Source organism: Lachnoclostridium sp. An14, from assembly GCF_002160755.1.
GTDB lineage: Bacteria > Bacillota > Clostridia > Lachnospirales > Lachnospiraceae > Lachnoclostridium_A.
Map to the genome: position 1 here is coordinate 1 of NZ_NFLE01000002.1, position 57,671 is coordinate 57,671.

Below are 57,671 nucleotides of genomic sequence, written 5' to 3' on the forward strand. Positions count from 1 at the left end.
CACACCGACACGTTGGCCAGCACATAGGCCAGCGCCATAGCTGTTATCACGAACATCCAGAACAGCACCGCCCGATCCCGCTCCAGCCGCTCCACTTTACCCTGGAGCTTGTCCATGTGGCGGGCCATCGCTCTCAGCTCCTCCTTCCTGACCACTTCGCAGTCAATTGCTTCCATCTGGATCACCTCCAATCACCTTGTAGAGCTTCGCGGGGTAGATCTTAAACCTCCAGTTTTTCTCCCCACTTTTCTTCGGATCCACAACCAATCCCAGATCCAGTACACCATTTCTCATGTACTGGCGGACCTTTGCTGGGCTGATTCCCAACATGGGCGCTGCCTCCTCTGGACTCATGTATTTCTTCTCCATTGACCTCAATCTCCTTTCTTATCATCTTCTGCGAAATATTCCACTGACACGCCGAAATACTTGGCCAGGATCAGTAGTTTGTCGAATTTAGGTTTGCTTCTCCCAGTTTTCCAGTCAGATAATACCGATTGTGCAATTCCCGTCTCTTTAGCAACTTGATAGGCTGTTTTATTATTTTTCACTAATAAATCAGCAAATTTTTTGTACAAAATCACATTCTCCTTTCTTAAAATCATTATTGTAATTACTACGGAAATGTGATATGCTTAGTTTACCAGACGAAGCAACCATTTTCCGTAGTATACCTCTCAAATGCTCCGTATTTGTTTGGTATGCTCATACTATACTACGTTTACACGGAGTAGTCAAGAATATATTCCGTTTTTATGTAGTATTGTTTCATTTTTGTGTAAGGTGAATAATTTATGTATGAGATTTTTGAACAATTACTACAAAAATACGGAGTAACTCCGTATAAGGTCAGTAAAGAAACTGGCGTTTCTCAGTCCTCATTAAGTGACTGGAAATTAGGAAAAATAACTCCTAAAACTTCTACTCTAAAAAAAATCGCCGATTACTTTGGGGTAACAGTAGACTACCTCATGACTGGAGAGACATCCTCAGGCAAAAAAGAAACCACGCTTACCCGCCGGGATGAGCGTGATATAGAAAAGATTCTGGATCAGACCAGAGAACAGCTACTCTCTCAGGAAGGCCTCATGTTTGATGGACAACCGGCCACGCCAGAAGCCATTGACTCCATCCTGTCCGCCATGCAGGTAGGTATGGAATTGGCCAAAAAGAAAAACAAAGAGAAGTACACGCCGAAGAAATATAAAAAGGACTGATGTGCCTATGGATATAAAGAAAAAAGCGGATTATCTGGCCCAAAAGTATCGGACCCGCAATCCGTTTGAGATCCTGCAGGGATTAAATGCAATTTTAGTTTTTGTCCCGCTTTACGGCACCAGAGCTTTTTACCAATATTTCCAGCGGAACAATATTATCTACATAAACGAGAATCTCTCCCAACACGAACAGATTTTTGAATGCGCTCATGAGATGGGGCATATGTTCCTCCACAGGAAATCAAATGCTATTTTTATGGACACCAGAACCTGCTTCAATACCAATAAATTTGAAATTGAAGCTGATACATTTGCCATGGATCTGTTGATTGGTGACGATGTTCTGGATGAATATCCAGACTATACATCAGAACAACTGTCACGCCTGTTTGGGTATGAAAAGAGATTGATAGAGTTGAGGTTAAAGCAATAAATAAGAAAGCAAAAGAAGGGGGATTATTATGAAAAACAAGAAAAGACTGGTATTAACTGCATTACTGTTTTCTGGGCTGCTAAGCATGGATGCTGCTGCCCAGACAGATGTCCATGTGTTGGATGTTGGCCAAGGACTTTCTGTTTTAATTGAATCCAATGGCCATTATATGCTTTATGATGGGGGAGATTCTGATAAATCCAGCTATGTGGTCTCCTATCTCCAACAGGAAGGCGTTCCATCGCTGGATTATGTAGTGGCATCTCATTACGATTCTGATCACCTCAATGGCGTGGTCGGCACTTTGAATGCTTTCCCAGTATCTAATGTCTGGGGGCCAAACTACACTGCCGATACCCGTGTATTTGAGTCCTTCAATTCTATCGTGTCCGCCAAAAGCCTTCCCCGGATTCAGCCGGCTGTGGGCAGTCAAATTCAGTTGGGTGATGCTACTGTCCAGGTACTGGCTCCATCCGGAACCGATTATAGTGATCTAAATAATTACTCTATCGCTATCCGTGTGCAAGACGGAAACACCAGCTTTCTGATCACCGGCGATGCCGAGGCCGCAAGCGAAGCAGAAATGGTAGCATCTGGATTATCTCTTGATAGCGACGTGTATGTAATGGGGCATCACGGAAGTGGTACCTCCACCAGCTGGGATTTACTCCAGGCCGCAACGCCAGAATATGCAGTGTTATCCTGCGGAGCAGGAAATTCCTATGGCCACCCCCATATAGAATCAATGGAGAAATTGCAAGCCATGGAGATCCAACTGCTGCGCACGGATAAGCAGGGAAATATCGTGGCATCTACAGACGGCACTAACATTTCCTGGAACGTAGCTCCTTGCAATGACTATACTCCCGGTGATCCTAACGACACGCCGGCTCAACCTGCTGCATCTTCCGGCTCTGCATCCAACCAGGAAGCCGCTGCCATCGTATACTGGACTCCAGGTGGTAAATCTTATCATAACAGCCGCAATTGCTCTACGTTGTCAAGATCCAAGACAATTAACGAGGGTAGTTTAAGCGATGCTTTATCTGCCGGAAAATCTGACCCTTGTAATGTATGCGTGAAATGATAAACCTGTCAATCGTCCAAAAATAAAAGGCCCCCTGCGCCAACAGGGAGCCCGATCTCCGGCGCCAACCGGAGCGTTGAGTTGAGTGCCTCCGAAGAGGCCAATGAGTCTGTAAAGTTATTGTACCATCTTCGGGGGACAGTCGCAATCAGAACATTTGTGCGGCTGTTATTTTTGTACCAAAAAAGGAGATGATACTATGCCAACACGCAAAAAGCACCAGCGGCTGCCCAATGGTTACGGATCCATCCGCTATCTGGGCAAAGGCCGCAGAAACGCCTATGCCGTCCACCCGCCGGCGGACATCGACGGAAACCGGCCGCCCGCCATCTGCTATGTGGACGACTGGATGAAGGGGTTTATCATCCTCACGGCTTATAAGGCCGGCACTTATGCGCCCGGCATGGAGGCCACCCTGGAGCTACCGAACGCCGATGGAGCCGCCGATCTGAAATCGGTTTCAAGTCGTCTGCTGGCAGATTATTCCCGGATCCGCGGTCAGGAGCCGCAAGAACCAGAGAAGACTTTTTCTGAAGTGTATGAGGCTTTTTTTGCAAATAAATATAAGCCTGGGCACTCCTACTCCAAATCTACAATTACATCCACCAAGGCGGCCTATAAAAATTGCAAAACACTCCACGATCGCGTGTTTCGGGATCTGCGGGGAGATGATCTTCAGAGGGTGATTGACACGGCAGCGTTGAAGCTGAAGCACTCCAGCTTAGAGTTGATCCTGAGCTTGTATCACCAAATGTACGCGTATGCTGATGGGCAGAGCTGGTGCGATAAACGGTATGACACCTTTGTGAGAATCGATACTCCAGATGATGATGAACACGGTGTACCGTTTACCGATGAGGAACTGAAAATCCTCTGGAAGCGCAAAGAAGATCCGTCCATAGAGCTTTTACTGATTTTGTGTTATTCCGGGTGGCGCATATCTGAACTGTTTACACTGGAGATTGATCTGATGAACCAATCTATGACCGGCGGCATCAAGACCGCAGCCGGAAAAAACCGTGTTGTCCCGATCCATTCTGCGATCCTGCCGTTGATAGTGTACCGTCTTAAAAAGTACGGCACTATGTTGCCTTTCTCCACTGATGCTTACCGCAAGGATCTCTACGTGGCCCTGGAATCCATTGGATTGGCCGGAAATCCCAAACATACGCCCCATGATGCACGCCATACTTTCTCCCGGCTCTGCGAAAAATATGAAGTGCGTGAAAATGACCGCCGGCGGATGCTAGGGCACGCTTTTAATGATGTCACCAATAAGGTATACGGACACCGGGAGCTGGAAGACCTGAAAGCAGAAATCGAAAAGATTAAAGTGGAGTTGTGACTTTCTTGTGACTAATAGGCCCCAAAAAGCCCTACTAAATTTTAAGAGTACAAAAGAAATAAAAGAGCTGCAAATCCTCATAAAACCTATCATTCTCTTTTATTTCACTCTATTTTATTTTCTGTAAAAAGTCACAATACATTACAAATTCCTTAAGAATTTCCCTTCAAACAGGAAGATTCTATACATAACCGGAAGAACCGTTTGCCCCCATCCGCGGCAGTCCGAGGCGCGGTTTTCCCATCCTGGAAACGAAAACAGGACCTTTCAAAACGCGCGGTTTTCCATTTACTTTTATATAGAAGGAATACGTCAGGAACGGCGGTTTCGGAATCTTATGCCTGGAAAAACGGGATCCGCCCAGCCGGGCCGTCCCTGAAACCGCGGGAAGAAAACCTGCGGGCAGGCCTTAAGATTTGACCGGCCTGACGGAGGGGGAAGCAGGATTGACAGAAATGGTTAGTCAATGTTAACATATGCGGCAACGGCGGTTGACTATCCCTAACTGAGCAGAAAAACCAGCAATGCCGCCGAATCACCAAATCAAATTACGAAGGAGGAATTAAAGGATGATGAAAAACAAAAAACGATCTGCACCGATCATCCTCAGCGCGATGCTGCTGTCCAGCACGCTCACAGCTACAGCCGCGCCCCTGCCGGAAGGACACTGGTCCTCATCTGAAAAGGGCTGGCAGTATCAAACCGAAACGGGAGTTCTTCAAAATGTCTGGAGCCAGTCCGAAACGGGGGATTGGTACTATTTCGATACAGACGGAATTATGTCAGCCGGATGGAAACAGATCAAGGCTGCTGACGGCAAACTGCACTGGTACTATTTTGCCCCGGACGGAGTCATGGCTACCGGATGGCGGCAGGTAACAGACGCAAACGGCAAGCCCCAGTGGTACTATTTTGTCCCGGACGGGGCTATGGCCACCGGATGGCAGCAGATAAAAGACACAGATGGACAGGACAAGTGGTATTACTTAAATACCGACGGCAGTATGCAGACCGGCTGGGTTTCCCAGGGGGATACCACATACTACCTCAATCCAGACGGAGCCATGGCTACCGGCAGCGTGACCATCGGAGACCGGGAATATCCCTTTGACAGCTCCGGCGCACTCACCGGGACATCCGCTCCCGCGGGCGTGGTCCGCCTCGACTCCCCGTCCTCCCAGCAGGCGGAAACCCGCAAAGGCTCCGGCGGCCCCGGAAAGGGAAAGAGCGACGGCTCCGGTTCCGGCAGCTCAAAGGGCGGAAAACGCAGCTCCGGCAGCAGTTCAAAAAGCAAAAAGCGCGGCTCCGAAAGCTCAAAGAGCGGGAAACGCGGTTCCAGCAGCACAACCTCTCCGGAACGCCCCACCGGCGCCGCAGGCAGCCAGACGGGCAGCAGCCAGGCAAATCCCACAGGCCAGGCAGAAAACAAGCCTGTGACCTCTGGCTCTGAACAGGGAAAACCGGCGGAGACCGGGAAAGAGACCGTCAGAGAGGCAGCGGATCTTCTGAACAAGAACCAGACGAAACTTGTGGATCTGGGCTGGATTCAGTACGCCGTCATCGCGTTCCAGGAAGGCACCGCGGACGACTACACCATAGAGATTGACGGAACCGATGTGACTAAGGCCTGCACGAAGGTGGATCACGACGGAACCATCGTAAAATGGGAATCCACCGTTTTGGATCCGGCCAGCGTGACGGTTTCCCACCGGCAGGGGAAATTCGACCAGGTGGCTTTAAGCCAGCACCCGGCTCAGAAAAAGCCTGAGGCAGGACAGGGCTCATCCGCCCCCAAGCTGATCCTCACCAACGGTGCGGTTCCCTCCCATGACTATTATCTGGACGCTTACGGCAAAGACGGCGCGGTCAGAACGGCCCCGGCCCGCACCACCTTCGGCACAACCGGAAACCGGGCTTCCGGAACCGTATCCTCCTGGTCTGAGAACGGAGACGTAGACGCCTACCTCCTGTTCGACCACGATTTGCTGGCAAACGCGATGATTCTTCAGAATATCGGAGCGGCGGACGACGCGGCAATGGCCGTAGTTAAGCGCTGGGAAACGCAGACGCCTGTGGCCGCGATGGATGGAAACTCGGAGAGCCTTTACGACTTTGCCAAATATCTGAGCGCCGTTCAGGATGAGGAGCGGGAGCACAATGACTTCCTCTCATTCCTGACATATGCCAGCCAGAATCCGGACGGAACCATTCAGAGCCGGCCGGAAAATGTCAAGAGAGTTTTAGAGGACGGTTTCCTGGGAAGCACGTTCCAATTTTCTAAAACCGCGAGAGAAGCCGCTCCCCTGCTTTCCGGAACAGAGGGCAGACTGGGAGAAAACCTGGTGCTGACCAGCGAAGGCGACCCGGCGTATATTTCGTCGATCACCGCCCTGTTCCTTGACGGAAACCCCTTCCCGCTGCGCAGCGACTCCAGCCGGAAAGCGTACGAGATCAACGAGGAACAGACCAGCATTACCCTGTATCACACCATTCAGGAACCTTCCGGAGAACAGCCGCAGCTGACAGAAGGGGAACACACCCTGAAAATAGAGGCAAACGGCTATGAGATAGCCCGTGTGACCCTGACAGTGACGGCCGCTTTACCGGCTGAAGGCACTCCCGAAACGGCTCTGCCCTCCCATGGGGATCTGGAGCTGGATTTCCCGGCTGGTCTCGCCCGCGTAGAAAAAGAATCTGCTGAGACTGCGGAAGAAAGCAGCTCGGCTCTGCCCTCCCACGGGGATCTTATGCTGGACCTTCCGGCCGGCCGTTCCTCTGAGGAGGTTTCCGCCGAGGCTCCGGCGGCAGCGCCCCTGCCTTCCTTCGGCGACCTGAAGCTGGATTTCCCGGCTGGTCTCGCCCGCTTAGCAAAGGAATCAGCTGAGGCTGCGGAAGAAAGCAGCTCGGTTCTGCCTTCCCACGGGGATCTTATGCTGGACCTTCCGGCCGGCCGTTCCTCCGAGGAGGTTTCCGCCGAGGCTCCGGCGGCAGCGGCCCTGCCTTCCTTCGGCGACCTGGAGCTGGATTTCCCGGCTGGTCTTGCCCGCTTAGAAAAGGAATCTGCTGAGACTGCGGAAGAAAGCCGCCCGGTTCTGCCCTCCCACGGGGATCTCAAGCTGGATCTCCCCGCTGGCGGCACCAGCCTGGCGAAACCTTCCCTGGATACCCCGGAAGAAACGGCTCTGCCTTCTCACGGCGACCTGGAGCTGGATTTCCCGGCCGGTCTTGCCCGCGTAGAAAAGGAATCTGCTGAGGCCGCGGAGGAGAGCGTTTCTGCCCTGCCCTCCCGCGGAGACCTCAAGCTGGATTTCCCGGCCGGCCTTGCCCGCGTAGGGAAGGTTTCCCCTGAGGCAGCGGAAGAAAGCCGCTCGGCGTTTCCTTCCCACGGGGATCTTATGCTGGACCTTCCGGCCGGCCGTTCCTCCGAGGAGGTTTCCGCCGAGGCTCCGGCGGCAGCGGCTCTGCCTTCCTTCGGCGACTTAGAGCTGGATCTTCCAGCTGGCAGCTCCCATTCAAGCTAAGGATTTCCAATCTGCGGCTCTGGAAACCTCTGTTTCGCAGTCCCCCAAAAGCCGGGAATCCTGACGCGAAACCATTCCGCAGGAGAGCATCCGCGCAAAACGCGGTCCTCTCCTGCGTTTAACAAATTTCCAGGATCGACCCATCCCAGAAAATCCTTTCAACAATTTTTCATCAGAGTCGGAGGCGGAAGCTAAAACTGCCCTCTTGCACTTTCCTCTCAGACGTACTATAGTAAAAGCATAAAAAGAACAACCGCCCACAAAGGGTTGGCCAGTATTGATGATAGAAATTCCACCCTCGCTACCGCCAAAGTATACAAGGGTGGTTTTTCTATGCCCGTTTCCGGGACTTAGAAAAGCGGCTTACCCCCGCCCTTTCCGCACCAGCTCCTTTTCCAGCTCCCTGGCGGCGATGCTTAACGGCCTTCCCGTATCCTTCACCAGACAGATCGCCCGCTCCGGAATCTTTTCCTTTAAGGTAATGGGGAACAGCTTTCCCCGCCGCATATCCTCCGCCGCGAAGTCCTCCGGCAAAAATCCCAGACCCAGATCGTGTTTCACCAGCGGCAGCACCTGATCCGTGGTGGCCGCCTCCATATCCGGCTCCCATAAAATCCCGTTTTCCGCGAAAAAGTGACTGTAAAACTCATAGGTTTTCGTCTCCCGCCCCAGACTCACCAGGGGATAGGCCGTAAGCTCCTTCAGGCTCAAAGCCCCGCAGGAAAGCTCCTGAAACTGCGGCCCGCCCACCAGGATTTCCCGGAAGGTCTTCAGCCGGATCTCCTCCAGCGGTTTCACCACCCCCGTAGGCGTGGTAACCACCGCGAAATCCACCAGCCCCCGCCGCAGGGACGCCACCGCCTGAGGCGTGGAATGACTGGAAATGCGGATGCGGATACCAGGGTATTTCCGGTGAAACCGGCACAGCCGGGAAAGCAGATACCCGTGCAGGGCCGTTTCGCTGGCTCCCACAGACACTACGCCCCGTTGCAGGCTTTTGTCCCCCGAAAGCTCCGCCTCTCCTGCCTGAAGCTGTTCATGAGCCACCGCCACGTGGGCGTAAAGCTTTTCTCCCTCCGGCGTCAGCTGCACTCCCCGGTTGGAGCGCACAAACAGGCGGCAGCCCAGCTCGCTCTCCAGATTGTTCATGGATCTGGTGATGTTGGGCTGGCTGTTCAACAGGATTCTGGCCGCCTGGGTAAAGCTCTGATACTTTGCCACATAATAAAAAATGCGGTAATAGTCATAAGTGATCGCCATAATTTCCCCCTCTGTCATACTAATATAGTATGGTAAAAATCTCAAATATACATTTTACTTCTTGTTTAAAAAGAAGTATAATATAAAATGACGGGAAAGGCAATTCAGCCTTGCCAAAAAATTAACAGGAGGACAAGAACATGGAAACCTATGGATTAGAAAAACTTGGCATCACCAATACCGGAACTGTATACCGCAATCTTGACGTTGCTCGTCTGGTAGAGGAATCTTTAAAACGCGGCGAGGGCATCCTGATGAACACAGGCGCGCTTGCTGTAACGACCGGGAAATATACAGGCCGTTCTCCTAAAGATAAATTCATCGTTGACACCGCAGACATTCACGATCAGATCGCGTGGGGCAGCGTAAATGTTGCCATCTCTGAGGACAAGTATCAGAACATCAAGAACAAAATGTTCGCATACCTGCAGCAGAAGGATCTGTTCGTATTCGACGGCTTTGCCGGAGCGGATGAGAAATATACCAGAAAATTCCGCATCATCAATGAGCTGGCTTGCCAGAACCTTTTCATTCATCAGCTTTTAATCCGTCCCACCGCAGAGCAGCTGGAAACCTACGGTGACGCCGATTTCACATTAGTTGTAGCTCCCGGATTCCACTGCGTTCCTGAGTTAGACGGAACCAATTCCGAGGCTGCCATCATTGTAAACTTCTCTGAGAGACTCGTTCTGATCGCCGGCTCCAGATACTCCGGTGAGATCAAGAAGTCCGTATTCTCCATTATGAACTACTTAATGCCGGTGGAGGAGAACGTGCTGCCCATGCACTGCTCCGCCAACATGGATCCGGAGACCCAGGAGACCGCTGTATTCTTCGGACTTTCCGGAACGGGAAAGACCACTCTGTCCGCTGACCCGGCCCGCAAGCTGATCGGCGACGATGAGCACGGCTGGTCTGAGGACGGCGTGTTCAACTTCGAGGGCGGCTGCTACGCCAAGTGCATCAACTTAAACCCGGAGAACGAGCCGGACATCTACAACGCCATCCGTTTCGGCAGCCAGGTGGAGAACGTGGTCATTGATCCGGAGACGAGAATCCCGGACTACGACGACGGTTCCCTCACGGAGAACACCCGCGTGGGCTACCCCGTAGACTATATCAACAACGCGCAGATCCCCGGCAAGGGAGGCATTCCGAAGGTTGTGATCTTCCTGACCGCCGACGCGTTCGGCGTACTGCCGCCCATCGCCAGACTGGACGAGAACGCGGCTATGTACCACTTCGTAACCGGTTTCACCTCCAAGCTGGCCGGAACGGAGCGCGGCATCCAGGAGCCGCAGCCCACCTTCTCCACTTTGTTTGGAGAGCCCTTCATGCCGCTGGATCCGTCCGTATACGCTAAGATGCTGGGCGAGAAGATCGAGAAATACGGCACCAAGGTTTACCTGGTAAATACGGGATGGTCCGGCGGCCCCTACGGAGTCGGCAGCCGTATGAAACTGTCCTACACCAGAGCCATGATCACCGCGGCCTTAAACGGCAGCTTTGACAGCGTAGAGTACCGGCACGACGAGATCTTCAACGTGGACGTTCCCCAGAGCTGTCCTGGCGTACCCTCCGAGATCATGAATCCGAGAGACACTTGGGCCGACAAGGACGCTTACGACGTTTCCGCCAAGAAACTGGCCAAGATGTTCTCCGACAACTTCGCCAAGAAGTACCCGAATATGCCCAAGGAAATCGCCGAGGCCGGCCCGAAGGCAGAGTAATAACCAAGAACCCGCAGCCCGTCAAAACGGGATGGGGGATAAGAAAGCGGCGGCAGGGATAACACCCTGCCGCCATTTTTGCGCCGGTTTCCCTGACGCCTTCCTTTATTGACTTTAACTGGCAATCCGCCTATAATGAAAGCCATAAAAAGTGTGCGCAGCCGCGCACACTCGCGCCGGAGCGCGGCTGCGCCAGCAGCCATTTTCTTTTGCGCGGAGTGCGCCTTCGCCGAAGGCGTTTGTGTCATAGGAGACGCCGTTTTTTATGACACAAATCATACTTTATCTTTCGGAGGACCAAATGGAACGTACCACGAAAGGCCGCTGCGCGGCCGTACTTTTGCTGATTTTTCTGTTGTCTATCATACCGCTCTGTCTGATCGCGCCCTACAGCGCCCCGTCTGCCGACGATTTCTTTTATCTGCGCCAGACCCTTCCCGTCTGGGAAGAAACCGGCTCCGTGGCGGCCGTTTTGCAGGCCGCTTTTGAGCAGACGGTACAGCGCTTTTTTGAGTGGCAGGGGAATTTTTCCTTCATTTTCCTGACCTTTCTGCAGCCGGCCAGTTTCGGGGAATCCTATTACGGTCTGACCGCAGTTTTCACTCTGGCGGCTCTCATTCTGGGGGAATGGTACTTTTTAAAGGTTCTGCTCAAAGACTGCATGAACGCCTCTGAGAACACCCGCCGGATTGTATCGTTTCTGTTGTTATTTCTGACCGTTCAGTATATGTATGAGCCGGTTGAGGGGCTGTACTGGCATCCGGGAGCCATTTCCTACACCTTTTTCTATGGCCTGGGGCTGTGGATGAACGGCCTGACGCTGCGGATGATGACGCGGGCCGCAGGCCGCGGCTGTCTGCGGTGTTTTATCCCCGCCCTGATTCTGGCCCCCATTGTAGGCGGCAGCAATTACTCCACCGCCCTGGTCTCGGCCATGCTCTTATTTTTGCTGACGGCGCACGCCTTCTGGCGCGAGCCGCGGTTTCGGTTTCAGGCGGTGCTGGGGCTGATCGTCCTGGCCGTTCTCACCGCCGCCCTGCTCGTAAGCATCGCGTCTCCGGGAAACGGCCTGCGCCAGCAACAGGTGGGGGATTCCAGTGTGATCAAGGGACTGATCCTCTCTGTGGTCTACGCCGCTTACAGCATGGCGAACGCCACCACCGTTCCCGTACTTCTGGCATGGCTGTTTCTCGCGCCTTTCGTCTGGAAACTCGCAAAAGAGAGCAAATGGGAATTTTCCCATCCCTTTTGGGCAATGGTTCTGTTGTTTGGGCTGTACGCCACTCTGGGGATGCCCTGCTTTTACGCCCTGGGGTTTGCCATCCCGGAGCGAAATATCAACCTCATCTATTTCAGCTATTATCCGGTGACGCTGTGCGCCATGTTTTATCTCATGGGCTGGCTTTCCCGCCGGTTTGAGGGGTGGCTGCCGGATTTTCATCTGGAATCCCTGTACGAAAGGCGTTTTGGCACCGTCTTCGCAGTCTTCTGCCTGCTGTTTGCACTGGCCTGCGGCGGACAGATCACGGTGGGAAAGGGAGAGACGGGCGGACTTGCCTTTGAGCGGATGCCCGCGGGCTTAAGCGCTGCCTACTCCTTGGCTACGGGGGAGGCCCAGGAGTTTCACCGGCAAATGGCGGAGCGGGCAAACATCTGCCGCAGCGCGCCGGGCGAGGACATCGTCCTCCCGAAACTCACCGCCAAACCGCCGCTGCTGGCCTACACAGACATCACCGAGGATCCGGCAGACTGGACCAATGAGACTATGGCGGAATACTACGGCGTTTCCACCGTCCGGGTGCAGTCAGACTAAGATGCAGGCGCGGTGGCGGACACTTCTCCCAAGCCACGGCTGTATCCACGGCTATTTTCTTTTCCACGCAGCGCAAAGCGGCGGCAGAACACAAATCCTGCCGCCGCTTTCCATTTCCCTTTTCACATTCTCAAATAGGATCCGTTTCCCCTCACGCCTCCAGGGACGCGCAGATCTCTGTGCACAGTTCCTTTAAGGCCTGGCGCTGTTCTTCCTTTACGGAGGACTTTATGGTCACGGTCTTCTCAGACACGTTCATGCCCTTTAAGGAGGAAACCATCTCTCTCATGATCTTTCCCGACTGGGGGGCCCAGGAGCCGTTTTCAATGATGGATACGGTCCGGTTCTGAAGGTTTAAGGCCTTCATGTCCTCCAGCAGGTTTAACATAGTCGGATACAGCCCATTATTGTAGGTGGGCGCAGCCAGCACGATGTTGCTGCAGCGGAAGATCTCGGAGATCAGGTAGGACACGTGGGTTCTGGATACGTCGTACACCACCGTGTTCTTCACGCCGGCCTCCGCCAGCATAGCGGCTAATGTCTCCGCGGCCTCCGCCGTGTTGCCGTACATGGAGGCGTAGAAAATGGCCACTGCCTTTTCTTCCGCCTCGTAGCGGCTCCACTGGTCGTGCTTTTTCAACACCTCTGCGATGTCCGTTCTCCAGATTTGTCCGTGAAGGGGGCAGATGGCGGAAATCTCCAGGCCGGCGGCCTTCTTTAAAACAGCCTGCACCTGAGGGCCGTATTTTCCTACGATGTTGGAGAAATACCGTCTCATCTCCGCCAGATCGGCGAAGGGGCAGTCCTGCTCGTCGTTAAACAGGACGTCCAGGGCTCCAAAGCTGCCGAACGCGTCCGCGGAAAACAGCAGCTTTTCCGTCTGATCGTAGGCCATCATCACCTCCGGCCAGTGCACCATGGGGGCAAACACAAACTGGAGCTTGTGATAGCCCAGATCCAGCACGTCTCCCTCTTTTACCTCCACCGTGCGGCCCTCCAGGTCCATCTCGTAAAACTGACGGATAAACTGGAACGTCTTGGCGTTTCCCACCACCTTTGCGCCGGGGTAGAGCCGCATCAGCATCTCGATGTTGGCGCAGTGATCCGGCTCCATGTGGTTCACTACGATGTAATCCAGCTCTCTCCCGCCCAGGGCACCTCTCACATTGTCCAGAAACTGCAGGGTTACGGCCGCGTCCGCCGTGTCCATCACTGCCGTTTTTTCATCCAGGATCACGTAGGAGTTATAGGAAACTCCCTTCTCCACCGGAAACAGATTTTCAAACAGGCCGATCCGCCGGTCATTGGCGCCGACCCAGATCACGCTGTCTGTCACATTTCTTGTATTCTGCATATTCTCACCTTCCCGCTCTCGCCTTTTTCTCTGGAATCCAGCCGAGATTAGCTTTGGCTAATTCCTTTTCTTTCCAGCTAAAAATATATCATCACACCGGGGCCTTGTCAATAGCCCTGACGGCCTGCCGCCCCCTGAAAAAATTCTGAAAAACCCGGAAAACCCCGCCCTGAAATCCCCGGCCAAAAACCAAGAAAACCCTGCAGAAAACAAAACGGGAAACCGCCAGCCCAGGGAGCCGGGCCAAACCGCCCCGTCTGCCCGGAAACTTATGGTTTCCCGCCCGCCGGTTCCCTCTACTCCTGCCTCAGGGACTCCCGGATTTTCGTGAATACCTCTTTTAAATCTATGGGCTTGTTGATATGCCCGTTCATGCCGTTTGCCAGGCTCTTTTCCACGTCCTCGGAGAAGGCGTTGGCCGTCATGGCCAGGATGGGGATGGTCTGGGCATCCTCGCGCTCCAGGGCGCGGATCGCCCTTGTGGCCTCGTAGCCATTCATCACCGGCATCTGAACGTCCATGAGAATCAGGTCAAAATACCCCGGCCTGGACTGGGAGAACCGCTCCAGGGCCTCTTTTCCGTTTCCGGCCGTCTCAATAGCCGCTCCCGTGGCCTCCAAAAGCCCTACGGCGATCTCCATATTCAGCTCGTTGTCCTCCACAATCAGGAATCTCCGGCCCCGGAAATCTCCCTCCGGCGTGCCGCTCTCCTCCGGCTCCTTCGCCTGTTTTCCAGAGATCTCCGACAGCAGGGATGCCAGAGTGGACTCAAACAGCGGCTTTGTGATAATGGAAAACGCTCCCGCCTTCCGGCTCTCCTCCTGGATTTCCGCCGTGTCGTGGGCCGTCACCAGCACAGAGGCCGGCTTGCTGCCCATGGCGGAATCCCGGATCCTGCGGATGGTCTCCAAACCGTCGATAAAGGGCATTTTCCAGTCGATCAGGCACAGGTCATAGGGTTCCTCCTCCATTTGGGCGCGCTCCACCATCACTGCCGCCTCGTAGCCGTTGTCCGTGCTGTCCGCCCGCACTCCCATTTTTCCCAAGAGGAGCTTGGCGTGGGCGGCCGCGTCCGGATCGTCGTCAGCCACCAGCACGCGAAAGCCGGTAAAGTCCCGTTTTTCCTTCGTCTCCTGCTCCACTTTCCCAAAGGGCAGAACCACGGAGAATGTCGTTCCATTCCCCAGGCTGCTGGAAACGGAGATTCGTCCGCCCATCATTTCCGTAAAGCGCTTGGAGATGGACAGGCCCAGGCCGGTTCCGCCGTACACCTGGCTTACGTTGGAATTTTCCTGTTCAAAGGCTCCGAAGATCTTGTCAAAGTTCTCCGGGGCGATGCCGCAGCCGGTGTCTGCCACCTCAAATTTCAACCAGATCTGATCTCCCTCTTTCTGGAGCCTGGTCACCTGCAGGGTGATCCGCCCGCCTCTGGGGGTGAATTTTAAGGCATTTGACAGCAGGTTCATCAGGATCTGATTCACCCGCAAGGAATCGCCGTACAGGCGTTCCGCCACATCTCCCACAAAGCCCACCTCAAACTCAATTCCCTTATCCCTGGCCTGGCCGTAAATCACCTCGTTCAGGGATTCCATCATCGCCTGGAAATCGAAATTGGTCCGGTTGATCTCCATCCGGCCGCTCTCGATCTTAGACATATCCAAAACGTCGTTGATCAGATTCAGCAAATGGCCGGAGGCAAGGCTGATCTTCCTCAGGCAGTCGGCTACTTTTTCCCGGTTGTCCAGGTTCTGTCTGGCCAGCATCACCATTCCGATAATGCCGTTCATGGGGGTGCGGATCTCGTGGGACATCCTGGAGAGGAACTCGCTCTTTGCCATGTTGGCCTGTTCCGCCTTCAGCATGGCCTCCTCCAGCTTTGTCTGGGTGTTTACCATCTCCGTCTCGTCCGTCAGCACGGAGATAAACTGGTCCCGCTCCTCCGTCTTGATGCGGTAGGTCTGAAGGGCAAACACCTTCTCCTCCGGGAGGGCCGGGTTGCGGTAGTGGAACATGGCGTTCCAGTAGGTCTCCCCGTTGGTGGAAAACAGGTTTTTCACCATCTCCCGATCGCTTTCGTCCATATAGTCAAACAGGAACGAAGGGGAAATCTTTCTGGAATCCGGCTCAAAGCCCAGAATCCGCTCCGCGTTCTCTGAGATAAAATTCCGCTCCGGATGGTCCAGCTCATTGATCATGAAAATATGGTCGATGGTCTTGGAAAGCAGGTCAAACAGGCGGTTCTGATTCTCCAGGCGGTCTGTCTGCCATTTTAACAGGTATTTATGTATGGCCAACACGATTACCATGGCCGCGAACATCACCACGGAACAGAAAATGGAAAACATTCCCGTGTCCTTAGCTTCCTCGTAGAAATAGTCAAACCGGTCCCTGGCAGTTTCCATAATCTCCGCCAGAGCCTGGTCCACCGCTCCGTACAGCGGATCCAGATGCTGGGTAACGTAGTCTGAGATGTCCTCGCCGTCTCTCTCGCCCGCGGCCGCGTATTCCAGAAATTCCCTCTGCTCCTGACGCAGATTCTCAATCAGCTGCCGCAGCCGCTGGGCCTGCCTCTCATCGCCCAGATAACATTCTTCAATGACCTGTAAATGTGTTTCCGCGTCTTCATAAAACTGGATGGCCTGCGCCCTCACTTCCTCCACCACCTCCGGCGTGTTGATGTGGCGCAGCTGTTCAAAGCTGATCTGGACGTTGTCCACATCGTTTTGCAGTTTTCCTCCCGCGTCAATCACCCGGAACGGGTGCTCTCTGATGTCGTCCAGCTTTGTGAGCAGGGATCTCACGCTGAATATCATAAAGACCAGAAACGCCACCAGCAGAATGATCAGGGCAGCGCCTGAACCGGAGGCAATTTTTTTGTTCCTGGCTAGCTGTCGTTTTTCTCTTTTCATACTCCCTCCAAATGCGTGTATTTGGGCTGTTGCCGTTTGAAACGCTCAGGTGCGAGCTGTTTTTTCCATATTGTGCTGTCTTGGCTGTGGAGAATGGACTTTCTTGTGAAAGAACCTCGCCAAGTGTTCACATGATACCTTGTGCACTAAATTCGTGAGATACCTTATTAAGTGCACAGGCATATGTTCTCACTAGGCTCGTGAAGAACCTCGCCAAGTGTTCACATGATACCGTGTGCACTAAATTCATGAAAGACCTCATTAAGTGCACAGGCATATGTTCTCACTAGGCTCGTGAAAAACCTCGCCAAGTGTTCACATTATACCACAATCTTTTTATCCGGGAAAGACGCTGGAGAGAGGATGATCGAAAAAACGATGATTCTGTCTATGAAACACGAAAGATGGGAACGGCAGGAAACAGGGATGGCGGGACAAAGCGGCGCAGGGCAGAAATGAGCCGTCGCCGCCCGATTTCTAACCGGGAGGCAACGGCTCATTTTGGGGATCTCCGTTCTCATAGTCGGCCACCGCCTGCTCCATCTGCTCTAACATCAGGGAATACTGCAAAAACCGGGCGCTCCAGGCCTGTTTATCCTCCTCCCGCCTCTTATAGCAGCTGCGGTGCTCCAGGCTGGCCCACAGATCCATGGCCATGGTGCGAAACTGAATCTCCACCGGATAGTACTCCATCCCGTCCACCCGGTATATGGGGACACCGGCCACCAGATGGTAGCTCTTGTAGCCGTTGGGCTTGGGGTGGGCGATATAGTCCTTTTCCTTCACCAGCTCCAGATCCCCCTGGCGCTTTAAAGCCCGCGCCAGCTTGCGGATGCCCTCCAGATCGTAGCAGATGACCCGGACACCGGCAATGTCCCTCAGATAATACCGGGCATCCTCCGCCGTCTGTCCCCATCCCTTCTTTAACAGTTTCCCCTCAATGCTTTCCCTCGTCTTGATCCTGGACTGCATATGGTGGATAGGCTCCTCCCCATACCGCTCCCGGTAGTCCTCCGCCAAGATTTTCAAACGGTTTTCCACGTTCCCCAGGCATTCCCGGTAGGGGCCGATCAGCTCCTGATACTCCTTTTCTTCCACGTTTGCCCATCACCTCCGTCCCTTTTTTGTCCGTTTTAGTTTACGGGAAAATTGTGATGAAACTGTGTTTCCGGTGTTTCCAAATTCTTATATTTTTCTAAAATCGGAAATGGGGAACGGGGTACGCCACAGTTGAGACGTCCCGGTTCCCCTGGTGTTTCCTATCGCCTCCCGCCAGAGGCTTTTATGTCATAGACAAGAAAAAAACGCTTCCTTCAGCCGTTTCATCCCTTCCCGCACATACGCCTCCGGCGCCGCCACATTCATCCTCATGCAGCAGTCCCCGTTATCTATGCAGGTGCGGCCGTCGTTTAGGAGCACTCCCGCACGGTCATTGCAGCGGCTCACCACCTCGTCTGCCGTCAGACCCAGACCGGAAAAGTCCAGCCACATCAGATAAGTCCCCTCTGCCTCCCAGGTCTTCACCCCCGGCATCTGTTCTTTCACATAGCGGGAAACGTACTCTGTGTTTTTCCCGATGTGGCGGTTCAGCTGGTCCACCCAGTCCCCGCCTTCCCCGTAGGCCGCGATGGAGGCCTCCATGGAGAGGGCGTTGCAGTTGTTGTAATGAGAGAGGTTGGACTCTGTCTGGAACCGTTTCCGCAGCTCCTCATTCCAGATTACCCCGTAGGAAACCACCAGACCCGCCAGATTGAAGGTTTTGGTGGGGGAATAGAAGGAGATGGTATTGTTCCTGGCCCCTTCTGACACGCTGTGCATGGGAATGTGGTTTCCCTTCCGGCTAAAATCCGCCCAGATCTCGTCTGCCACCACCGTCACGCCCAGGCTAAGGCAGATCTGGGAAAACCGCTCCAGCTCCTCCCTCGTCCACACCCGGCCTGTGGGATTGTGGGGAGAGCAAAAGACAGCCGCGCGGATGTTTTCCTGCCGGATTTTCCGCTCCATGTCCTCAAAATCCAGGCGGTACGTTTCCCCGTCCCAAATGAGAGGATTTTCCACCACACGGCGGCCCCGCAGCTCGATAATCTCACGGAATTTGGCGTATCCCGGCGTCTGCACCAGGACTCCCTCCCCTTTTTCCGTCAGAATCTCCACCGCGGTGGAAAGAGCCCCCAGCACGGAATTCTGATAAGAAATCTGCTCCGCTGTCAGCCCTTCCACTCCATACCGCTCCCTGTGCCAGCGGATGATGGTGGAATAGAACCGCTCATCTGGCTGGAAATACCCGAATACGGGATGCTCCAGCCGTTTTTTCATGGCGTTTACCACAAACTCCGGGGTGGCGATGTCCATGTCCGCGATCCACATGGGAAGGGGATTGGGATGAGAGGTTTTCATGGGATAGGCGTCCCATTTGATGCAGCCCGTCCCTTTCCGGTCACAAATCTGGTTGAAATCATATGTCATATTCCTGTCTCCTTCCTACATCATCCCCACAAACATTCCCGCTACGATGGTCGATACGATGGACACGGCCACAATGCCGGAAATAATCATCTTAGGCATTAAAATCCCATTTAAATACTCCCGCTCCTCCTCTGTCTCCGCTGTGGCGCTGATGGCCTCATTGCAGATGATATAATTGAAGGGGAACCCTAAAAAGCAGTTTAAGCCTACAGCCATGGACATATTGACGGAAAATTTCATCAGCTTTCCGAACAGGATGGAGGCGATGGCGATGGCAATGGAGCCCAGCACCAGAAATCCGAAAATGGGCACGATCAGTCCAAACAGCTGCTGGGGCGTAGAGTTCGCGAAGTTTCTCATAAAGGAGGCCGTCAGGCACAGCTGCAGGATGCCCATGGACTCCGCTTTCTTTAAAGGCTCCTTCTCCAGGAAACCGCACATGACGCCGATGATGCCGATGGCGATCTGGAGAATGGTGTCGCTGAAATATTTCCCCGTATAGAGGTTGATAAAATAGACGATGCACGCCAGGATTCCCAGCTTGGTCAGATAATAGGTGTAGGTTTTGTACTTTGCCGGAACCAGGTCGTTGACCGTTTTCCTGGCCGCTTTCGTCCCTGCGGATTCCCCGGCGGAAGACTGGGCACGCAGGGCCTTGTCCCTGCGGAAGCTCTCAATCAGGGTGCGTCCCTCCCGTCTCAGGAAATAGCTGGTGAGAGGGAATCCGAAGAATCCCTGGAATACAAAGATCAGGGTTGCCAGCATGGCAATCTCCGGAAGGCCCATGGCCGCCGCCTGGTCACTCATGATGATCGTCGCCATGCCGCCGCCTGTAAGCGGAGGAACCGCCGCCAGAGCCATCTGATTGCCAAACAAAGCGCTGCCAAGAGGGGTCACCAGGGCTACAATCCCTCCTACCGCCGCCAGGATTACCACGACGGTGCGCCATTCCTGCCGGATCTCCTTTATGTCAAACATGGTGCCGATGTTGATCAGCACGAACAGGAGCATGATCTGGCGCATCTGGTTTACAAAGGCCACATCCAGAATGTCCCTGGGAAACAGCCCGGACCAGTACCCGGCCAGGAAAATAATGGATACCACCAGCAGGGAAGGTACCCTCGCCTTCGTCTTTTTCGTAACGATTTCCGCAATATACATTACAATAAATACTGTGGTGAGCGCTGTCACCAATGTCCAATGTCCCATACCTCTTTTTTCTCCCCTCTTTTGTGTTTCTACTTGACGGCCACCGCGTCAGCAGTGCCATCCGTCTCCTTTAACAGCTCCGCCGCGTAAAAAAGTGTGCACTCCACAGCCTTCTCAAGCGCTCTCTCATCCAGGTCAAACTGGGGATTGTGATGGCCGGCGCCGGCGCCCAGCTCCTCGTTGCGGATGCCCACAAAGGCAAACACGCCCGGATACCTTTGCAGATACCGCCCGAAGGTCTCCGTCGCCATCCAGGGCTCTGTCTCCACCACGTTTTCCTCCCCCACGGCCTTGGCCGCGGCCCGTGCTGCCACAGACGCCATGGCGGGATCATTGATGGTGGCAGTGTCACAGACCAGTTTTCTCTGGTATTCCACGGTACAGCCGTGCACGGCCGCCAGCCCCTCCGTCACCCGGCACACAATATCCATGGCCTGGCATCCGGCACCGTAGTCATAAAACCGCAGGCTGCCGGAGAAAAAGCCTTCCTCGGCGATCACATTGGGCTTGCTGCCCACCTGGATATTTCCCACGGAAAAGGTCACCATCCGGTCCGGCGCGATCCGCGCCTTCAGCAGAGACGGCACCTGAGCCAGGATCTGCACGATGCAGGCTCCCGGATCCACGCACAGGTCCGGACGGCTGCCGTGGCCGCCCACCCCCTTCACCTTCACTGCAAAGGCTGCCACAGATGCCATTCTCGGCCCCGGCTGCACGGACACCTTGCCGCAGTCCAGATCCGCGTAGAGATGGATCCCCCAGGCGTAGTCAATGTGGTAGCGGCTCAGGGCCTCCAGCATGGCGTCAATGCTCCAGCCGCCCTCCTCTCCCTGCTCAAAGCAGAATAAAACGGTTCCGCACAGCTCCTCTTTCATCTCGTTTAACGCCCGGATGGCCCCCAAAAGAACGGCCATATGTCCGTCATGGCCGCACAGATGGCCCACTCCCGGAGTCCCGGAAACGCACACCTTTTTTCCTTTCAGATTCGTCTCTGATTCCTGGGTGGGAAGGGCGTCCATATCGCTTCGCAGCAGCAGTGTCTTTCCCGGCCTCCCCGTTTCCAGCCGCCCGATGATCCCATAGTCCCCTACGGTCTCATAGGGAATGCCCAGCTGGTCCAGCTCTCCCGTGATCACGCGGTACGTCTCCTTCTCCTCCATGCTGTTCTCCGGGTGCTCGTGGAAATACCTGCGCATCCGAATCACGTATTCCTCCTGCTCTTTCGCAGCCTGTTTGATTCTCGTTTCTTCCAGCATTTCTTCGCCCCTTTCTCGTTTGTCTTATCATAGCGCCTATAGGGTTCTACAGATCAAGCCTCTTTTCCGCCTGCATTTTGCACAAAAAAAGAGAAAACATGGAGTCAGCTCCACTTTCACATTTTTTCAGATTTTTTCCGCTCTGTTTTGTGCAGAATTGACAAAGTTTTGCCAAACATCTATAATTTGATTCATAACAGGAGGTTTCCTATGAAAATCAGTGAATTCGCGGCCCTGCACCACGTAAGCCCTGACACGGTCCGGTATTATATAAAGGAAGGGCTTTTATATCCCATCCGGGACGGATACCATTTTTCCTTTGACGCCCAGTGCTCAAACGACCTGCGCCGGATTCTGAGTCTGAAAGACGCCGGCTTTTCCCTGGCTGACATCCGCCAGATCATGCTCGCGGGACAAGGCGGCCTTCTCTCTGCCAGTGTGGGGGCCTCCGGCTGCCAGGAGCTCTACCGGAGACGGCTGGAGGAAATCACGGCGGAGCTGGACCGCCTGACCCACGCCAAACACTTTGTGGAAAGTTTCATAGAACCGGAAAAGACCGGGGAACCGGCCGCCCTGCGGCCCTTTGGCGTCCCCCTTTCCGCCCTCTCCTGGCTGGTATGCCCCCACTGCCGCGGGCCTCTGACCCTGGAGAGCAACCAGATCGAGGCGAACCAGATCATCAACGGCTCTTTTTCCTGTCCCCAGTGCCGCACCTCCTGGAAGGTGGAGAACGGGATTTTCATGGTTTCCCCCAATCCGGACGCCTACAAAAATTTCTCCTCCTTCGACCTGTTTTTAGACCAGAGCAATCAGGCCCTCATGCAGGCCATCGCCCAGAACGTAAGATGGCTAAAATCCTGCATCAACAAATACCGCCGCCCGGTCCGCACCTGCCTGGACGCCGGAAGCGGGTTCGGTTTTTTCCTGCGCCACACCTATGACCTGATCCCGGACCACTGCCTCTACTTCGCGGTGGACCACGATCCCATGCGCCATCAGTTCCTGCGCAATGCCCTGGCCTCCCGGCCGGAAGTAAAAAACGTGGTGCTCCTATGCTGCCGCTACGAGGACATCCCCCTGCGGGCCGGCTCCATCGACCAGATCATTGACTACGGCGGCAGCAATGACTATTCCTGGACCACTCCAGGCTTTCTCCTGGATCTGCTGGACTGGCTGACCCACGAGCACAGCTCCGTCCTGTACCTGAACCGTTCCTACGACAAAATCCCCTTCGACTCCCCCATTGACGTGGCCTGCCGGGGATACCTGTACGAGGACGCTATTTTAAAAGACTTAAAAAAATTAGGCTACTCCATCCGGGAAAAGCTGCGGATGGATTTCACCCAGCGCCTGAAAGCCACAAATGCCTTTATGGATGACAAGGATCAGATCTACCGCCTGTGGATCTACCTGGAAAAGCACCCGTAAAGCCTGTAAACCGCCCCGGAATCCTGTTTCCGGGGCACCCCTTTCTCCCCTCCCTCATACAATGTACTATCACGTCAAAAAAAGGAGAATCCCATGAAAAAATCCATACGTTCCCTGTCCGGACGGGCCGTTTCGGCCTTTCTTGCCCTTTCCTTATCCGCCGCTTTCCTGACGGGCTGCTCTGCCTCCCAGGACTCTGGCCTGACGCCTGTGACCTTAAACGAAGTGGCCCACTCCATTTTCTACGCCCCTCAGTACGCCGCCATTGAGCTAGGCTACTTCGAGGACGAGGGGATCGCCCTCACCCTGGTAAACGGCGGCGGGGCCGACAAGGTGATGACCGCCCTCATTTCCGGGGACGCAGACATCGGCTTTATGGGCTCAGAGGCCGGGATCTACGTGTACCAGGAGGGCTCCCAGGACTACGCCGTAAACTTCGCCCAGCTCACCCAGCGGGCCGGCAATTTCCTGGTGAGCCGTACTCCCAAGGAGGACTTCCAGTGGACCGATTTAAAAGGCACATCAGTGCTGGGCGGCAGGGCCGGCGGCCGCCCCATCACCGGGAACAGCGTGAGCCAAATTCCATCCCCTCATCCCGGACAGGCCCCGGCCGCCCGCTCTCTCCATCTCTGGATTCCCCGGCAAAGTCCCGAAAAATTCTCTGACAAAGTTCAGAAAAACTGACATAATTACCAATTTTTAGGTAGTTTTTTCCTCTGAAGTCTGTTAAAATAAAGACTATCAGAATACGAATGGAGGGATTCTATTATGAAAAAAAAGTTAGCACTGCTGCTTGCCTGCGCCATGACTCTTGGCATGACGGCCTGTTCCGGCGGAAACACGGACACCACCACCGCGGCCCCCACTGAGGCGGAAACCACGGTAGCGGCCGCTGACGACGCAGCTGAGCCGGCAGAGGACGCCGCATCCGGAGATCTGGATACCCTGATCGAGGCCGCGAAAGCGGAGGGCGAGCTGACGGTATACGGCTCCTGCGAGGAGGAGTATTTATCCGCCGCCTGCCAGAATTTTGAAAAGCTGTACGGCATTCCCGTAAAATACCAGAGACTTTCCACCTCCGAGGTATACACCAAGGTATCTGAGGAAGGCGGAAAACCGTCTGCGGACGTATGGTTCGGCGGCACCACCGACCCCTACAACGAGGCAGTGGCCGACGGCCTGCTGATGCCCTATGAGGCCATCAACGCCGCAAACTTAATCAGCGACGACTACAAAGACCCCACCAACTGCTGGTACGGCATCTACAAGGGCATCCTCGGTTTCATGGTAAACACTGAGGAGCTGGAGCGCCTTGGCTTAGAGGCTCCCAAGACCTGGGATGACCTGACCAAGGAGGAGTACCAGGGACTGATCATGATGTCCAACCCCAACACCGCCGGCACGGCGAAACTGGTGATCAACACCATGATCCAGATGAAGGGCCACGACGAGGCTATGGAGTATTTCAAAGCTCTGGACAAGAACATCGCCCAGTACACCAAATCCGGTTCCGGCCCGTCCAAGATGGTAGGCCCCGGCGAGTGCGTTATCGCCATCGGTTTCCTGCATGACGGCATTTACCAGATCCTTCAGGGCTACGACAACATTGAGCTGATCGTTCCTGAGGACGGCACCTCCTTTGAGATCGGCGCTACGGCCATCTTCGAGGGCTGCGCTCATCCCAATGCCGCGAAGCTGTGGATCGAGTACGCTCTGTCTCCTGACTGCGTAGACCACGCGAAGGAGAACGGCTCCTATCAGTTCCTGGTGATCAGCAACGCGACCCAGCCTGAGGAGGCAACGCAGTTCGGTCTGGATATGAACAACACCATCGACTACGATTTCGAGGACGCGAAGAACAATATCGCCCAGTACGTGGAGGACTTCTTCGCTGCTCTGGGAAGCTCCTCTGACGGTGCGGATTCCAGCCGTTTCCTGACGGAGTAAGCCTTCCGGTACACTCGACCGGTCAGGCGCCGGGCGGGACGGCTCATAAGCCCCACGCCCCGCTAATGAAGTGAAAAGGCGCTGCGAATATGCGTTTCCGGCATTTCGCAGCGCTTTTCCTGTCAACACAACCCAATATAGAAAGGGGGCCTTTTTGTGGCCAGTAACCAGAGCGCCCGCCTGGAGCGCAAAAAATTCTTTTCAGACCCCATTCTGATCAGCATGATCGTCGTGCTGCTCATCTTCCTGGCGCTGTTCATCCTCTACCCGCTTTTAATGCTTTTGGTGGACAGCTTTTATACGGAAGGGACGTTCACTCTGGACGTATTCAAGCGGGTCTTAAGTCTGGAACGGTTCCAGACCGCGTTTAAAAACACCCTGGTCTTAGGGTTCATCACCGGACTGGCCTCCACGGCCATCGGACTGCTGTTCGCCTACGTGGAGGTTTATGTAAAGCTTAAGACAAAGATCCTGGAGAAACTGTTCGCCGTGGTTTCCATGCTGCCGGTGGTTTCCCCGCCCTTTGTGCTGTCCCTGTCCATGATCATGCTCTTTGGACGAAGCGGAATCATCACCCGCTCCCTTTTAGGGATCTACGACTCCAACGTCTACGGCTTAAAGGGTATCGCCATCGTGCAGACCCTGACCTTTTTCCCGGTGTGCTACCTGATGTTAAAGGGACTTTTAAAGAACATTGACCCCTCTCTGGAGGAGGCCACCAGGGATATGGGAGCCACCCGCTGGAAGGTGTTCACCAGCGTGACCTTCCCCCTGCTGCTGCCGGGCCTTGGAAACGCCTTTTTGGTGACCTTCATCGAGTCCGTGGCGGATTTTGCCAACCCCATGCTCATCGGCGGCTCCTACGACACCTTGGCCACCACCATCTATCTGCAGGTGACGGGTGCCTACGACTCCACCGGCGCGGCGGCCATGTCCGTGGTGCTGCTGTCCTTAACCATGGTGCTGTTTTTGATCCAGAAGTATTACCTGGAGAAAAAGACGGCGGCTACCCTGACGGGAAAAGCCTCCCGGATGCGGATGCTCATTGAGGATAAGAGCGTAACCATCCCCCTCACCATCATTTGCGCCCTGGTGGCGGCTTACGTGGTGCTCATGTACATCATGGTGCCCTTCGGCGCCCTGTTCACCCTCTGGGGCCGGGACTACAGCCTGAGCTTAAAGTGGTTCCAGTATATGTTTAAAACCAGCGGCTTAAAGGCCTTTAAGGACTCCTTCGTGCTGTCCCTCATCGCCGCTCCCCTGACGGCGTTTCTGTCCATGGTCATCTCCTATCTGGTGGTGAAGAAACGGTTTAAGGGCAGAAGTTTCATCGAGTTCGTGTCCATGCTGGCCATGGCCGTTCCCGGCACCGTTTTAGGTATCGGCTACATCCGCGGCTACGCCAACGGCCTGTTCCGCAGCGGCATTATGAGCGGCCTCTACGGGACGGGACTGATTCTGATTATCGTGTTTATCGTGCGAAGCCTTCCCACGGGAACGAGAAGCGGCATTTCCGCCCTGCGGCAGATCGACAAATCCATCGAGGAATCCGCCTACGACATGGGCGCTAACTCCGCCCGCGTGTTCATGACCGTGACCCTGCCCCTGATCAAGGACTCCTTCTTCAGCGGCCTGGTAACCGCCTTTGTGCGCAGCATCACGGCCATCTCGGCCATCATCCTTCTGGTGACGCCGGACTTCCTGCTCATCACCTGCCAGATCAACGAGCAGGCGGAAAAGGGCAACTACGGCGTGGCCTGCGCCTACGCCACGGTGCTGATCCTGATTACCTACGGCGCCGTGCTCATCATGAACCTGTTCATCGGGCGTTTCGGAACCAGCCGGAAGATCCGCAGCGCGGAATAAAGGGAAATGTGCAAGACTCCGGCATCTGCCGGGCAGAGAGGAGAAATTCAGAATGGAAAAACAGAAAAAAGGCGTCCGTTTGGAGCATATATCGAAAATTTACAACGATCCCAAGACGGGGAAAGAGTTTTACGCGGTAAAGGACACCACCTTAAACATTGAGCCGGGCACCTTCGTGACCCTGTTAGGCCCCTCCGGCTGCGGAAAGACCACCACCCTGCGCATGATCGCCGGCTTTGAAAGCCCGGACGAGGGAGAAATCTACTTAGGGGACGAGGCCATCAACGGCCTGACGCCAAACAAGAGGGATACGGCCATGGTATTCCAGAGCTACGCCCTTCTCCCCCACTACAACGTGTTTGACAACGTGGCCTACGGCTTAAAGATCCGCAAGCTCCCCAAGGAGGAAATCCATGAGCGGGTGATGAATATGCTGAAACTGGTGGAGATGGAGGGAATGGAATCCCGCATGACCAACCAGCTCTCCGGCGGCCAGCAACAGCGCGTGGCCTTAGCCAGAGCCCTGGTGATCGAGCCCAGCGTCCTGCTCTTTGACGAGCCTTTGAGCAACCTGGACGCGAAACTGCGAATCACCATGAGAACGGAGATCCGCAAAATCCAGCAGAAGGTGGGCATCACCGCCATCTACGTGACTCACGACCAGTCGGAGGCCATGAGCATTTCCGACAAAATCATCATCATGAGCAAGGGACAGGTGGAACAGATCGGAACCCCCAGGGAGATCTACTACCACCCCGCCTCCAAGTTCGTAGCCGACTTTATCGGCGAGGCCAACTTCCTGGACGCCAAGGTAAAATCCGTCTCCGGGGACAAGGCCTTAATCCAGATCACCGGCAAGGAGCTGGAGGTCAACAACTTCGCCGGTGCCAAGGCCGGAGACACCGCCACCCTGGTGATCCGTCCGGAGGGCGCAAGCCTTGCGGAAAGCGGCGTTTTGGAGGTGACCGTCACCCTCTCCACCTTTATGGGCTCCTATCAGTACTATGAGGCCATGCTGGGAGACACGGAGATTCAGATTACCGATTACAATCCTATCAACCGCAGAATCTACGAGGCCGGTGAGAAGGCTTACCTGGATTTTGATCCCAGAGGGGTTTACATTCTGTAAAGCGGCTGGTAAAATCACCCATAGAGCGGCACGGGCTGGGACTTGCCCGCGCCTGCCAAATACTGGAAGATGACAGGGGGTGAGGACAGATGACCACAGGCAGAGGACGGGGGACATCCCGGTTTTTGCAGGTTTTTTTGACGGCGGCGGTTTTGGGCGCCGCGGCGGCTGGAGTTTCCGGCTGCGGCAGCGGGAAACAGGAGCTGGCCGTCAGGGAAACCGTTCTCCCGGAGCGGGAGCTGGTGGTCTACTGTCCTCACCCCCAGGATTTTATAGACCCCATCGTGTCGGAATTTGAGGCCCAGACAGGGATTTCAGTCCTTGTCTGTTCCGGAGGCACAGGGGAGCTTTTGGATCAGGTCGCCCAGGGCCAGGAGCCTCTCTGCGACATCTTCTGGGGCGGCTCCCTCTCCATCACCTCCCCCAGGCGGGACCTGTTTGCCCCCTATACCAGCGCCAACGAGGGCCTGGTGCGGGAGGAATTTCAAAACCGGGAGGGAAACATGACCCGGTTTACGGACGTCCCCAGCGTCATCATGGTCAATACCAACCTGACGGAAGATATTCCCGTAAAAGGCTATGAGGATCTGCTGAATCCAAAGCTGAAGGGACGGATTGCCATGTGCGACCCGTCCGCCTCCTCCTCCGCCTGGGAGCACCTGATCAATATGCTCTACGCCATGGGGGACGGGGATCCGGAGCAGGGCTGGGACTATGTGGAACGGTTCTGTGAAAATCTGGACGGAACCCTTTTGGAGCGTTCCTCCCAGGTCTACGAGGGCGTGGCCAGTGGACAATATGCCGTGGGGCTGACCTTCGAGGAAGGGGGCGCCCGGTACGTGAAGACCGGCGGCCCGGTGCGTCTGGTCTACATGGAGGAGGGCGTGCTCTCCACCCCGGACGTGGTCTGCGTCGCCAAAAATGCCCCTCATCCGGAGGAGGCAGGAACCTTTGTGGACTTCGTCACCGGCTGGGACGCCCAGTCCATTATTGCCGGCACCTTAAACCGCCGCTCCGTCCGGACAGATGTGGACGAGCCGGAGGGACTGCCGGACAAAAGCAGCTTTCCTTCCATCGAGAGCAGCCTGGAGCTGGTAACCGGGCGCAGGGAGGAGTGGCTGGAACGGTTTGCCGAAATTTATGAAAAGGAGCTTTCAGAATGAAGAAGGAGCAGTATTTCAGAGAGGAGCTGCAGCGGCTTTTCATGGGGCTTGCCATCGTACCGGCAGTGTCCATCACCCTGATCTGCTGTTTCATATTTATGGGGCTTTTGCTAAAGAGCCGCTGGGAAGAAAACACCGGGCAGCGGGATTACATAACAGAGGTGCTGGAACAGACGATGGCCGCCTGCAGCCGGGAGCTGGAGCGTCTGGAGACGTTTCCCGGACTCTTTGACGGGGAGCCGGACCCTGCCGGCAGATCGGAGATTTTTGAGGAACTTTACAGAGCCACCAACGGTCTCGGCTACGAGGCCGATTTTTACATCCTGGACGCTAACCGGCAGGTGATCCTCTCTGACCAGGCCGCCGTTCCCAGCGCCTTAAAGGTGGCGCCCGGAGTGTCCTGGGGGATTTTCGCGGCCATGGAGGAAACGCCGGGGCAGACGGTGCTGCGGCTCCTGGACGGCTATAAGCAGGAGGGAGCCATGCTGGCCCTGGGACGGGCGGTGTCCCAGGGGGATCAGCTTTTGGGCTATCTTATCTTCACCCTGGATCACACGGCCATGCAGCCGCTGCTGGAGCGGTCCGCTGCCCAGGCAGTGGTCACTGATCCCTACGGCTGGGCCTACCTCTGCGGCAATTCCAGCTTTCTCACGGACAGCCATCAGCTCTCTAAGGACATCCGCGGCGGGGACACCTGGCTCTCCTACCACCGCCACCTCTATCTTCTCTCCGCCCGCCCCGCCTGCGGGGGACAGCTTTTCGTCTACGTGCTGTCGGACGTTCACAACATCGTGATCTCCCTGGCCCTAAACGCCGCCTTGGTGATCACGGCCCTGTTTATCATGACCATCTGGGTCTTTGTGACCACCAGGAAGGTGACGGAGAAAAAGACGGCGGACTTTTACCGGATCCTGGAGGTGATGGACCAGGGCCGGCAGGGAAACTTAGACTGCCGCGTCCAGGTGGACAGCAACAATGAGTTTAAGACCATCGCCGACGCCTACAACGGTATGATCGGCAGCCTGCGGCAGCAGATGGAGAATAACAGCCGTATGGCAGAGCTGGTGGCCCTCTCCCAGAACCGGCAGCTGGAGTCCCAGTTCAACCCCCATTTCCTCTACAACACCCTGGAAAACATCCGGTATATGTGCCGCATCGAGCCGGAGACGGCCTCCCGGATGATCTTCTGCCTGTCCGGCCTTCTCCGCTACAGCCTGGACAGCAGCCGGACGGAGGTAACCCTGCGGGAGGATCTGGACCATTTAAACAACTATCTGACCATTTTAACATACCGGTTCGGCACCCGCTTAACCTGCACCGTGGACGTGGAGGAATCCACCCTGGACTGCCGGATCCCCAAGCTGGTGCTCCAGCCCATGATTGAAAATTCCGTCAAATACGGATTTGGAAACGGGGACCGCCTGACGGTGGAGCTGAAGGCCTACATCCACGAGGGACATCTGGTGATGATCTGCCGGGACGACGGGGCGGGAATGACCCCGGCGGCCTTAAGCGAACTGGGACGGCTTTTGGAACAGAAGGAGCCCCCCGGCCGCCACTCCGGCCTTTACAACATCCACCGCAGGATCCAGCTTTTATACGGACATCTCTACGGAGTGGAGATCCGCAGCACCGAGGGCCACGGCACGACGCTGATCGTAAACCTGCCGGTCCGCAGAGAGGAGAGCTTATGCTGAGAATACTGATCGCTGAAGATGAAGACATTATCCGAAAGGGGTTAGTCTACACTGTGGACTGGCTCTCCATGGACTGCGTGGTGGTGGCGGAGGCTGCCAACGGGCGGGAGGGGCTGGAAAAAATCCTGGAATACCGGCCGGACGTGGTCATCGCCGACATCTGTATGCCTTATCTGGACGGGATTGAGATGATCCGCCAGGCGTCGGAATCGGTGAAATTCGTCAGCATCCTTCTCACCAGCTACGCGGAATTTGACTACGCCCGCCGGGCCATTGACGCCAGGGTGCGGGAATACCTGTTAAAACCGGTGGACGAGGAAAAGCTGGCGCAGCTCATGGAAAAAATCGCCGGGGAAATCGCCGCCGGCCGCCAGGCGGAGCACAGGAAAAGCCAGACGGAGCCGGAGGGCGTTCTCTTAAACCTGGAGGATTACATGGATCTGGACCGGTCGGAAAACGGCTACGTCTCCCAGGCCCTGGAGCGGATCCGCACCGGGTACGCCGGGAAACTGAGCGTGGAATCCATTTCCGAGGAGCTGGGGGTGAGCGCCAGCTATTTAAGCCGGAAATTTAAGGAGGTCACCGGGCAGACCTTCCTGGATTTTCTCAACCGCTACCGGGTGCAGCAGGCGGCGGCCCTGTTAGGCACGGGAAAATACAGGATTAGCGAGATCTCCGAGGCCACCGGCTTTTCTGACTATAAGCATTTCTGCGCGGTGTTTAAAAAGTATACGTCGAAATCGCCTACGAAGTTTTTGAAGGGGATGGGATGAGATTTTATAAAAGTTTCCATAGAGACGGACAGACAAAACGGGCGGGCCAAAAAGGCCTGCCCGTCCTGTTTCCAAAGAATATTCAGAAAGGAAAGAAAGTTTCTATGATCGATTTCCCGTCTTTAATTTAAGGCATACACCTCCTCGTAGGAAATCCTGGGAAGGCGCTCGCCCTCTGTCACTTCTCCCAGGCGCTCCCTGTCGTCGTTGACGCGGTAGATGGTGCCGTCCTCGTATTCGTAGTAATACTCCCCGTCCACCCGGTAGGCCCGGTCGGAGGTCTGGACACGGCCGGCCTCGTTTACCAGATAGAGCTGGCCGTTTACCTCAAATACCTGGAAATCTTCGCCTTCCTCTGCCTGCACCAGCTTTCCCTGGTAGTAGAGGTAGCCGTTTCTCGTTCCCGTTTCTCCGCCGTTATTGTTGAAATAGAAGGTGGAGCGCTCGCCGTCCTCCTCGTAGACGTTGGGCTGACGGCCCGTTTTCATGGCGCCGTCAGAGTCGTCGGCTCCGAAGTAGGCGCTGACGATGGCGCCGTCCTCCTGGCGGAATCCGATGAGACCGCTTTTCATGCGGCCATACTCGTCAAAGAAGTAGCGGTGGCCGTTGATCCGGACGGTGGCGTCGGTGACGGTTTCCGCGCCGGTTTTTAAGTATTCCGGGGTGCCGCTGTTGTCAAAGTAGTACCAGGCTCCCTCGCCGCCGTCGTAGCGGTTTCCCCACTGGCTGGGCGTCATCTCGCTGGGAGTGGCCGGGCCGAAGGCAAAATCGTCATCCTCTGTATCCTCCGGGTCATCGTAGAGGTATCTCCAGCCTCTGGCCATCTGTCCCTCGTCCGGGCCGCCGAAGTATTTTAAGGTGCTGACTCCGGTGGCGTCCTCCGCCTCCCGCTCTCCCACGCTCACCCAGCCGGTGGCCATGGCGCCGTTTTCATCGAAGTAATAGCGGTAGCCGTTGATCATGCGGTTGACGTAGGTTTCGCCGTCGTCTGCCCGCAGGGCGCGGCCGTTTTCCAGGAAGTAGAACCAGGTGCCGCCGCCGGTCATGATCCCGGCTACCTCACCATCCTCATGGCCGTCCTCCTCGTCGTAGTCCAGGCAGAGCCAGCCGGTTTTAACCGCTCCATCGCTCTCATCGCCCAGGTAATACAGATGATCGTCCTCGTCTGTCAGCCAGCCGTAGCTCATCCTTCCGTCGGAGTCAAAGTGGTAGCGCTGGCCGTTGATCACCCGCCAGCCGTCGGTGACGGCCCTGCCGTTGGCGTCTAGGTAAAACCAGCCGCCGTCAGAGCTGGGCGCGTCGTCGCCCTCGTCCGCCCACACCCAGCGGCTGCTGACGCGGGCTCCGTTTACATCCACGTAATAGGAGTCTTCCACCCACTGATCCCTGGCCATGATGCCGTCGGAATCCAGGTAGAAATAGTAGTCGCCGGATTGTCTCCAGGCGTCTGTCACCCGGTATCCGCTGCTGTCGGTGTAGATCCAATCCGCTCCCGTCTGTTCCCAGGCCGCCAGGGAGGTCACAGCCGCCCCTGCCGATAATGCCGCGGCCACACCGAATATAGCCGCCGCCTTTGTTTTCCGTTTCATGATATTCACTCCTTTTTGCTTGTTTTGTAATCTTCATTACAGAAATCAGTATAAAAAAGGAGGATAACAGGCAGATAACATTCTGATAAACTTTTTCTAAAGTCACCTTTCTATTTTCTTACAGCCTCCTTCGCCCCGCCTTCCATGGGAAGGGTCAGCACCACCGCCAGGCCCTTCCTGTTTTCGGCCCGCACCGTGCCGCCGTGGCCCTTTACAATCTCCATCACCACCGCCAGGCCGATGCCGCTTCCTTCCCCGGAGTGGGTTCTGGCCTCGTCGGTGCGGTAAAAATGGTCAAAGAGCCGTCCCAGGCTCTCCTCCGGCACGCCGGGGCCGTCGTCGGCGAAGGTAAGCTCCAGCTTGAGCCGCCGATTCCGGCTCTCTAGGGAAATGGTGACGGCGGAGGTTTCTTTCTCCCGGTAGCGGACCGTGTTGGCAAAGAGGTTGTCCATCACCCGTTTCCACTCGTTTCCGTCCAGCATGACGGGATAGCGCTTTTCCCGGAAACGGAGGCGGACTGTGACATGGTCCCGCCGGAACTGTTCCCCGTTGCTCTCCACGTACTGCTCCAGAAAAGCACGCATATCCGCCGGTTCCAGCTGGTATTGGAAGGTCTCGTTTTCCAGGCGGTTGTAGACGGAAAGGCTTTCCACCAGCCGCTCCAGGTCCCCGGTGCGGGTCTGGATGGCTTTCAAATACCGCTCCCGCATTTCCGGTGTGGCGGCAATTCCCTCCAAAAGTCCTTCCAGGTAGCCGCGGATGGAGGTGAGAGGCGTCCGCAGGTCGTGGGATACTCCGGTGATCAGCTCCCGCCGCCTTTTTTCAAACTCCTGCCGCTGCTTTACAGACTGTTTTAAATATCCCCGCATCTCGTTGAAATCCCGGCAGACCTCCCCGAACTCGTCTTGCTTGCCGTAGGCGATCCGGTGATCCAGGTTTCCGTTTCGGATCTCCCGGGCCCCGGCGCTCAGCTCCTTTAACGGCTCCAGCACGCTGCGGGAAATCCAGCGGGACAGGGCCAGGTTGGCCAGCTCCACCAGGCCGATGAACAAAAAGGCCAGAATCAGGAGGTATTTTAAAATGTACTCCCTTAAATAGGAACGGGAGGCCAGATCGGCACGGCCGTTGTTGACGGCGATGAGGGAGCAGACGTCCTCGTCCCGGTAGAAGGTATATTTGATCACCGTCAAGTCTCCCTCGCAGGCCGTCAGGGATTTGGCGGTGTAGAGGGCGTCCCCCACCACCTGCTCCGCCGCCTGGATGTCTTCCTCCGATATGGTGGTGTAAACCACCTCCCCGTTCATTTTTATGCGGACGTAGTATCCCATGGCCGCCAGAGTTTCCTCCAGGTTGGTCATATCCCCGTTGGGCTCAAATTCCCGGCCGCCCCAGTCGTGGTCCCAGAGCTCCATTTTATAGGTGTAGATCAGGCTCTGGGCGGACTGGAGGCCGTTTTCATTGATATACATGGTCTCCAGGGTGTTCCAGTAGCTGCCCATGGAGGTTTTCATGATCAAAAAGACCCCCATCAGGGAGAGTACGATGGGGATCAGCACCATGAGCAGATTGGAGAGCTGTATTTTTCGTTTTAACGTCATATGGATCATACCTGCCTTTTCCCTTTTTCCGCCAGCCCCTTACTGGAGCCGGAACCGGTAGCCGGAGCCCCACACCGTCTCGATAAACTGGGGGTTGGAGCCGTCCTTTTCGATCTTTTCCCGCAGACGGTTGATGTGCACCGTCACCGTGGCCGTGCTGCCCCCCGCGTCCATACCCCAGATGCGGTCAAACAGCAGGTCTTTGGAAAAGACGATGTTGGGGTTTTCCATGAGAAACAGCAGGAGCTCAAATTCTTTGTTGGTGAGGAACACTTCCTCCCCGTCAATGAAAATCCGCCGGGCCTCCGGACAGACCGTCATGTTCTGAATCACCACGGAATCCGGCCGCCGCTCTCTCTTTTCCTCCAGCAGCCGCTGGTGGATTCTGATGTGGGAGTGCACTCTGGCCACCAGCTCCGCCGGGCTGAAGGGCTTGATCAGATAGTCGTCCGCTCCCAGGCCCAGGCCGCGGATCTTGTCCACGTCCTCCTTTTTCGCCGTGACCATGATCACCGGCAGATTCAGGCTCCTTCGCACCTCTCTGCAAATGTCAAACCCGTTTTTTCCCGGCAGCATCACGTCCAGGATCAGAGCGTCATAATCTCCCCGCAGGGCCTTTTCCATCCCCCGCTCCCCGTCCAGCTCGATTTCCACCTGAAAATCTCCCGCCTCCAGGTAATCCCGCTCCAGCTCCGCGATCAGTTCGTCGTCCTCTATGATCAGTATTCGGCTCATCTCTCACCTCTCCTTGTGGTTTGTCTGTTGTCTGTGATGTTATCCTTGATTATAGGGGGTTTTTATAACGAAATTCTCTCAAAAAGATAAATCATTTATAAACTCCGCTCCCTGATTTCATTATAAAAGGGGGGCTGGGAAACCGCAAATGCCTGTTTTTCATGCTTTGCCATGCGTTTGGGCTATATCTGGAGGCGGATTGGGGCCATTGGGGCATTTGGGGCGGATTTGGCCTCTTGGCCGTTCTGGCTCTTTGGACACTTTGGCCCTCTGGTCGCTCTGGCTCTCTGGCTTTTGGTCTCGTCCTTCCCCTTTATCTTTTCTCATAGGATAAGCCTGCCGCCTCATAGGATACTACCAAACCAGGGATGGGAGGAAATCCTATGAGAATGAAAAAACCGGTCTGTTTCCTATTTCAAAGCCGGGAAACGGATCCCATTTCCGTGGAACGCAGGCGGGAATGGCTGAGCCGGCAGGGATATGTGGTGGTCACCTTTGTGGAACGCCCTGGGGGAGGCAAAGAACCAGAGGCAGGGCTTTTGCAGGTTCTCAGGAATCATCTGCGGTGACGGCAGAACGGCAAAAAGGAGGCGGTTTTTATGACCTGCACCGGCACGGAGCCTGCTGTGGTGGTAAACGGCTACGTAAGGCTCTCCAGAGACGACAACCGGCGAAATTACACATCCATTGAAAACCAGAAAAAAATCATTTTCCAGTACGCCAGGGAACACTCCATGACCGTGGGCCGCATCTACGAGGACGACGGATTTTCCGGCTACTCCTTCAGCCGTCCCGCTTTTCAACAGATGATGGCCGACTTAAACTCCATCGGCGTAATCGTGGCCAAGGATCTCTCCCGGATCGGACGGCACAACGCCAAGGTGCTGCTCTTTCTGGAGGAAATGGAGGAGCTGGGCAAGCGGGTGATTCTGATTGACGACGGCTACGACTCTCTCCGCTGCGACGACGACATGATCGGCATCAAGACCTGGGACAATGAGCGGTACGTAAAAAGTACCAGCCGAAAGGTGCGGCGGATAAAAAGGATGGAACAGGAAAACGGGACGCTAAAAACCAAGCCGCCCTTCGGCTACACCAGACATCCCCTCCAGCCCTCCCTTCTTCTCATCGACCAGGAGGCCGCCGCCATCTTAAACCTGGAAAAAGAGCTGTATCTGGAGGGAAACGGCATCCGGAAGGTGGCGGAACTGCTGACAGAACGGGGCGTCCCCACTCCCTCCACGCTGCGGCAGGAGCGGCGCCAGGCCCTGGGACTGCCCTGCGGCCGGCCCGCGGCCCGCCAGTGGACGTACTCTATGGTCAAAGACACCCTGTTCAACGATTTTCACAACGGCGTGCTCCGCACCCACAAGCGGGAGCGGGTCACCATCAACGGGAAGGACAGGAAGGTCCCCAAAGACCAGCAGTACGTGTTCCCAGACCACCATCCAAAGATCTTTGACGACGATGCCTGGCGCCTGCTGCTGGAGGTGAAGGAAAGCCGCAGCCACAACCGCTACCGCGGGCAGAGAACTCACGTCAACCTGTTTTCCGGCTGCCTGTTCTGTAAAGACTGCGGCCTCCGCATGACCGCCGTCAGCCGCCCCGGCCGCCCCAAATACTACGTCTGCGGCACCTACAATAAAAAAGGAAAACGGTTCTGTCCCCACTCCCATCTGGTGACGGAAGAAATTCTGACAAAGTCCCTGTTTTTCTACCTCTCCCTCTGGCGGCGCCTGCGAAAAAACGCCCTTCAAAGCCTGGATCTACCGGAATCAAACGAGGTCTCCTATTCTCTCCGTGACAGCCGGAAACGGCTGGAAAACCAGCTGGAACAGGCCAAACGGGAGCTGAAAACCCTGATCGCCCAAAAGGTGCGGGAGCTGGCCGAACATCCCAGGGGCAGCGAACTGATCGCCCAGTCCTACCAGGTCCTGCAGGAAGAAAAGACGGCGGCCATTTCCGCCATGGAGCGGCAGCTGGCGAACCTGGAGGAGGTTTCCCCGCCCCCGGAAACGGCGCAGGCCCGCGGACGGCGGACGGCCCTGACGGTTCTGGACGAAATTCTTAAAAAGAGGGAGCTGACCAGGACGGACGTGGAAATGCTGGTGGAAAAAATGGTGGTGGACCGGGATGGGAATGTGGAGATTTATCTGAGACATTGGCTGGACGGGTTGGAGAAATGTGATGAAAGAGGAGCGGACAGACCGGGCCTTCTGGAATTTCCCGTGGAGGGGGTGCAACAGGGGGATTTCCAAACAGAGGACGATCCGGCCGAAGGTTCCGGCACAGCGATCCCACCAGGCCTCCTGGCGGCAGATCGTCCCGGCCGGGGATCCGTCATTTTCCCTGATCCTTCTGCCTCCAAACGTTCTATTCTCATAGCAGTCATCCGCCTCCTGGAAACAAACGGCACCGGTTTCACCTCCGTCCGCGCCCTCACCGCCGGTTTAAACGCCATGGGAATCCCCATATACCGGAAAAAACTGCTGCCCTTTATGGAAATCCTCCAAAAGCTCCGGCTGACAGAGGAGACGGGAAACCATCGCCGCCCCTACCGGATCACCGCCTCTCGTCAGACCCTGGAGCGTATGGAAAAAATGTTCCTTATGGCCGGGCGGCCCGGCGGTATGCCGCAGATGGTCTTTGAGTACATTTTAAAGAAAAACGGCATCGACCCGAAAACCGACCTCTCCATCGACCAGAGCATCAGTTTCGGCCTGACCGCCGCCGCCTTTCCCGGCAGCGGGGCCGACTACACCGTGGAGTTTGAGCCCTTCGCCACCGCCCTGGAGCAGGAAGGCCAGGGCTACGTGGTCGCCTCCCTGGGGGTGGATTCCGGCTACGTGCCCTACACCGCCTACTCCGCCAAAAAAACTTATATGGAGGAGCACCCGGACGTGATCCAGCAGTTTACCAACGCCATCCAGAAGGGCCTGGAGTACGTCAACTCCCACTCCGCCGAGGAAATCGCCGAGACCATCTCCCCCCAGTTCCCGGAGACAGACGTTTCCACTCTGGCCACCATCGTAAACCGCTACAAGGAACAGGACACCTGGAAGGAGGACACCATCTTCACGGAGGAGAGCTTTGACCTCCTTTTAAACATCCTGGAGGAGGCCGGGGAACTGAAGGAGCGGGTTCCCTATGAGGAGCTGGTGACGGTGGAGTTTGCTGAGAAGGCGAAATAAAGTACAGCTCTCTCACTAAAAGAAAGAAAAGCAGGCATGGAACTCTCCTCAAATGTTTCTGCTGCCTGGAGCGGCAAAAACGAATGGATTCCTATGCCTGCTTTTCTCCCTGTAATCCTTCTGAAATACAGAAATCTATAATGTGCAACTTACCGCGCACCTTCGCCAAAGGCTTTCCTACCACCGGAAACACCGTTTCCCATAACGCAAAAAGGACGCAGCCCCCGCCCCACATCCCGCGGCCCCTGCGTCCTCTCTCTTTCTCAACTCTTACTTCGTATAATTATCAAAATACCCCTGAATATAAATAATAGGCGTTCCCTTATCTCCGCTGCCGCTGGTCAGATCCGCCAGGGAGCCGATCAGGTCCGTGAGCCTTCTGGGGGTGGTTCCCTGGGTCACCATGGTGCCCACCAGGCTGGCCGCCTTCTCATCCTTCTCGTGGATGTATTCCTTAATGGCCGCCTGTAGCTCCTCTCCGGACAGGTTGGCAAAATCGTTGTCCGCCAGGTATTTCAGTTTCACCTCGTTGGGCGTTCCCTCCAGGCCCTTGGTGTAGGCCGGGGAAACCACCGGGTCCGCCAGCTCCCAGATCTTTCCCATGGGATCCTTAAAGGCCCCGTCGCCGTAGATCATCACTTCCACGTTCTTTCCCGTTCTCTCCTCCATCATGGCATGGATCTGATCCACCATCTCCTGGCAGTGGATGGGGAACAGCTTTACGGTGTCTTCCGTGGCCTTATTGGAGCCTAAGAGGCCGTAGCGGTCGTTGTAGCCGCTGCCGTCCACACTGGCGGTCATGATGTCGTCCAGGGAGTAGACCTTCTTCGCCCCGTTCGCTAACAGGATCCGCTTGGTGCGCTGTCTGGTATGGATGTCGCAGTTTAACACGCTGTCCGTGTAGGAGAGAATGGCCTTCGGATTGTTGGCAAACACGATCTCCACCTCGGCCCCCGCGTTCTGGATCAGCTCCTTATAATATTCCACGTAGTCCACTCCGGTGAAATAGTGTTTTTTCCAGCCAAACAGCTCCCGGTACTTTTCCTCCGTGAGGACGTCGCTCCAGGGGTTGACATTCTTTTCGTCCAGCAGATCCATGTCGATCAGATGGTTTCCCACCTCGTCGGACGGGTAGCTGAGCATCAGCACGATCTTCCGGCATCCCATGGCAATGCCCTTTAAGCAGATGGCAAAGCGGTTGCGGCTGAGAATGGGGAAAATCACTCCCACCGTGTCATCTCCGAATTTCGCCTTCACATCCTTGGCAATCGCCTCCACGCTGGCATAGTTGCCCTGGGCTCTGGCCACCACAGCCTCCGTCACCGCCAGCACATCCTTATCCCGGATCTCAAAATGCTCAGACTCCGCAGCCGCCAGCACGGAATCCACCACGATCTTCGCCAGATCGTCCCCCTCACGGATGATCGGCGCTCTGACGCCTCTGGAAACGGTCCCAACCATTCTATCCATTGTATCAGTCTCCTTTGTCCTATCCTATATTTTCACAGCTCTCGCTGCCAGCAGCTCCAGTATACTATAAATCCACGGGCCGCACAACCGGATTTATGGCCGGAACATCCCTGAAACCGCCTCGAACCCGTCAGGCTCCGCCAGCCCCTGGCAGAAACATCCAAAACGCCCCCCTCAAGCAGTCCAGGAAACCGGCCCGCTCCACCGCGGCGGCGGTCACCACCGGAAGCTCTCCCAGGACCTGGCCATTTAAGCTGTATCGAAGAATTCCTGCCTTTGCCCCCTGTTCCATCGGCGCCTGCAAGGTTTCCTCCAGAATCAGCTCCCGCTCCACCTGGCTGAAATCCTCCCCGTTCATGCCCAGATAGGAAAATACCCCGGAATACATCAGGGGCACCCGGTCCTCCACGCCATTTACCACCTCCAGCTCCGGCAGGGGAAGTCCCTCCGGATCCTCGTAAAGGCGGCAGTTGGCATAGCCGTAGTTTAACAGGCTCACCGCGTCCGCGAACCGGGCTTTGTAGTCCGGGGCCGCCATGATGGAGGCGATGAGCCGCACCCCGTCCTTTTCCGCCGTGGCGGATAAACAGTATTTGGCGATGGAGGTGGAGCCGGTCTTTAAGCCGGTCACCTGGAAATTGGTGGCCATTTTTAAAAGCTTGTTGGTGTTTGACAGGCCAAATTCCTTCGAGCCCTGCTTGGTGACGTGGGTGATGGTGTCCATCCAGATGGTGGAATAGTCGTGGATCTTCGGGTAGCGGTTTATGAGCTCTCTGGACATGAGGGCAATGTCCCGAGCGGTGGTCACGTGAGCCGGGTCCTCTGTCAGGCCGCAGCAGTCCACAAAATGGGTGCCGGTCATCCCCAGCCCCGCCGCCCGCTCGTTCATCATGCGCACAAACTCCTGCTCACTCCCGGCGATGTACTCCGCCATGGCCACGGAAGCGTCATTTCCAGAGGCGATGACGATACATTTGATCATGGTTTCCACCGTCTGTTTCTCCCCTTCCTCCAAAAAGACCTGGGAGCCTCCCATGGACTTTGCGTAGGCGCTGGTCACCACCTCATCCTCCATGGAAATTTTCCCCGATTCCAGGGCGTCAAAAATGAGGATCAGGGTCATGATCTTCGTAATGCTGGCCGGGCTCCTCTGAGTATCCGCGTCCTTTTCATAAATGACCTGTCCTGTGGACGCCTCCATCAAAACCACGCTGGGGGCGGATACCGCCGGGCCGGCCTCCGCGGCCGCGGCTGCCGCCACAGCCCTCTCTCCCCCGATCTCAAGCTCCGGCCGGGCCGCCGCCGCGGGAAAGGCCGCGGTCAGCGAAAATACCAGTGTCACTGCGATTGCCAGTATCCGTTTCATACTTTCTCCCGTCTGTTTTCTCTATTACAAGTATATCTGCCAACTTCCAAAAAATGTAAGAAAAAAAGTGGCTCTGTTCTGTGACATCTCATTTCATTTATGTTATACTGGTCTCAGGCGCTAAACGCCCTTATTTTTTTATGGAGAGCTTTGTAAAATATGAGTAAAAAAGATTACCGGCTGCGGTCCTGCCGCAGAGCCTTGCGAAAATTTTCGGGATACGGCCCCACTTTAGCCGTAATCTTTCTCACCGCCTTCATCATCGGCGGGAGCATTTATCTGGTCAACGACTTTATAAATTACTACTGCACCCCCGCCGTTTCCGGGACCGCCGGAGCCGGGGAGAATGAACCGTCCGCGGAACATGGCCCGGATGGCCTTCTTCTGGCGGGCGCAGACGGCACAGACGGGGAACACGGCCCAGGCCTGGCAGAGGAAACCGGCGGCGCGGAGGGCAGCGAACGGGAAACCGGCGTCATTTCCCCCTTTGACAATCCTTCCGTCCCCGCCACGGAAAGCCCCCTCACCGGGGCAGACGCCCTGATCTATGAGGCGGACCTTCTGGCCATGGGCTACGACTACGATGGCGCCATCCAGCTGGTCTCCCAGAGCCAGTACGCCTCCGACCCGAAAGCCGCGGAGGCTATCTCCCGCTACGAGGCCGCCAAATCCACCCTGGTGCGGGCCAACCCCTCCGAGGTCACCCATGTGTTCTTCCACACCCTGGTCATGGACACGGACAAGGCTTTTGACGGAGATCCCATGCAGAACGGCTACAACCAGATGATGACCACCCGGGAGGAATTTTTAAAAATCCTCCAGTCCATGTACGAGAGGGACTACGTGCTGGTGCGCATCCACGATGTGGCCCATGAGGTGACGGACGAGAATGGAAATGTGAAATTCGTCCCCGGGGACATTATGCTGCCGGAGGGGAAAAAGCCCTTCGTCATGTCCCAGGACGACGTCTGCTACTATGAATATATGGAAGGGGACGGCTTTGCCAGCCGCCTGGTCATCGGCGAAGACGGAAAACCCACCTGCCAGATGGATTTGGAGGACGGCACCACCGTCACCGGCTCCTTTGACCTGATCCCCCTGCTGGAGGACTTTATCCAGGCCCATCCAGACTTTTCCTACAAGGGCGCCCGGGCCATCATCGCCTTCACCGGCTACAACGGGGTCATGGGCTACCGCACCGACGCCGCCTACGAGGGCGTCAATCCCAATCTGGAGCAGGACAGGGAAACGGTACGCCAGCTGGCCCAGTGCCTGCGGGACAACGGCTGGGAGCTGGCCAGCCACAGCTGGGGCCACCGGGATCTGGGCTCCATCCCCTACGAGGAATTCGTGGCGGACACGGACAAATGGGAGTCCCAGGTGGAAAGCCTCATCGGCCCCACGGACATCATCCTCTATCCCTTCGGCGCGGAAATCGGGGACTGGCACCCCTACACCATGGAGAATGAGCGGTTCGCCTACCTCCACGAAAAGGGATTCCGCTACTTCTGCAACGTGGATTCCAGGCAGTACTGGGTGCAGATCGGCGAAGACCATATGCGCCAAGGACGCAGAAACTTAGACGGCTACCGGATGTATTATGACCTTCCGGAGTCCAACCCCACAAAAACCTATCTGGACGACCTGATGGACGTGGAAAATGTCTTTGACCGGAGACGGCCGGTACCGGTGCCTCCCATGTCCTCCTAGATTCTTCCAGCCTGTCAGACTATGGCTAAGGGCCGGCGAAATCCTCATCGCCGGCCCCTTATATTCAGGCTTTTTTCTATCGTTTTCCCATTCCCACTTTTTGCAGCCGGAGGCGCAGGGATTTCAGTTTCTGTCTCAGCTCCTCGTCCGTCGTCTCCCGCTCCAGATCCAGGAGCACCGTTTTAAGCTCCTCCCGGAAAACGGCCATCCGGCGAAGGCAGTCCCCCTCCTCCTTCCGGTTCATCTCCACCGCCTGGCGGCAGAGTCTTTCCCCTTTGGAGCGGTTTTTTCTCACGCCGGCGCCCTTTATGTACATCCAGGCCAGCCACAGCATTCCCGTGCGGCCGCCGGCCGCCCCGTCTTTTTCGTACCAGGCCGCCGCTGCCTTTTCATCCTTTTCCACCCCGATTCCCAGTCGGAAACAGCGTCCCAGAGCCGCGAAACCGGCTCCTCCCGCTTGACGGTAGAGCGCCAGGGCTTTTTCCAGGTTCCTTCTCACCCCGTCTCCTGTCTCGTAGCGCAGGCCCAGCCGCAGACTGGCCACTCCGTCCTCCTGCTCCGCTCCCGCGCGGTACAGATCCAGGGCTTTTTCCCTGTCCATGTCCGTGCCTTCCCCGGCCTCGTAGAGCTCTCCCAGATACCCGTACACCTGCAAGGTTTCCTCCTCCTCGATCGCCCGGCTGTACCAGCGGACAGCCTCCTCCGGCTGCCGTTTCGTCCCCAGCCCGAACTGATAGGCCCAGGCCAGGTTGGGCATGGCATAGGGGTAGCCCTCCTCCGCTGCCTTTTTATGCCAGAAAAACGCCTTCGTCAGGCTCTCCTTCCCCCCGGTGCCGTTTTCATAAAAAACCGCCAGACGCTCCTGGGCGTAGGGATAGCGCTGCTCTGCCGCCCATTTCATCAGGCGAAACGCCTCCTTGGGATCCGCGTCCCCGCCCTTTCCCGTCTCCAGAAGATCCGCCAGCAGGGCACAGGCCCGGGGGCCGCCATTGTCCGCGGCTCGTTTCAGCCATTTCCTGGCGGCAGCGGGATTGCGGCGGCAGCCGATCCCTTCTGAAAGGCAGAAACCCAGGCTGGTCATCCCGTCTGTCCGGCCTTCTTTGGCCACCTTCCGGTAGCATTCCACCGCCTTTTTCCAATCCTGTTTCACGCTGCGGCCCCGCTCGTAAAACACTCCCATGTTGTGGAGGCCGCTTAAATTTCCGGCCTCCGCCGCCTGTTTGAAACAGGCGAAGGCGCGGTCGTCGTCCTGTTCCACTCCCAGGCCTTTCTCGTAGAGATTTCCCAAGGCGTTCGCCGCCCGCCCGTTTCCCCGCTTGGCCGCCATGCAGAAATAGCGGGCCGCCTGCTCATAATTTCTCTCCAGCCCCCGGCCGCCCCAGCGGTAGAGCAGCCCCAGATTTACCATGGAGGTCTCGTCCCCGCCGTCGGAGGCCAGCGTGTACCATTTCACCGCCTCCGGCAGATCCGCGTCCCTGCCGTAGCCGTGCTCATAGATCATGCCCAGGTAAAACTGGGCGTCCCGGTCTCCCATCTCCCCGGACTTTAAAAACCAGCGGAAGGACTGTTCCATATCCATATCCACGCCCTTCCCATCCCAGTACGCCCGCCCCAGATAATAGCAGCCTGCCGGATCCTCCTGGGCCGCCGCTTTCCGGAACAGCTCCACCGCCCGCTCTGCCGCCTCCCCGTTGGGATCGTCCCGGTAGTAAAAATAACATCCCAGCCTCCACTGCGCCGGAGCGTACCCCATGTCCGCCGCCTTGGTGAGATACTCCAGGGCCTCCTTTCGCACCTTATGGCTGCAGTCGCGGTAGAGGACGGAGTACAGGTTGGTCATTGCCCGGCAGCTCCCGCCTTCCGCCGCCTGACGGTAAAACTTCAGCGCCTGTTCCAGATCCTTTTCCACGCCGATTCCATCCTCATAACAGAACCCCAGATTGCACTGGGCCGACGCGTTGCCCTGGCTGGCAGATTTCTTATACCAGGAAACGGCGGTCTCGTCGTCCTTTTCCACGCCGATCCCATACTCGTAATACCGCCCCAGCTCTCTCTGGGCGTCGGGATGGCACTGCCAGGCAGCCGCCTGCATCAGCCGGAAGGCCTCGTTTCCGTCCTCCTCTACCCCATCCCCTTCCTCGTAGCAGTAGGCCAAGAGGATCTGTGCCCTGGGAAACCCGCATTCCGCCGCGTCGGACAGGTACTCGATCGCCCGGTCAATGTCCCGCGGCACGCCGGTTCCTTCCCGGTAGCAGACGCCCAGATTGCAGATCGCGGGAACGTAGCCCAGCTCCGCCGCCTGTTCATACAGCCAAACCGCCTGTTTCGGATCGGCCTCTGTACCGATGCCCGCCTCCATGCACCAGCCCAGGTTGCAGATCCCCCAGGGATCGCCCTGGGCCGCTGCCCTCCGGTAACAGTACAGGGCCCGCTCCTCGCGGTCTCTGCGGCGCATCCAATAGCCCCCCAGCTCAGACCACTCCGCCCCGGTAAGCTCCTCCTCCCCCGCGGTCCGCAGCTCCTGGCCGCAGTCCGGGCAGCGGGAAAATGCCCCGTCTTTTCCTGTGGCATTTTTTGCCGTACCGCCCCTTTTTCGCGGTTTTTCCAACGGCTGCGTCTGGGCCGCCGCCCCGTCTTCCTCAAGCTCTATTATGGTCCCGCAGAGGGGATTCGTACATTTATATATCATGTTGGACCTCTCTTTCCTGGAGTGTATTATACTCCCTGGAAATTTCTTCTGTCAAATACGGGAATTTTATGCTACACTTTAGCGTAGGAGGAAAGGGCAGTTTGCCCTCCTGATACGGGATCTCCCTGCGTTTTGCCTTCCGCGGGCGGGCCTGCGTGGGAGTTTCCCCTTTTAACCCAGGTATCCTACATTTTGAAAGGGAGTCAGCGTTATGATAAATATATTTGGTTTTAATTTTTACTCAGCGAAGGAACAGAAGGAGCTGGATGACGCCTACGCGGCCCAGATGTTTCCCTACGGGGAACCCCAGCGGGAGGCTGTTTCCCGGATTTTAAAGGAGCTTTGCCCCAAATCGGATCCCAAAACCGTCATGTTTTTCTACCTGGTTCTAAAACAGGCCCTCATGGAGGACCGCAGTCTTACCCTGCCCCAGGTGATGATGCAGGCAAAACTGCGCAGCTTTCCCGCCAAAGTCTCTCCGGAGGCGGGACAGGCTATTTTCCGCCTCTGCCTCGCCGATTTGGACTGCGATGAAAGCCTTTCCTATCCTTCTGTTTCGGAGCTGATGGCTTAATATGGGACTCCGCCGCCGGGAGATGGCGTCCGGCGGCTTTTTTTGCAATCTCTATATTTTCAGAACATATGTTCTATTTTCTATTGACAAATCCTTTCGTTTCCTGTATGATACTGGTAAGAAATGACAGAAAACAGGCAGCACGCGCCGCCCGAAAGCATTGCACACTGCCTGTCCGTCTCTTATTTTCTTATTCCCGGCGGCGTTTCTTTAGAACTGCACCACGTCTTTGATCTCCTGATCCGGCGTCACAGACTCCGCGTACAGCACCGGGCCCTCTCCGCCGTAGTCCTTCCAGTATTCCAGCGCCACCTTGGCCCGCACCTTTACCCACTGGCGGTTTTCCAGCAGCCTGGCCTCTCTGGCCTTGCAGATGAATCCGAGAAAGGCCATATCCGCCTCGCAGCAGGTCATGGCCATGCGGCCCGGCACGAAGTAGTTTTTGGGGAACTCCTGGGATTTCATCACCATGGCGGTGAATTCCACTACCCGGCCCACATACCGCTCCGGCTTATCCATACAGTCGATGTACCAGATTCCGTAATCCTCCGGGGCAATCCGGATCACATCCGCCTTCATATCATAGGGCAGATCCTCCTCCGTGATCTCCGGCTCCACCTCTCCCTCAGAGGTCTCAAACACGATGTCCGCCTGGCGCCCCATAGCCTTTAAGGTGCGGCGGTACACGCCCAGCTGCTCCTCAGTGATCCCGTCGCAACGGTTTACGATCACCAGCTCCGTGTTGCGGAGCATGGCGCCAAACAGCGGTTTCATATTTTTCAGATACAGATCAATGGTGGATCCGTCCACAATGGTGATCTGCTGGTAAATGGTCCAGTCCTCCGGGATTTTCATCTCGTCCTGGTTCCACATCCCGTTCCACTCGATGAGCACCCGCTCCGGATTGTAGAGCAGTTCCAGCTCCGTCAGCCGCTCTGGCGTCATCTGGGACATATCGTCCATATAGACCACCGCCGTCCTGGTGTCCTTCAAAAGCTCCTCATCGTACTCCGTATCTCCTTCCTCGCACACGATGAGCAGGGTTTTCCCCTCCGTCTGGAAGTACTCCTGCCCCATGGTAAAGGTGAGAAACGCGGTCTTTCCCGCTTCCAGAAACCCGTTGATCAGAAATACGGGCATAATATCGTCATCTATCATCGGTCCCATAATTCTTTAACTCCTGCCGAATACGTTCTCTAACTCTGTTTCCTTTAAGTTTGCCCCGATCACGCACACCTTTCCGGTGTAAGTGGGCGCTCCGGTGCGGATCTCATACTCCTCCGGCACCAGATCAAAGTACAGCCACTCTCCGTCCGCGGAGGGCAGCATTCCCTTTGCCCGGAGCACATCGCCGAAGTCCGCGCCGTAAGCCAGCTCGTCCAGGATCGCCTCCAGCTCCTTCCTGTCCATAGCCGGGACATTTTCCATTCCCCAGCTGGAGAATACCTCGTCCGCGTGATGGTGATGATGGTCGTGACCGCAGCCGCAGCTGTCCCCGTGCTCATGGTGGTGGTCGTGGTCATGGCCGTGCTCGTGGTGATCATGGCCGCAGCCGCAGCTCTCCCCATGCTCATGGTGATGATCGTGGTCGTGGTCATGATGGTCATGGCCGTGCTCGCAGCTCTCCCCATGCTCATGGTGATGATCGTGGTCATGGTCATGATGGTCGTGGCCGTGCTCGCAGCTCTCTCCGTGCTCATGGTGGTGCTCATGATCATGGTCATGGTCGTGATGCTCATGGCCACAACCGCAGCTCTCTCCGTGCTCATGGTGGTGATGGCTCTCCTCGAAGGCCTCCAGAGCCTCCTTCATCAGCTCCTCCTCCATGGTATCCGGTTTCTCAATGATCTCTAAAAGCTGGCTGCCGGTGAGCTGGCTGACAGGAGTGGTCACGATGACCGCCTTCGGATTAGCCTCCCGCAGCATCTTTACCGCGGCGTCCACCTTTTTCGCGTCCGCCACATCGGTGCGGCTCAAAATGATGGTTCCCGCATAGGCCACCTGGTTATTGAAAAATTCGCCGAAATTCTTCATGTACATCTTGCACTTGGACGCGTCCACCACGGTGACGGCGCTGTTGAGAGCTACCTCCAGATTCGCGGCCACGTCCCGCACCGCCTTCATCACGTCAGAGAGCTTGCCCACGCCGGAGGGCTCGATGATCACGCGGTCCGGCTGGTACTTGGTGAGCACCTCCTCCAGGGACTTTCCAAAATCGCCTACCAGAGAGCAGCAGATGCACCCGGAGTTCATCTCCCGGATCTCGATGCCGGAATCCTTTAAAAATCCTCCGTCAATGCCGATCTCGCCGAACTCATTCTCAATGAGAACCACCTGCTCTCCGGCGATGGCCTCCTCCAGCAGCTTTTTAATAAATGTGGTCTTTCCGGCCCCAAGAAAGCCGGAAATAATATCAATTTTTGTCACAGCAGTTTCCTCCTTTTCTACAGCCTTTTCAGCAGAATACCTACGTCGTCCTGTCTCCCGACGATGATCAGATGCTCATTGGGCTGAATCCGGTGGGTGGCCGCCGGCATGAGAGCCACCTTCCCATTTTCCTTCATCCCGATGACATTGATGTGATAGCGGTTTCGCATATCCAGCTCGATCAATGTCTTGTTGAGCCACTCATCTAAGGGGAGGATCTCGTAAATCGCGTAGCCGTCTGCCAGCTCAATATAGTCAAACACATGATTGGCGGAAAAACGGACTGCAAGCCGTTCCGCTACATCCCGGTCGGGGTAAATCACCTCATCCGCTCCATTCCTCAGCAGGAACTTCGCGTGAATATCCCTGGTGGCCTTGCTCACCACGTGCCTGGCCCCCATTTCCTTGATCAGGCTGGTGATCTCCAGGCTGCTCTGGAAATTGGTGCCGATACAGACAAAGCACACGTCAAAGTTGGAAATCCCCAGGCTCTTTAACACCTCCTCGTTGGTACAGTCGCCGATCTTGGCACTGACCACGTAGGGAAGCATTCCCTCCAGGTTTTCCTCCTTTACGTCTACTATCATAATCTGATTTCCCCGTTTTGACAAGTTCATGCAAAGATGACGCCCAAACCGTCCCATACCAATGATCAAAATTGATTTCATCTCGTTTTCCTCCTCCTATTCGATTATCCGATGGAAATCCGTCCCACAGGCAGTTTCACCGGCGGAATGCGTTTCTGCTGGGTAAATGCCAGGGCGAAACTCAGGCTGCCGATGCGGCCGCTGTACATAAGCAGAATAATAAGAACCTTTGAAAGGGGCAGCAGCTCCCTGGTGATTCCCGTACTGATTCCTACGGTGCCGATGGCAGAAAATGTCTCAAACAGCACGTCCGACATCACAAACTCCGGCTGAATCCCCATGATCACCAGACTGACTCCCAGGCAGAGCACCAGGTTGGTCATCATGATGGCGCTGGCCTGCTTGATGGTATCATCCTCAATCCGGCGGCCGAACACATTCAGCCCGCTCTCCCGGCGCACATTGGAAAGGACGCACAGCAGAAGCACAATGATCGTGGTGGTCTTAACTCCGCCCGCAGTGGAGCCGGGGCTGCCGCCGATGAACATGAGCAGAATGGTGAGGAACTTGCTGCCGTCTGTCATAGCTGCCACATCCACAGTGTTAAAGCCCGCCGTCCTCGCCGTCACCGACGCGAACAGGGAGGACAAGATACTGCCCTTCACGCTCATTCCTTCCAACACCCCGTCCCTCTCGATCAGGTAGAACAGGAGCGCCCCGCCAAAGATCAGCACCGCCGTGGTCAGCAGCACGATCTTCGTATGCAGCATATATTTCCGGAAGTGTAGACGGTGGCGGCTTAGGTCATCCCAAACGATGAAACCGATGCCGCCGATAACGATGAGGGACATGATCACCAGGTTCACCAGCCAGTCATCATAGTAATTTACAAGAGAACAGTAGGGATCCTGAAATCCCATCAGGTCAAATCCTGCGTTGCAGAACGCGGAAATGGAGTGGAATACGCCGTAATACACTCCCCGCAGCAGTCCGTACTGAGGCACAAACCGCAGCGCCAGCAAAAACGCCCCGGTCCCCTCTAAGAGGAAGGTTCCGATAAAAATTTTCCTGGCAAGCCGGACTACGCCTCCGATCTGCAGCGTGTTCACGCTCTCCTGGAGCAGTCCCCTCTCTCTCAGCCCGATCTTCCGCCTCAGGATAATGGACAGGCCCACACCGATGGTGATAAAGCCCAGGCCTCCGATCTGAATCAGGCAGATAATCACGATCTGGCCAAACAGCGTCCACTGCGTCCAGGTATCCGCCACCACCAGCCCCGTCACGCAGGTGGCACTGGTAGCCGTAAACAGGGCATTTAAGAAACCGATGCTCTGCCCGTCCCGGCTGGCAAAGGGCAGAGTCAAAAGCAGCGCTCCTATGAGGATTACCGCGAAGAATCCATAAGCAATAAATTGGGTCTGGGACAAATGATTCTGCCATGGGGATACAAACAGCCCCTTCTTTTCTCGTCTCCAATGTTTCATATGTTACCTCCCACGCACCGCCTGAATGGCCGTGCAGACCAAAAATGCCGCCAGATTTACCAGAACCACGCTGGCCCCCGCCGGCGTAGATACCCGGTAGGAAATCACCATTCCGGCGCAGAAACAGACCACGGAAATCACTCCCGCCGCTGCCATCACTCCCCGAAAGCTCTTAAACAGCCGCATAGCCGTCAGCGCCGGGAAAATGATCAGGCTGGAAATCAGCATAGCTCCCATCATCCGCATTCCCAGCACAATGGTGACCGCAGTGAGCACCGCGAACAAAATGTGGTACCAGGACACCTTCACTCCCGTGGCGCGGGCAAAATTTTCATCGAAGGTCACCGCAAACACCTTGTGATAAAAGAAAATAAACAAAAACAGCACCACCACTGACAGCACCGCTGCCAAAGCCACGTCTTCCCGGCTCATGGCCAGGATGCTGCCGAACATATAGCTGCTCACATCCGTGGTCATACCGGTAGTCAGAGCTGTCACCGTGATGCCCACCGCCAGGGCGCTGGCGGAAATTACCGCGATGGCCGCGTCGCTTTTGATCTTTCCGTTTTCCGTGATCCGCAAAAGCAAGAACGCGGCTACCACCACCACCGGAATGGACACCTTAAGAGGCGACCAGCCAAAGGCGATGGCGATGGAAAGGGCCCCGAAGGACACGTGGGACAGGCCATCCCCGATCATAGAATACCGTTTCAGCACCAGGCTCACCCCCAGAAGGGCGGCGCACAGAGAAACCAGGATTCCCCCCACCAGGGCCCGCACCAGAAACGGATAGGAAAGCATTTCCCTTATCAGACTCATTCCTCTCCACCTCCTAAAAACTGACGGCCCAGCGGGCTTTTCCGGTATTCCTCCACGCTGCCGTAAAATAAAACCTTCTGTTTTAAATGAAGGATCTTTTTGGCCTGGAGGACCATGTTCTGTATGTCGTGGGATACCATGAGGATCGCCACTCCCTGCTCTCTGTTCAGCCGCCGGACCACCTGGTAAAATTCCTGGGCCGCCGACGGGTCCAGGCCGGTGATCGGCTCATCCAGAATCAGCAGGCGCTCCGTGGCGCACAGCGCTCTGGCGATAAGCACCCGCTGTTTCTGACCGCCGGACAGATCCCGGTAGCATTTCCTGCGCAGGTCACAGATGCCCAGACGCTCCATATTTAACTCCGCCAGCCGTTTCTCCTCCCTGGAGTAAAAAGGCCGGTAGCCCGCCCGGCTTAAGGTGCCGGACAGCACCACCTCCCACACGGTGGCCGGGAAATCCTTCTGCGCCGCCGTCTGCTGGGGCAGATAGCCGATTCCCGTTTTCTTCAAATCCTCCGCCATCCGGATCTCTCCGCTGGTGGGCTTTAAAAGGCCCAGAAGGCCTTTGATGAACGTGCTCTTTCCGGCTCCGTTTTCCCCGACGACGCCGATGTAGTCGCCAGGCAGGATTTCCATGGTCACATCCGTCACCACGTCAAAATTCTCGTACCCAAAGCCGGCCCCTGAGCACTCAATTAATGGCTGTTTCATTCGTCCAGTCCTTTTCTCAGATTCTCAACATTCTGTTCCATAAGCTCCAGATAAGTGATTCCGGAGTCTAACTCCGCCCTGGTCACATTGTGACAGGAGTGGAGGAGCAGCGGTTTTGCCCCCGTCTCCTCCCCGATGATCTCCGCCACCCTGGGGCTGGAAAGCTCCAGGTAGTACACCACCGGAATCCGGAATTCCTCCACCTTATCAATCAGATAGGCGATGGTCTTCGCGCTGGGCTCCGTGTCGGTACTGCACCCGGAAAAGGCCGCCCGGTACTCAAAGCCGTAAGCCTCCGCCAGGTAGCGGAAGGGAAATTTCCCTCCAATGATGATCATATTCCGTTTCTCATCCGCCGCCACCTGCTCAAACTCCCCGTCCAGGGCCTGCAGCTGCTCCAGATAGGCATCGGCGTTTTCCCGGTAAAAGGAAGCCCCCTCCGGGTCCGCCGCCGCCAGGGTTTTCGCGATCTCCTCCACGATCACCATGGCGTTTTTCGGGGAGGTCCAGATGTGCTCATCGTACTCGATGTCCTCCTGATGGCCGTCGTCCCCCAGGGAATCCACGTGGTGGTGATGGTCGTGAGCCGCGTCCTCCATTCCCTCCACATGGACCTCCTCAAAGGTCTGCACGTAGTTCATCATGGTCACGGTTTTAAGCTCCGGAGCCTCCAGAGCGTCCAGCACCTCGTGGAGCCAGTGCTCCATCTCCCCGCCGTTTGCGATCAGCAGGTCTGCCTCCTGAATCAGGCGCATATCCGCCGGCGTCGGCTCAAAGGAATGGCTGTCCATCCCCGCGGGCACTGCCAGCCGCAGATCAATCCGGTCTCCGGCCACCTGGCGGACGAAATCGTAATAGGGGAAAATGGTGGTGACCACCCGCAGGCGGCCGTCCTCCCTCCATCCCTCCGCACCGTTATCACAGCCGGACAGCCACAGGGCCGCAAATAGGGCCAGGGCACAGGCAAACGCCCTGACCGCCGTTTTTCTCTGTATTCTCATTCTCTCTCTCCGAATATGCGTTTCACCTCCAGCGGATGTTCCAGGAGATACTTCGGCCCAAATGCCTCCAGCTCCTCCCGGCCCCGGAATCCCCAGAGCACGCCGGCGGTGTCCACCCCCGCGTTCCTGCCTGTCTGCATATCCGTATTCGTATCTCCGAAGTACAGGCAGTCAGAAAGCGGGACATTCAGCTCCTCAGCCAGCACGAAAACGCCTCTCGGATCCGGTTTCTTCGGCACGCCCTCCCGCTCTCCGGCGATGGCGTCAAAATAGCCTTTCCCAAAAATGGTCTCGATGTTTTCCACCGTCCTGGCATGGGGCTTATTGGAAAGGACAGCCAGCTTTACGCCCCTGCTCTTTAAAAACTCTGTCATTTCCAGAATGCCGGGATAGGGTTTCACCTCATACAGGCAGTGTTTCGCGAATTCTTCCATATAAATAGGCAGGGATTCCTCATAACGGGTCAGCTCCGGATCCCCGGCGTATTTTAGGCAGCGCTCCATCTGGGTCCGGTAGCCGTCGCCCACAAAATGTTTCAGATGCTCCTCGTCCACCGTGCCCAGCCCCAGGCGCTTTAACACCAGATTGGTGGTGTAGGCCAGAGCGTGGATGGTGTCCAAAAGAGTCCCATCCAGATCAAACATACAGCAGCGATACATATTTTTCCCTTCCTTCCGTTTTTCGGTCCTGTTTTCCGCCGGTTTCCCTCAGGCAAACAGGCTCTCCGCGTATTTCACCGATGCCATGCCGTCCCGACAGTAGCAGTCGGCTCCGATGGTCTTTGCGTAATCCTCCGTGAGCACCGCGCCTCCCACCATCACCTTCGCCCAGGGCGCCTTTTCCCGCAGCTGGCGGATAGTCTCCTCCATGCTGGGAACGGTGGTGGTCATCAGAGCGCTTAAGCCCACCAGGCGGATGTTTTCCCGGACCGCAGTCTCCACCACCGTCTCCGGGGGCACATCCTTTCCCAGGTCGATCACGTCGTAGCTGTAATTTTCCAGGAGGACCTTCACAATGTTCTTTCCGATGTCGTGGATGTCTCCCTTCACCGTGGCCAGAATGATCCGGCCTTTCTTCTCCTGGGTCTCCCCGCAGGAGAGCATTTTATCCTTTATCAGCTCAAAGGCAGCCTTGGCCGCCTCGGCGCACATGAGAAGCTGGGGCAGATACAGGGTGCCGGCCTCAAACCGCACGCCCGCCCGGTCCAGGGCCGGGATCATCTCCTCCTGGATGATGTCTAAGGGATCCTTCGTCTCCAAAAGTACGCGAACCGCCTGGACCGCCTGCTCCCGCATTCCCTTTTCCACGCATTCGCCTAAGGTTTTGGCAGGAACCGTGCTCACCGCCGATCCGGCCATCCCGCCGGTCTGGCCCCCGGCTGCCGTTCCCGGACCGCTTCCAGGCCGTCCCGCCGGACTTCCGCCCACCGGCGTTCCGCCAGACACCGTCCCGCCGTTTCCAGCTCCGTTTCCGGCGGCCGCGGCGGCCATCGCCCCGTACCGCTCAATATAGTCCCCGCACTGGCCGTCCAGCCCCGCAAGGGCCCGGTATCCGTAGTAGGCGTTCATCATGCCCTCCGCGTTGGGATTGATGATGGCGGCGGACAGGCCGCTCTGGAGCGCCATGGCAAAAAACACGGAATTGATGATCCCTCTCTGAGGCAGGCCGAAGGAGATATTGGAAACTCCAAGGGTGGTTCTGCCGCCAAATTCGTCCCGGATCCGCCGCAGCGTCTCCAGGGTGGTCACCGCTCCCTGACTGTCAGAGCTCACCGTCAGGCAGAGGGCGTCAATGAGAATGTCCTTTTTCTCAATGCCGTAGGAGGCCGCTGTGCGGTAGATCTTCTCCGCCACCGCCAGCCTTCCCTCCGCCGTCTCCGGGATCCCCCCTTCGTCCAGGGCCAGGGCCACCACCACGCCCCCGTACTTTTTCACCAGGGGGAATACGGCCTCCATGGACTCCGCCTTGCCGTTTACGGAGTTGATCAGGGGTTTTCCGTTGTAGATCCTCATGGCCCGTTCCATGGCCTTTAAATCGGAGGTGTCGATCTGCAGCGGCAGGTCCAGCACCGCCTGCAGCTCTTTGACCGCCTGCTCCATGACCTGGGCCTCGTCGATTCCCGGCAGTCCCACGTTTACGTCCAGCACGTGGACGCCCTTTTCCTGCTGGGAAACGCCTTCCTCCAGAATATAGCCTATATTTCCGTCCCGGAGCGCCTGTTTCATCTTCGGCTTTCCCGTGGGATTGATTCTCTCTCCCACCAGGACCGGGGCGTCTCCGATCTCCACGGCGTGGGACCAGGAGGAAATCAGAGTTTTTTTCTTCTTTTCTATGGGCAGCGGTTTCAGGCCGGCGCACCGGGCCACCGTTTTCCGGATGTGTTCCGGCGTAGTGCCGCAGCAGCCGCCCATCATCCACACTCCCATGCGGGCCATTTCTTCCATTTCTTTGGAAAACGCGTCCGCGTCGATGTCGTAAACCGTGCGGCCGTTTTCACTTCTGGGCAGCCCCGCGTTTGGATTTACGATCACGGGAATGGACGCCTCCGCCAGAATGGTGCGGACGATCTCCTTCATCTGCACCGGCCCTAAGCCGCAGTTGATTCCCAGGGCGTCTACTCCCAGGCCCTCCAGGAGGGCCACTGCCGACTGGGCGTTTCCTCCGGTGAGCAGCTTTCCCTTCTCGTCGAAGGTCATGGTGGCGAATACCGGCAGGCTTGTGTGCTCCTTCGCTCCCAGAACCGCCGCCTTCATCTCGTAGCCGTCGCTCATGGTCTCAATCAGAACGCAGTCCGCTCCCGCCTGCTCTCCTGCCTCGGCCACTTCCCCGAAGATGGAGCAGGCCTCCTCAAAATCCAAATCTCCCAGGGGTTTTAGCAGCTTTCCCGTCGGCCCCATATCCAGGCACACGATTCCCCGCCGTCCCGTGGTTTTCGCCGCCTCCTCCACTGCCCGGCGGGCATTTTTCACAGCGGCCTCCACCACAGCCTTCACGCTGTACGTCTCTTTTCCGTCGTATTTCAGGCGGTTGGCGCCGAAGGTGTTGGTGAGAATGATGTCGCTTCCCGCCTCCAGATAGTCCCTGTGCAGCTCCGTCACGATCTCCGGTCGGAGAAGGTTCCAGGTCTCCGGCAGCTCTCCCGGCTTTAAGCCCTTTTCCTGGAGCAGGCTGCCGGTGCCGCCGTCAAAAAATATAATCCGTTTTCCTAATGTTTCCCGTATTCCCATGCTAATTTCTCCGATATTCACAGTCTGTCTTGTCACACGCCTCGCAGCCGGCCGTCACGCAGTTTCCCGGCAGGGGGCTGATGCCGATCACCGCCGTCACCGATTTGGACGGCATCATAATCAGGCTGTCCGTCAGGGTCAGCCCGATCCGTTTCGCCGTCTCCAAACCGCCGGTCAATGCCTTCTGGCATTCCAGGGGAAAATCCCCGTACCCGGGGCTGAACCTGGGACGAAGGTAGAGTCCCTGTTTCCTGTAGCTTTCCTTCCACTCCCGGTTCAGGCAGTCGCAGTATTCCTCGATCATGGCTGCCGCCATGGCCTGGAGCGTCACCGCCCGGCTGATGCGAAACCGCTCATACCGCTGGATCAGCTGATCCGCGCCGATTCCCACCGTGGCGGCAAACACCAGAAGCCGGTCACAGCCCTTTAAATTCCGGGCCAGATTCCGGCTTTCAGTGGTAAACAGCTCCGTGCTCACCGTCGCCTCCCCGGAGAGGGTGAGGGGGACCTCCCGTTTCATATGGCGCAGGGTAACCACCCGGGACAGCTCCTCCATGCACTCCCCCAGGAGCGCCCTCACCTGGCTGTCCGGCTGTTCCCTCTTATATCCCAAATACCGCAGGGTCTCCTGCAGAATGCGTTTTTCATCCATGCTCCGCGCCTCCCGGCCCGCCGTTTCCTATTTGATAATGTCTGACAGATTCTCCCGGATCCTGGCCGCCACCTCCGGCTTGTTCATAGAGTAGACGTGGATGGCATCCACCCCGTTGGCGATCAGGTCGATGATCTGCTCTGTGGCGTAGGCGATGCCCGCCTGTTTCATAGCCGCCGGATCGTCTCCAAACCGGTCCAGAAGGGCTTTAAACCGCGCCGGTAGCTCCGTCCCTGACA

43 protein-coding genes and 3 pseudogenes (1 of these 46 running past the window's edge) are annotated in these 57,671 nt (G+C 56.3%); 20 read left to right on the top strand and 26 right to left on the bottom strand.

What is annotated here, in order from left to right:
- Positions 1-162 precede the first annotated feature (162 nt).
- The gene (locus tag B5E84_RS01605; protein WP_087218249.1) at positions 163-369 is read right to left on the bottom strand and encodes a helix-turn-helix domain-containing protein; all 207 of its coding nucleotides are present in this window, start codon (positions 367-369) and stop codon (positions 163-165) included.
- A 5-nt stretch (positions 370-374) separates the two neighbouring features.
- Positions 375-584, bottom strand: coding sequence for a helix-turn-helix domain-containing protein (locus B5E84_RS01610; RefSeq protein WP_334293402.1), 210 nt, complete (start codon positions 582-584; stop codon positions 375-377).
- A 210-nt stretch (positions 585-794) separates the two neighbouring features.
- Between B5E84_RS01610 and B5E84_RS01615 the strand changes: the two genes are divergently transcribed.
- The 5 genes from B5E84_RS01615 (at position 795) to B5E84_RS01635 (ending at position 7,603) form a co-directional block, all read left to right on the top strand.
- Positions 795-1,217: a helix-turn-helix domain-containing protein gene (locus tag B5E84_RS01615; protein WP_087218255.1), complete on the top strand. Its 423-nt coding sequence runs from the start codon at positions 795-797 to the stop codon at positions 1,215-1,217.
- Positions 1,218-1,224: 7 nt separating this feature from the next.
- Positions 1,225-1,650 (top strand): ImmA/IrrE family metallo-endopeptidase, encoded by a 426-nt coding sequence (locus B5E84_RS01620; protein ID WP_087218258.1) that lies wholly within the window; start codon positions 1,225-1,227, stop codon positions 1,648-1,650.
- Between the two features lie 28 nt (positions 1,651-1,678).
- Positions 1,679-2,737, top strand: coding sequence for a ComEC/Rec2 family competence protein (locus B5E84_RS01625; protein WP_087218261.1), 1,059 nt, complete (start codon positions 1,679-1,681; stop codon positions 2,735-2,737).
- Between the two features lie 199 nt (positions 2,738-2,936).
- Positions 2,937-4,082, top strand: a complete 1,146-nt coding sequence (locus tag B5E84_RS20540; protein ID WP_087218264.1) for a tyrosine-type recombinase/integrase — start codon at positions 2,937-2,939, stop codon at positions 4,080-4,082.
- A 569-nt stretch (positions 4,083-4,651) separates the two neighbouring features.
- Positions 4,652-7,603, top strand: a complete 2,952-nt coding sequence (locus B5E84_RS01635; RefSeq protein WP_087218267.1) for an N-acetylmuramoyl-L-alanine amidase family protein — start codon at positions 4,652-4,654, stop codon at positions 7,601-7,603.
- Between the two features lie 363 nt (positions 7,604-7,966).
- Here the strand turns inward: B5E84_RS01635 and B5E84_RS01640 are convergent, their stop codons facing one another.
- Positions 7,967-8,863, bottom strand: a complete 897-nt coding sequence (locus B5E84_RS01640) for a LysR family transcriptional regulator (RefSeq protein ID WP_087218270.1) — start codon at positions 8,861-8,863, stop codon at positions 7,967-7,969.
- 140 nt (positions 8,864-9,003) lie between these two features.
- Between B5E84_RS01640 and pckA the strand changes: the two genes are divergently transcribed.
- Together pckA and B5E84_RS01650 are read left to right on the top strand one after the other, a co-directional pair.
- Positions 9,004-10,593: a phosphoenolpyruvate carboxykinase (ATP) gene (pckA, locus tag B5E84_RS01645; RefSeq protein ID WP_087218273.1), complete on the top strand. Its 1,590-nt coding sequence runs from the start codon at positions 9,004-9,006 to the stop codon at positions 10,591-10,593.
- A gap of 301 nt (positions 10,594-10,894) precedes the next feature.
- On the top strand, positions 10,895-12,406 hold the full coding sequence (locus B5E84_RS01650; RefSeq protein WP_087218276.1) for a DUF6056 family protein: 1,512 nt from the start codon (positions 10,895-10,897) through the stop codon (positions 12,404-12,406).
- A 151-nt stretch (positions 12,407-12,557) separates the two neighbouring features.
- Here B5E84_RS01650 and B5E84_RS01655 read toward each other — a convergent pair whose 3' ends face one another.
- From B5E84_RS01655 to B5E84_RS01680, 6 genes are all read right to left on the bottom strand, one after another.
- Complete coding sequence (locus tag B5E84_RS01655; protein WP_087218279.1) at positions 12,558-13,760, bottom strand: FprA family A-type flavoprotein; 1,203 nt, start codon at positions 13,758-13,760, stop codon at positions 12,558-12,560.
- A gap of 296 nt (positions 13,761-14,056) precedes the next feature.
- Positions 14,057-16,669: a hybrid sensor histidine kinase/response regulator gene (locus B5E84_RS01660; protein WP_087218282.1), complete on the bottom strand. Its 2,613-nt coding sequence runs from the start codon at positions 16,667-16,669 to the stop codon at positions 14,057-14,059.
- A 477-nt stretch (positions 16,670-17,146) separates the two neighbouring features.
- Positions 17,147-17,767, bottom strand: coding sequence for a GTP pyrophosphokinase (locus tag B5E84_RS01665; protein WP_087218285.1), 621 nt, complete (start codon positions 17,765-17,767; stop codon positions 17,147-17,149).
- Positions 17,768-17,956: 189 nt separating this feature from the next.
- On the bottom strand, positions 17,957-19,135 hold the full coding sequence (locus tag B5E84_RS01670) for a MalY/PatB family protein (protein ID WP_087218288.1): 1,179 nt from the start codon (positions 19,133-19,135) through the stop codon (positions 17,957-17,959).
- Between the two features lie 15 nt (positions 19,136-19,150).
- Complete coding sequence (locus B5E84_RS01675; protein ID WP_087218291.1) at positions 19,151-20,344, bottom strand: hypothetical protein; 1,194 nt, start codon at positions 20,342-20,344, stop codon at positions 19,151-19,153.
- A 29-nt stretch (positions 20,345-20,373) separates the two neighbouring features.
- A complete protein-coding gene (locus B5E84_RS01680; protein WP_087218294.1) occupies positions 20,374-21,600 on the bottom strand; it encodes a M20 metallopeptidase family protein in 1,227 nt (408 codons plus the stop codon).
- A 210-nt stretch (positions 21,601-21,810) separates the two neighbouring features.
- Here B5E84_RS01680 and B5E84_RS01685 point away from each other — a divergent pair, with 210 nt between their 5' ends.
- The 8 genes and pseudogenes from B5E84_RS01685 (at position 21,811) to B5E84_RS01720 (ending at position 31,603) form a co-directional block, all read left to right on the top strand.
- On the top strand, positions 21,811-23,028 hold the full coding sequence (locus B5E84_RS01685) for a MerR family transcriptional regulator (RefSeq protein WP_087218297.1): 1,218 nt from the start codon (positions 21,811-21,813) through the stop codon (positions 23,026-23,028).
- A gap of 93 nt (positions 23,029-23,121) precedes the next feature.
- A pseudogene (locus tag B5E84_RS01690) lies at positions 23,122-23,583 on the top strand (ABC transporter substrate-binding protein); the annotation flags it as partial.
- Between the two features lie 213 nt (positions 23,584-23,796).
- Positions 23,797-24,975, top strand: a complete 1,179-nt coding sequence (locus tag B5E84_RS01695; protein ID WP_087218302.1) for an ABC transporter substrate-binding protein — start codon at positions 23,797-23,799, stop codon at positions 24,973-24,975.
- A gap of 156 nt (positions 24,976-25,131) precedes the next feature.
- A complete protein-coding gene (locus B5E84_RS01700) occupies positions 25,132-26,841 on the top strand; it encodes an ABC transporter permease (protein ID WP_087218305.1) in 1,710 nt (569 codons plus the stop codon).
- Positions 26,842-26,893: 52 nt separating this feature from the next.
- Positions 26,894-27,970: an ABC transporter ATP-binding protein gene (locus B5E84_RS01705; RefSeq protein ID WP_087218308.1), complete on the top strand. Its 1,077-nt coding sequence runs from the start codon at positions 26,894-26,896 to the stop codon at positions 27,968-27,970.
- Between the two features lie 89 nt (positions 27,971-28,059).
- Positions 28,060-29,133 carry an extracellular solute-binding protein gene (locus tag B5E84_RS01710; protein WP_087218311.1) on the top strand — a complete coding sequence of 358 codons (1,074 nt, stop codon included), beginning with the start codon at positions 28,060-28,062 and terminating at the stop codon, positions 29,131-29,133.
- On the top strand, positions 29,130-30,830 hold the full coding sequence (locus B5E84_RS01715) for a sensor histidine kinase (protein ID WP_087218314.1): 1,701 nt from the start codon (positions 29,130-29,132) through the stop codon (positions 30,828-30,830). The genes B5E84_RS01710 and B5E84_RS01715 overlap by 4 nt, the downstream gene beginning before the upstream one ends.
- Positions 30,824-31,603 carry a response regulator transcription factor gene (locus tag B5E84_RS01720; protein ID WP_087218317.1) on the top strand — a complete coding sequence of 260 codons (780 nt, stop codon included), beginning with the start codon at positions 30,824-30,826 and terminating at the stop codon, positions 31,601-31,603. Before B5E84_RS01715 ends, B5E84_RS01720 begins: the two co-directional genes overlap by 7 nt.
- A 122-nt stretch (positions 31,604-31,725) precedes the next feature.
- Here B5E84_RS01720 and B5E84_RS01725 read toward each other — a convergent pair whose 3' ends face one another.
- The 3 genes from B5E84_RS01725 to B5E84_RS01735 form a co-directional block, all read right to left on the bottom strand.
- A complete protein-coding gene (locus B5E84_RS01725; protein WP_087218320.1) occupies positions 31,726-33,192 on the bottom strand; it encodes a PspC-like choline-binding domain-containing protein in 1,467 nt (488 codons plus the stop codon).
- A gap of 110 nt (positions 33,193-33,302) precedes the next feature.
- Positions 33,303-34,799 carry a sensor histidine kinase gene (locus B5E84_RS01730; protein ID WP_242963221.1) on the bottom strand — a complete coding sequence of 499 codons (1,497 nt, stop codon included), beginning with the start codon at positions 34,797-34,799 and terminating at the stop codon, positions 33,303-33,305.
- A gap of 30 nt (positions 34,800-34,829) precedes the next feature.
- Positions 34,830-35,525, bottom strand: coding sequence for a response regulator transcription factor (locus tag B5E84_RS01735; protein ID WP_087218323.1), 696 nt, complete (start codon positions 35,523-35,525; stop codon positions 34,830-34,832).
- Positions 35,526-35,908: 383 nt separating this feature from the next.
- Between B5E84_RS01735 and B5E84_RS01740 the strand changes: the two genes are divergently transcribed.
- The 3 genes and pseudogenes from B5E84_RS01740 to B5E84_RS21365 all read left to right on the top strand — a co-directional run.
- The gene (locus tag B5E84_RS01740; protein WP_087218326.1) at positions 35,909-36,094 is read left to right on the top strand and encodes a hypothetical protein; all 186 of its coding nucleotides are present in this window, start codon (positions 35,909-35,911) and stop codon (positions 36,092-36,094) included.
- A gap of 30 nt (positions 36,095-36,124) precedes the next feature.
- Positions 36,125-37,204, top strand: a pseudogene (locus B5E84_RS21360) (recombinase family protein); the annotation flags it as partial.
- 936 nt (positions 37,205-38,140) lie between these two features.
- A pseudogene (locus B5E84_RS21365) lies at positions 38,141-38,716 on the top strand (ABC transporter substrate-binding protein); the annotation flags it as partial.
- 270 nt (positions 38,717-38,986) lie between these two features.
- On the opposite strand, the gene B5E84_RS01755 reads toward B5E84_RS21365, so the two are convergent.
- A complete protein-coding gene (locus tag B5E84_RS01755; protein ID WP_087218329.1) occupies positions 38,987-40,186 on the bottom strand; it encodes a coenzyme F420-0:L-glutamate ligase in 1,200 nt (399 codons plus the stop codon).
- Positions 40,187-40,316: 130 nt separating this feature from the next.
- Positions 40,317-41,552 carry a D-alanyl-D-alanine carboxypeptidase family protein gene (locus tag B5E84_RS01760; protein ID WP_087218332.1) on the bottom strand — a complete coding sequence of 412 codons (1,236 nt, stop codon included), beginning with the start codon at positions 41,550-41,552 and terminating at the stop codon, positions 40,317-40,319.
- Positions 41,553-41,711: 159 nt separating this feature from the next.
- Between B5E84_RS01760 and B5E84_RS01765 the strand changes: the two genes are divergently transcribed.
- Complete coding sequence (locus tag B5E84_RS01765) at positions 41,712-43,262, top strand: polysaccharide deacetylase family protein (RefSeq protein ID WP_087218335.1); 1,551 nt, start codon at positions 41,712-41,714, stop codon at positions 43,260-43,262.
- A gap of 76 nt (positions 43,263-43,338) precedes the next feature.
- Here B5E84_RS01765 and B5E84_RS01770 read toward each other — a convergent pair whose 3' ends face one another.
- Positions 43,339-45,951 carry a tetratricopeptide repeat protein gene (locus tag B5E84_RS01770; RefSeq protein WP_087218338.1) on the bottom strand — a complete coding sequence of 871 codons (2,613 nt, stop codon included), beginning with the start codon at positions 45,949-45,951 and terminating at the stop codon, positions 43,339-43,341.
- A 211-nt stretch (positions 45,952-46,162) separates the two neighbouring features.
- Between B5E84_RS01770 and B5E84_RS01775 the strand changes: the two genes are divergently transcribed.
- Positions 46,163-46,525 carry a hypothetical protein gene (locus B5E84_RS01775; RefSeq protein ID WP_087218341.1) on the top strand — a complete coding sequence of 121 codons (363 nt, stop codon included), beginning with the start codon at positions 46,163-46,165 and terminating at the stop codon, positions 46,523-46,525.
- 210 nt (positions 46,526-46,735) lie between these two features.
- On the opposite strand, the gene B5E84_RS01780 is transcribed toward B5E84_RS01775, so the two are convergent.
- The 11 genes in view from B5E84_RS01780 to metF are tightly spaced (at most 48 nt apart) and all read right to left on the bottom strand, a layout consistent with a single transcriptional unit that may run on beyond the window.
- Positions 46,736-47,692 carry a TIGR03943 family putative permease subunit gene (locus tag B5E84_RS01780; RefSeq protein WP_087218344.1) on the bottom strand — a complete coding sequence of 319 codons (957 nt, stop codon included), beginning with the start codon at positions 47,690-47,692 and terminating at the stop codon, positions 46,736-46,738.
- Positions 47,693-47,698: 6 nt separating this feature from the next.
- Positions 47,699-48,952: a CobW family GTP-binding protein gene (locus B5E84_RS01785; protein ID WP_087218347.1), complete on the bottom strand. Its 1,254-nt coding sequence runs from the start codon at positions 48,950-48,952 to the stop codon at positions 47,699-47,701.
- A 17-nt stretch (positions 48,953-48,969) separates the two neighbouring features.
- Positions 48,970-49,620: a potassium channel family protein gene (locus B5E84_RS01790; protein ID WP_087218350.1), complete on the bottom strand. Its 651-nt coding sequence runs from the start codon at positions 49,618-49,620 to the stop codon at positions 48,970-48,972.
- Positions 49,621-49,643: 23 nt separating this feature from the next.
- Entirely contained in the window at positions 49,644-51,023 is a 1,380-nt protein-coding gene (locus B5E84_RS01795; protein ID WP_087218353.1) for a TrkH family potassium uptake protein, read from the bottom strand.
- 3 nt (positions 51,024-51,026) lie between these two features.
- Positions 51,027-51,842, bottom strand: a complete 816-nt coding sequence (locus tag B5E84_RS01800) for a metal ABC transporter permease (protein WP_087218356.1) — start codon at positions 51,840-51,842, stop codon at positions 51,027-51,029.
- A complete protein-coding gene (locus tag B5E84_RS01805; protein ID WP_087218359.1) occupies positions 51,839-52,552 on the bottom strand; it encodes a metal ABC transporter ATP-binding protein in 714 nt (237 codons plus the stop codon). The genes B5E84_RS01800 and B5E84_RS01805 overlap by 4 nt, the downstream gene beginning before the upstream one ends.
- On the bottom strand, positions 52,549-53,553 hold the full coding sequence (locus B5E84_RS01810; RefSeq protein ID WP_087218362.1) for a metal ABC transporter substrate-binding protein: 1,005 nt from the start codon (positions 53,551-53,553) through the stop codon (positions 52,549-52,551). The genes B5E84_RS01805 and B5E84_RS01810 overlap by 4 nt, the downstream gene beginning before the upstream one ends.
- On the bottom strand, positions 53,550-54,212 hold the full coding sequence (locus B5E84_RS01815) for an HAD family hydrolase (RefSeq protein ID WP_087218366.1): 663 nt from the start codon (positions 54,210-54,212) through the stop codon (positions 53,550-53,552). The genes B5E84_RS01810 and B5E84_RS01815 overlap by 4 nt, the downstream gene beginning before the upstream one ends.
- 48 nt (positions 54,213-54,260) lie before the next feature.
- Positions 54,261-56,780 carry a homocysteine S-methyltransferase family protein gene (locus B5E84_RS01820; RefSeq protein ID WP_087218369.1) on the bottom strand — a complete coding sequence of 840 codons (2,520 nt, stop codon included), beginning with the start codon at positions 56,778-56,780 and terminating at the stop codon, positions 54,261-54,263.
- Position 56,781: 1 nt separating this feature from the next.
- On the bottom strand, positions 56,782-57,432 hold the full coding sequence (locus B5E84_RS01825; protein ID WP_087218372.1) for a vitamin B12 dependent-methionine synthase activation domain-containing protein: 651 nt from the start codon (positions 57,430-57,432) through the stop codon (positions 56,782-56,784).
- A gap of 27 nt (positions 57,433-57,459) precedes the next feature.
- Positions 57,460-57,671 carry the end of a methylenetetrahydrofolate reductase [NAD(P)H] gene (metF, locus tag B5E84_RS01830; RefSeq protein ID WP_087218374.1) on the bottom strand. It continues 649 nt past the right edge of the window, so 212 of the gene's 861 nt are visible here — the last part of the coding sequence; the start codon falls outside the window, past its right edge — the gene reads right to left on this strand; the stop codon is at positions 57,460-57,462.

What these genes read in the sequence shown, in the direction of transcription:
- B5E84_RS01605 (WP_087218249.1), bottom strand. Translation starts at nt 369, where the DNA reads ATGGAGAAGAAATACATGAGTCCAGAGGAGGCAGCGCCCATGTTGGGA.
- B5E84_RS01615 (WP_087218255.1), top strand. Translation starts at nt 795, where the DNA reads ATGTATGAGATTTTTGAACAATTACTACAAAAATACGGAGTAACTCCG.
- B5E84_RS01620 (WP_087218258.1), top strand. Translation starts at nt 1,225, where the DNA reads ATGGATATAAAGAAAAAAGCGGATTATCTGGCCCAAAAGTATCGGACC.
- B5E84_RS01625 (WP_087218261.1), top strand. Translation starts at nt 1,679, where the DNA reads ATGAAAAACAAGAAAAGACTGGTATTAACTGCATTACTGTTTTCTGGG.
- B5E84_RS20540 (WP_087218264.1), top strand. Translation starts at nt 2,937, where the DNA reads ATGCCAACACGCAAAAAGCACCAGCGGCTGCCCAATGGTTACGGATCC.
- B5E84_RS01635 (WP_087218267.1), top strand. Translation starts at nt 4,652, where the DNA reads ATGATGAAAAACAAAAAACGATCTGCACCGATCATCCTCAGCGCGATG.
- B5E84_RS01640 (WP_087218270.1), bottom strand. Translation starts at nt 8,863, where the DNA reads ATGGCGATCACTTATGACTATTACCGCATTTTTTATTATGTGGCAAAG.
- pckA (WP_087218273.1), top strand. Translation starts at nt 9,004, where the DNA reads ATGGAAACCTATGGATTAGAAAAACTTGGCATCACCAATACCGGAACT.
- B5E84_RS01650 (WP_087218276.1), top strand. Translation starts at nt 10,895, where the DNA reads ATGGAACGTACCACGAAAGGCCGCTGCGCGGCCGTACTTTTGCTGATT.
- B5E84_RS01655 (WP_087218279.1), bottom strand. Translation starts at nt 13,760, where the DNA reads ATGCAGAATACAAGAAATGTGACAGACAGCGTGATCTGGGTCGGCGCC.
- B5E84_RS01660 (WP_087218282.1), bottom strand. Translation starts at nt 16,669, where the DNA reads ATGAAAAGAGAAAAACGACAGCTAGCCAGGAACAAAAAAATTGCCTCC.
- B5E84_RS01670 (WP_087218288.1), bottom strand. Translation starts at nt 19,135, where the DNA reads ATGACATATGATTTCAACCAGATTTGTGACCGGAAAGGGACGGGCTGC.
- B5E84_RS01675 (WP_087218291.1), bottom strand. Translation starts at nt 20,344, where the DNA reads ATGGGACATTGGACATTGGTGACAGCGCTCACCACAGTATTTATTGTA.
- B5E84_RS01680 (WP_087218294.1), bottom strand. Translation starts at nt 21,600, where the DNA reads ATGCTGGAAGAAACGAGAATCAAACAGGCTGCGAAAGAGCAGGAGGAA.
- B5E84_RS01685 (WP_087218297.1), top strand. Translation starts at nt 21,811, where the DNA reads ATGAAAATCAGTGAATTCGCGGCCCTGCACCACGTAAGCCCTGACACG.
- B5E84_RS01695 (WP_087218302.1), top strand. Translation starts at nt 23,797, where the DNA reads ATGAAAAAAAAGTTAGCACTGCTGCTTGCCTGCGCCATGACTCTTGGC.
- B5E84_RS01705 (WP_087218308.1), top strand. Translation starts at nt 26,894, where the DNA reads ATGGAAAAACAGAAAAAAGGCGTCCGTTTGGAGCATATATCGAAAATT.
- B5E84_RS01710 (WP_087218311.1), top strand. Translation starts at nt 28,060, where the DNA reads ATGACCACAGGCAGAGGACGGGGGACATCCCGGTTTTTGCAGGTTTTT.
- B5E84_RS01715 (WP_087218314.1), top strand. Translation starts at nt 29,130, where the DNA reads ATGAAGAAGGAGCAGTATTTCAGAGAGGAGCTGCAGCGGCTTTTCATG.
- B5E84_RS01720 (WP_087218317.1), top strand. Translation starts at nt 30,824, where the DNA reads ATGCTGAGAATACTGATCGCTGAAGATGAAGACATTATCCGAAAGGGG.
- B5E84_RS01725 (WP_087218320.1), bottom strand. Translation starts at nt 33,192, where the DNA reads ATGAAACGGAAAACAAAGGCGGCGGCTATATTCGGTGTGGCCGCGGCA.
- B5E84_RS01730 (WP_242963221.1), bottom strand. Translation starts at nt 34,799, where the DNA reads ATGATCCATATGACGTTAAAACGAAAAATACAGCTCTCCAATCTGCTC.
- B5E84_RS01735 (WP_087218323.1), bottom strand. Translation starts at nt 35,525, where the DNA reads ATGAGCCGAATACTGATCATAGAGGACGACGAACTGATCGCGGAGCTG.
- B5E84_RS01740 (WP_087218326.1), top strand. Translation starts at nt 35,909, where the DNA reads ATGAGAATGAAAAAACCGGTCTGTTTCCTATTTCAAAGCCGGGAAACG.
- B5E84_RS01755 (WP_087218329.1), bottom strand. Translation starts at nt 40,186, where the DNA reads ATGGATAGAATGGTTGGGACCGTTTCCAGAGGCGTCAGAGCGCCGATC.
- B5E84_RS01760 (WP_087218332.1), bottom strand. Translation starts at nt 41,552, where the DNA reads ATGAAACGGATACTGGCAATCGCAGTGACACTGGTATTTTCGCTGACC.
- B5E84_RS01765 (WP_087218335.1), top strand. Translation starts at nt 41,712, where the DNA reads ATGAGTAAAAAAGATTACCGGCTGCGGTCCTGCCGCAGAGCCTTGCGA.
- B5E84_RS01770 (WP_087218338.1), bottom strand. Translation starts at nt 45,951, where the DNA reads ATGATATATAAATGTACGAATCCCCTCTGCGGGACCATAATAGAGCTT.
- B5E84_RS01775 (WP_087218341.1), top strand. Translation starts at nt 46,163, where the DNA reads ATGATAAATATATTTGGTTTTAATTTTTACTCAGCGAAGGAACAGAAG.
- B5E84_RS01780 (WP_087218344.1), bottom strand. Translation starts at nt 47,692, where the DNA reads ATGGGACCGATGATAGATGACGATATTATGCCCGTATTTCTGATCAAC.
- B5E84_RS01790 (WP_087218350.1), bottom strand. Translation starts at nt 49,620, where the DNA reads ATGAAATCAATTTTGATCATTGGTATGGGACGGTTTGGGCGTCATCTT.
- B5E84_RS01795 (WP_087218353.1), bottom strand. Translation starts at nt 51,023, where the DNA reads ATGAAACATTGGAGACGAGAAAAGAAGGGGCTGTTTGTATCCCCATGG.
- B5E84_RS01800 (WP_087218356.1), bottom strand. Translation starts at nt 51,842, where the DNA reads ATGAGTCTGATAAGGGAAATGCTTTCCTATCCGTTTCTGGTGCGGGCC.
- B5E84_RS01805 (WP_087218359.1), bottom strand. Translation starts at nt 52,552, where the DNA reads ATGAAACAGCCATTAATTGAGTGCTCAGGGGCCGGCTTTGGGTACGAG.
- B5E84_RS01810 (WP_087218362.1), bottom strand. Translation starts at nt 53,553, where the DNA reads ATGAGAATACAGAGAAAAACGGCGGTCAGGGCGTTTGCCTGTGCCCTG.
- B5E84_RS01815 (WP_087218366.1), bottom strand. Translation starts at nt 54,212, where the DNA reads ATGTATCGCTGCTGTATGTTTGATCTGGATGGGACTCTTTTGGACACC.
- B5E84_RS01820 (WP_087218369.1), bottom strand. Translation starts at nt 56,780, where the DNA reads ATGGGAATACGGGAAACATTAGGAAAACGGATTATATTTTTTGACGGC.
- B5E84_RS01825 (WP_087218372.1), bottom strand. Translation starts at nt 57,432, where the DNA reads ATGGATGAAAAACGCATTCTGCAGGAGACCCTGCGGTATTTGGGATAT.